The organism is Clostridium sp. CTA-7, from assembly GCF_054768095.1.
In genome coordinates, this window is the sequence record NZ_BAAAAV010000007.1 from 57,672 (window position 1) to 115,342 (window position 57,671).

At 26.9% G+C, this 57,671-nt stretch carries 55 protein-coding genes, 1 pseudogene and 1 other annotated feature (2 of these 57 cut by a window edge); of the genes and pseudogenes, 3 read left to right on the forward strand and 53 right to left on the reverse strand.

From position 1 onward, the window contains the following. Together ACYUEX_RS13490 and lexA are read right to left on the reverse strand one after the other, a co-directional pair. Positions 1 to 608, reverse strand: partial view of a DUF3267 domain-containing protein gene (locus tag ACYUEX_RS13490; protein WP_460288648.1) — the 5' portion only. Its footprint begins 154 nt before the window's first position; 608 of the gene's 762 nt are visible here — the first part of the coding sequence; its start codon is at positions 606 to 608; its stop codon lies off the left edge, out of view. Positions 609 to 673: 65 nt separating this feature from the next. Beyond that, positions 674 to 1,279: a transcriptional repressor LexA gene (gene lexA / locus ACYUEX_RS13495; RefSeq protein WP_460288649.1), complete on the reverse strand. Its 606-nt coding sequence runs from the start codon at positions 1,277 to 1,279 to the stop codon at positions 674 to 676. Positions 1,280 to 1,439: 160 nt separating this feature from the next. Between lexA and ACYUEX_RS13500 the strand changes: the two genes are divergently transcribed. Beyond that, positions 1,440 to 1,823 carry a hypothetical protein gene (locus tag ACYUEX_RS13500; RefSeq protein ID WP_411167650.1) on the forward strand — a complete coding sequence of 128 codons (384 nt, stop codon included), beginning with the start codon at positions 1,440 to 1,442 and terminating at the stop codon, positions 1,821 to 1,823. A gap of 46 nt (positions 1,824 to 1,869) precedes the next feature. On the opposite strand, the gene ACYUEX_RS13505 is transcribed toward ACYUEX_RS13500, so the two are convergent. The 7 genes from ACYUEX_RS13505 to ACYUEX_RS13535 all read right to left on the reverse strand — a co-directional run bounded on the left by ACYUEX_RS13505 (position 1,870) and on the right by ACYUEX_RS13535 (position 11,281). Continuing rightward, positions 1,870 to 2,916 (reverse strand): tyrosine recombinase XerC, encoded by a 1,047-nt coding sequence (locus ACYUEX_RS13505; RefSeq protein ID WP_460288783.1) that lies wholly within the window; start codon positions 2,914 to 2,916, stop codon positions 1,870 to 1,872. Between the two features lie 772 nt (positions 2,917 to 3,688). Then, positions 3,689 to 5,140 carry a DUF2828 family protein gene (locus ACYUEX_RS13510; protein ID WP_460288650.1) on the reverse strand — a complete coding sequence of 484 codons (1,452 nt, stop codon included), beginning with the start codon at positions 5,138 to 5,140 and terminating at the stop codon, positions 3,689 to 3,691. Between the two features lie 172 nt (positions 5,141 to 5,312). After that, positions 5,313 to 5,495, reverse strand: a complete 183-nt coding sequence (locus tag ACYUEX_RS13515) for a hypothetical protein (RefSeq protein WP_460288651.1) — start codon at positions 5,493 to 5,495, stop codon at positions 5,313 to 5,315. 97 nt (positions 5,496 to 5,592) lie between these two features. Continuing rightward, positions 5,593 to 6,201, reverse strand: a complete 609-nt coding sequence (locus ACYUEX_RS13520) for an acetate uptake transporter (RefSeq protein ID WP_460288652.1) — start codon at positions 6,199 to 6,201, stop codon at positions 5,593 to 5,595. 244 nt (positions 6,202 to 6,445) lie between these two features. Continuing rightward, complete coding sequence (locus ACYUEX_RS13525; protein ID WP_460288653.1) at positions 6,446 to 8,353, reverse strand: ABC-F family ATP-binding cassette domain-containing protein; 1,908 nt, start codon at positions 8,351 to 8,353, stop codon at positions 6,446 to 6,448. A 94-nt stretch (positions 8,354 to 8,447) separates the two neighbouring features. After that, complete coding sequence (locus ACYUEX_RS13530; RefSeq protein ID WP_460288654.1) at positions 8,448 to 8,948, reverse strand: QueT transporter family protein; 501 nt, start codon at positions 8,946 to 8,948, stop codon at positions 8,448 to 8,450. Positions 8,949 to 9,208: 260 nt separating this feature from the next. Further along, positions 9,209 to 11,281: a hypothetical protein gene (locus ACYUEX_RS13535; RefSeq protein ID WP_460288655.1), complete on the reverse strand. Its 2,073-nt coding sequence runs from the start codon at positions 11,279 to 11,281 to the stop codon at positions 9,209 to 9,211. A 165-nt stretch (positions 11,282 to 11,446) separates the two neighbouring features. Here ACYUEX_RS13535 and ACYUEX_RS13540 point away from each other — a divergent pair, with 165 nt between their 5' ends. Next, on the forward strand, positions 11,447 to 12,427 hold the full coding sequence (locus ACYUEX_RS13540; protein WP_460288656.1) for an alpha/beta hydrolase fold domain-containing protein: 981 nt from the start codon (positions 11,447 to 11,449) through the stop codon (positions 12,425 to 12,427). A gap of 107 nt (positions 12,428 to 12,534) precedes the next feature. On the opposite strand, the gene pyrE is transcribed toward ACYUEX_RS13540, so the two are convergent. The 26 genes from pyrE to ACYUEX_RS13670 all read right to left on the reverse strand — a co-directional run bounded on the left by pyrE (position 12,535) and on the right by ACYUEX_RS13670 (position 39,860). Then, positions 12,535 to 13,218, reverse strand: a complete 684-nt coding sequence (gene pyrE, locus ACYUEX_RS13545; RefSeq protein WP_460288657.1) for an orotate phosphoribosyltransferase — start codon at positions 13,216 to 13,218, stop codon at positions 12,535 to 12,537. A 150-nt stretch (positions 13,219 to 13,368) separates the two neighbouring features. Further along, positions 13,369 to 13,803 (reverse strand): hypothetical protein, encoded by a 435-nt coding sequence (locus ACYUEX_RS13550; RefSeq protein WP_460288658.1) that lies wholly within the window; start codon positions 13,801 to 13,803, stop codon positions 13,369 to 13,371. A 114-nt stretch (positions 13,804 to 13,917) separates the two neighbouring features. Beyond that, positions 13,918 to 15,090, reverse strand: coding sequence for an MFS transporter (locus ACYUEX_RS13555; RefSeq protein ID WP_460288659.1), 1,173 nt, complete (start codon positions 15,088 to 15,090; stop codon positions 13,918 to 13,920). Positions 15,091 to 15,135: 45 nt separating this feature from the next. Further along, the gene (locus tag ACYUEX_RS13560; protein WP_460288660.1) at positions 15,136 to 16,311 is read right to left on the reverse strand and encodes an aminotransferase class I/II-fold pyridoxal phosphate-dependent enzyme; all 1,176 of its coding nucleotides are present in this window, start codon (positions 16,309 to 16,311) and stop codon (positions 15,136 to 15,138) included. Beyond that, positions 16,308 to 16,790 carry an Lrp/AsnC family transcriptional regulator gene (locus ACYUEX_RS13565; protein ID WP_460288661.1) on the reverse strand — a complete coding sequence of 161 codons (483 nt, stop codon included), beginning with the start codon at positions 16,788 to 16,790 and terminating at the stop codon, positions 16,308 to 16,310. Before ACYUEX_RS13565 ends, ACYUEX_RS13560 begins: the two co-directional genes overlap by 4 nt. A gap of 42 nt (positions 16,791 to 16,832) precedes the next feature. Continuing rightward, positions 16,833 to 17,090 (reverse strand) — a binding site (T-box leader). An 86-nt stretch (positions 17,091 to 17,176) separates the two neighbouring features. Then, positions 17,177 to 18,022 (reverse strand): TerC/Alx family metal homeostasis membrane protein, encoded by an 846-nt coding sequence (locus tag ACYUEX_RS13570; RefSeq protein WP_460288662.1) that lies wholly within the window; start codon positions 18,020 to 18,022, stop codon positions 17,177 to 17,179. Positions 18,023 to 18,172: 150 nt separating this feature from the next. After that, positions 18,173 to 19,519: a tRNA (N6-isopentenyl adenosine(37)-C2)-methylthiotransferase MiaB gene (gene miaB / locus ACYUEX_RS13575; RefSeq protein WP_460288663.1), complete on the reverse strand. Its 1,347-nt coding sequence runs from the start codon at positions 19,517 to 19,519 to the stop codon at positions 18,173 to 18,175. A 300-nt stretch (positions 19,520 to 19,819) separates the two neighbouring features. Next, positions 19,820 to 20,281 carry a C40 family peptidase gene (locus ACYUEX_RS13580; RefSeq protein ID WP_460288664.1) on the reverse strand — a complete coding sequence of 154 codons (462 nt, stop codon included), beginning with the start codon at positions 20,279 to 20,281 and terminating at the stop codon, positions 19,820 to 19,822. Positions 20,282 to 20,862: 581 nt separating this feature from the next. After that, on the reverse strand, positions 20,863 to 21,126 hold the full coding sequence (locus tag ACYUEX_RS13585) for a cupin domain-containing protein (RefSeq protein ID WP_460288665.1): 264 nt from the start codon (positions 21,124 to 21,126) through the stop codon (positions 20,863 to 20,865). Between the two features lie 146 nt (positions 21,127 to 21,272). Next, on the reverse strand, positions 21,273 to 21,746 hold the full coding sequence (locus ACYUEX_RS13590; RefSeq protein ID WP_460288666.1) for a MarR family winged helix-turn-helix transcriptional regulator: 474 nt from the start codon (positions 21,744 to 21,746) through the stop codon (positions 21,273 to 21,275). A gap of 287 nt (positions 21,747 to 22,033) precedes the next feature. Next, positions 22,034 to 22,945, reverse strand: a complete 912-nt coding sequence (locus ACYUEX_RS13595) for a GNAT family N-acetyltransferase (protein WP_460288667.1) — start codon at positions 22,943 to 22,945, stop codon at positions 22,034 to 22,036. Between the two features lie 134 nt (positions 22,946 to 23,079). Further along, on the reverse strand, positions 23,080 to 24,987 hold the full coding sequence (locus ACYUEX_RS13600) for a bifunctional 4-hydroxy-3-methylbut-2-enyl diphosphate reductase/30S ribosomal protein S1 (RefSeq protein WP_460288668.1): 1,908 nt from the start codon (positions 24,985 to 24,987) through the stop codon (positions 23,080 to 23,082). An 80-nt stretch (positions 24,988 to 25,067) separates the two neighbouring features. Continuing rightward, positions 25,068 to 25,721: a (d)CMP kinase gene (gene cmk / locus ACYUEX_RS13605; RefSeq protein WP_460288669.1), complete on the reverse strand. Its 654-nt coding sequence runs from the start codon at positions 25,719 to 25,721 to the stop codon at positions 25,068 to 25,070. Between the two features lie 84 nt (positions 25,722 to 25,805). Continuing rightward, positions 25,806 to 27,029 (reverse strand): BaiN/RdsA family NAD(P)/FAD-dependent oxidoreductase, encoded by a 1,224-nt coding sequence (locus ACYUEX_RS13610; RefSeq protein ID WP_460288670.1) that lies wholly within the window; start codon positions 27,027 to 27,029, stop codon positions 25,806 to 25,808. A 125-nt stretch (positions 27,030 to 27,154) separates the two neighbouring features. Further along, positions 27,155 to 28,051 (reverse strand): MurR/RpiR family transcriptional regulator, encoded by an 897-nt coding sequence (locus ACYUEX_RS13615; RefSeq protein WP_411167626.1) that lies wholly within the window; start codon positions 28,049 to 28,051, stop codon positions 27,155 to 27,157. Positions 28,052 to 28,187: 136 nt separating this feature from the next. Beyond that, on the reverse strand, positions 28,188 to 28,730 hold the full coding sequence (gene mnmM / locus ACYUEX_RS13620; protein WP_460288671.1) for a tRNA 5-(aminomethyl)-2-thiouridylate-methyltransferase MnmM: 543 nt from the start codon (positions 28,728 to 28,730) through the stop codon (positions 28,188 to 28,190). Positions 28,731 to 28,742: 12 nt separating this feature from the next. Continuing rightward, complete coding sequence (locus ACYUEX_RS13625; RefSeq protein ID WP_460288672.1) at positions 28,743 to 29,471, reverse strand: pseudouridine synthase; 729 nt, start codon at positions 29,469 to 29,471, stop codon at positions 28,743 to 28,745. Positions 29,472 to 29,846: 375 nt separating this feature from the next. Continuing rightward, a complete protein-coding gene (locus ACYUEX_RS13630; RefSeq protein ID WP_460288673.1) occupies positions 29,847 to 30,704 on the reverse strand; it encodes a phosphatase PAP2 family protein in 858 nt (285 codons plus the stop codon). Positions 30,705 to 30,730: 26 nt separating this feature from the next. Next, entirely contained in the window at positions 30,731 to 31,837 is a 1,107-nt protein-coding gene (locus ACYUEX_RS13635; protein WP_460288674.1) for an alpha/beta hydrolase, read from the reverse strand. Positions 31,838 to 31,888: 51 nt separating this feature from the next. Further along, positions 31,889 to 32,785 carry an ROK family protein gene (locus tag ACYUEX_RS13640; protein ID WP_460288675.1) on the reverse strand — a complete coding sequence of 299 codons (897 nt, stop codon included), beginning with the start codon at positions 32,783 to 32,785 and terminating at the stop codon, positions 31,889 to 31,891. A gap of 171 nt (positions 32,786 to 32,956) precedes the next feature. Further along, the gene (locus ACYUEX_RS13645) at positions 32,957 to 33,844 is read right to left on the reverse strand and encodes an AraC family transcriptional regulator (protein ID WP_460288676.1); all 888 of its coding nucleotides are present in this window, start codon (positions 33,842 to 33,844) and stop codon (positions 32,957 to 32,959) included. Between the two features lie 339 nt (positions 33,845 to 34,183). Then, a complete protein-coding gene (locus ACYUEX_RS13650; protein ID WP_460288677.1) occupies positions 34,184 to 35,593 on the reverse strand; it encodes a 6-phospho-beta-glucosidase in 1,410 nt (469 codons plus the stop codon). Positions 35,594 to 35,683: 90 nt separating this feature from the next. Further along, complete coding sequence (locus ACYUEX_RS13655; RefSeq protein ID WP_460288678.1) at positions 35,684 to 37,582, reverse strand: beta-glucoside-specific PTS transporter subunit IIABC; 1,899 nt, start codon at positions 37,580 to 37,582, stop codon at positions 35,684 to 35,686. Positions 37,583 to 37,700: 118 nt separating this feature from the next. Next, positions 37,701 to 38,531, reverse strand: coding sequence for a BglG family transcription antiterminator LicT (gene licT / locus ACYUEX_RS13660; protein ID WP_460288679.1), 831 nt, complete (start codon positions 38,529 to 38,531; stop codon positions 37,701 to 37,703). Positions 38,532 to 38,842: 311 nt separating this feature from the next. After that, a complete protein-coding gene (locus tag ACYUEX_RS13665; protein WP_460288680.1) occupies positions 38,843 to 39,274 on the reverse strand; it encodes a MarR family winged helix-turn-helix transcriptional regulator in 432 nt (143 codons plus the stop codon). A 106-nt stretch (positions 39,275 to 39,380) separates the two neighbouring features. Then, positions 39,381 to 39,860: a glutathione peroxidase gene (locus tag ACYUEX_RS13670; RefSeq protein ID WP_460288681.1), complete on the reverse strand. Its 480-nt coding sequence runs from the start codon at positions 39,858 to 39,860 to the stop codon at positions 39,381 to 39,383. Positions 39,861 to 40,137: 277 nt separating this feature from the next. Here ACYUEX_RS13670 and ACYUEX_RS13675 point away from each other — a divergent pair, with 277 nt between their 5' ends. Beyond that, on the forward strand, positions 40,138 to 40,794 hold the full coding sequence (locus ACYUEX_RS13675; RefSeq protein WP_460288682.1) for an NAD(P)H-dependent oxidoreductase: 657 nt from the start codon (positions 40,138 to 40,140) through the stop codon (positions 40,792 to 40,794). Positions 40,795 to 40,869: 75 nt separating this feature from the next. Here the strand turns inward: ACYUEX_RS13675 and ACYUEX_RS13680 are convergent, their stop codons facing one another. From ACYUEX_RS13680 to ACYUEX_RS13765, 18 genes and pseudogenes are all read right to left on the reverse strand, one after another. After that, a complete protein-coding gene (locus ACYUEX_RS13680; RefSeq protein WP_460288683.1) occupies positions 40,870 to 43,206 on the reverse strand; it encodes a glycoside hydrolase family 31 protein in 2,337 nt (778 codons plus the stop codon). Between the two features lie 1,198 nt (positions 43,207 to 44,404). Beyond that, on the reverse strand, positions 44,405 to 44,554 hold the full coding sequence (locus tag ACYUEX_RS13685) for a hypothetical protein (protein ID WP_460288684.1): 150 nt from the start codon (positions 44,552 to 44,554) through the stop codon (positions 44,405 to 44,407). Positions 44,555 to 45,256: 702 nt separating this feature from the next. Continuing rightward, entirely contained in the window at positions 45,257 to 45,799 is a 543-nt protein-coding gene (locus ACYUEX_RS13690; RefSeq protein WP_460288685.1) for a hypothetical protein, read from the reverse strand. 490 nt (positions 45,800 to 46,289) lie between these two features. Continuing rightward, complete coding sequence (locus tag ACYUEX_RS13695; protein WP_460288686.1) at positions 46,290 to 46,895, reverse strand: hypothetical protein; 606 nt, start codon at positions 46,893 to 46,895, stop codon at positions 46,290 to 46,292. Between the two features lie 10 nt (positions 46,896 to 46,905). Further along, the gene (locus ACYUEX_RS13700) at positions 46,906 to 48,198 is read right to left on the reverse strand and encodes a TNT domain-containing protein (RefSeq protein ID WP_460288687.1); all 1,293 of its coding nucleotides are present in this window, start codon (positions 48,196 to 48,198) and stop codon (positions 46,906 to 46,908) included. Further along, entirely contained in the window at positions 48,195 to 48,317 is a 123-nt protein-coding gene (locus tag ACYUEX_RS13705; protein ID WP_460288688.1) for a hypothetical protein, read from the reverse strand. Before ACYUEX_RS13705 ends, ACYUEX_RS13700 begins: the two co-directional genes overlap by 4 nt. A gap of 561 nt (positions 48,318 to 48,878) precedes the next feature. Next, positions 48,879 to 49,316 carry a hypothetical protein gene (locus tag ACYUEX_RS13710; RefSeq protein WP_460288689.1) on the reverse strand — a complete coding sequence of 146 codons (438 nt, stop codon included), beginning with the start codon at positions 49,314 to 49,316 and terminating at the stop codon, positions 48,879 to 48,881. A 420-nt stretch (positions 49,317 to 49,736) separates the two neighbouring features. Next, positions 49,737 to 50,000: pseudogene (gene tnpA, locus ACYUEX_RS13715) on the reverse strand (IS200/IS605 family transposase); the annotation flags it as partial. Between the two features lie 415 nt (positions 50,001 to 50,415). Beyond that, on the reverse strand, positions 50,416 to 51,075 hold the full coding sequence (locus ACYUEX_RS13720; protein WP_460288690.1) for a hypothetical protein: 660 nt from the start codon (positions 51,073 to 51,075) through the stop codon (positions 50,416 to 50,418). 46 nt (positions 51,076 to 51,121) lie between these two features. Beyond that, positions 51,122 to 51,472, reverse strand: a complete 351-nt coding sequence (locus ACYUEX_RS13725; RefSeq protein ID WP_460288691.1) for a hypothetical protein — start codon at positions 51,470 to 51,472, stop codon at positions 51,122 to 51,124. A 17-nt stretch (positions 51,473 to 51,489) separates the two neighbouring features. Next, a complete protein-coding gene (locus ACYUEX_RS13730; protein WP_460288692.1) occupies positions 51,490 to 53,370 on the reverse strand; it encodes a hypothetical protein in 1,881 nt (626 codons plus the stop codon). Positions 53,371 to 53,382: 12 nt separating this feature from the next. Further along, a complete protein-coding gene (locus ACYUEX_RS13735; protein ID WP_460288693.1) occupies positions 53,383 to 53,670 on the reverse strand; it encodes a WXG100 family type VII secretion target in 288 nt (95 codons plus the stop codon). Positions 53,671 to 53,707: 37 nt separating this feature from the next. After that, positions 53,708 to 54,013 carry a hypothetical protein gene (locus ACYUEX_RS13740; RefSeq protein WP_460288694.1) on the reverse strand — a complete coding sequence of 102 codons (306 nt, stop codon included), beginning with the start codon at positions 54,011 to 54,013 and terminating at the stop codon, positions 53,708 to 53,710. Between the two features lie 357 nt (positions 54,014 to 54,370). After that, positions 54,371 to 54,985 (reverse strand): hypothetical protein, encoded by a 615-nt coding sequence (locus ACYUEX_RS13745; protein WP_460288695.1) that lies wholly within the window; start codon positions 54,983 to 54,985, stop codon positions 54,371 to 54,373. Next, complete coding sequence (locus ACYUEX_RS13750; protein WP_460288696.1) at positions 54,972 to 56,045, reverse strand: TNT domain-containing protein; 1,074 nt, start codon at positions 56,043 to 56,045, stop codon at positions 54,972 to 54,974. The genes ACYUEX_RS13745 and ACYUEX_RS13750 overlap by 14 nt, the downstream gene beginning before the upstream one ends. Positions 56,046 to 56,262: 217 nt before the next feature. Next, the gene (locus tag ACYUEX_RS13755) at positions 56,263 to 56,805 is read right to left on the reverse strand and encodes an SUKH-4 family immunity protein (RefSeq protein ID WP_460288697.1); all 543 of its coding nucleotides are present in this window, start codon (positions 56,803 to 56,805) and stop codon (positions 56,263 to 56,265) included. Positions 56,806 to 56,825: 20 nt separating this feature from the next. Beyond that, the gene (locus ACYUEX_RS13760) at positions 56,826 to 57,272 is read right to left on the reverse strand and encodes a hypothetical protein (protein ID WP_460288784.1); all 447 of its coding nucleotides are present in this window, start codon (positions 57,270 to 57,272) and stop codon (positions 56,826 to 56,828) included. Between the two features lie 391 nt (positions 57,273 to 57,663). After that, a protein-coding gene (locus ACYUEX_RS13765; RefSeq protein WP_460288698.1) for a DUF7674 family protein crosses the window boundary here: on the reverse strand, positions 57,664 to 57,671 show its end. 373 nt of this gene lie beyond the right edge of the window; only the last 8 of its 381 coding nucleotides appear in the window; its start codon lies off the right edge, out of view; its stop codon occupies positions 57,664 to 57,666.

A 57,671-nucleotide genomic window follows, 5' to 3' on the forward strand; every position in this document is an offset into this window, starting at 1 on the left:
AAATCAACACATATTTCTGTTACACTAATATTTGAATCAATATATTCAAATGGAGTTACAATTAACTCTTCACCAATAGAGTCATCTATACTAATTAATATTGAAAATATTAAATCTGGAACAGATATAATTGCACAGGAAGAAGCAATGGCATATATATAAATATTAAACTCTAGTATATAGCTAACTATAGTTGGTATAAAACCTAATAGTATAAAAGGAAGTATTAATGATAATATTAGTCTAACTTTTTTTATAGGTTTATTAGAAGAAACATAAATATTCATATTTAAAGGATTAAATTCTAATTTAACAACATTCTTTTTAAATGCATTTGGAAAGAATACTGCTTTTAAGAAAGCATAAGGAATTTCTAATATAAAGTATAACACAACTAATAGTACTAAGAATTTAATACCTACTTTTATAAAATCATCACCAAGGTAAAATAAACTATAGCCTAATCCAAAAGCGTATATAGAAGCCACAATAACTTTCATAAGTAATACTATAGAAAAAAAGTCTTTTTTAATAATATACCCTTTGCTATCTTCATTTATAAAATAATCATTTGTCTTACTATCTTTTTTAAAAAGAGAAAACTTCAAAATTACACCTCCTAAAATAGTAATAAAAAAATAAGAGTCATACAATATTGTATGACTCTTATTTTTTAATATGCTCTAAATAAACCAACTAATTTACCTAAAATAGAACAGTCTTCAACAATAATAGGGGATAAGCTATCATTTTCAGGTTGAAGTCTTATATGATCCTTTTCTTTATAAAAGGTTTTTATAGTAGCATCATTTTCAATTAATGCTACAACTACATCTCCGTTTTTAGCAGTTTGAGATTTTTCTATAATTGCATAATCTCCATCATGAATACCTATATTAATCATGCTGTTTCCTGTTACTCTTAACATAAATAATTCTTCATTATGCTTTATATAATCCATTGGAATAGGAAAAGTATCCTCTATATTCTCAGTTGCTAGAATAGGAGTTCCTGCAGTAACTCTCCCTACTAATGGAATGTTTAGCATTTCTTTTTTTACATTAGAAGTTTCCAAAATTTCTAATGCTCTAGGTTTGGTTGGATCTCTTCTTATTAATCCTTTTTTTTCTAATCTTTTTAAATGGCCGTGAACAGTTGATGTAGATCTTAAATTAACAGCGTCACAAATTTCTCTAACTGAAGGTGGGTAACCTTTATTCTCAGTATATATTTTTAAGAACTCATAAATTTCTAATTGTTTATCTTTTATTTCGTTCATTTTAACACCTCACTCTATTATTAACATTATAGCATAAAGTTTAGTTTATATCAAACTTATGTTCTGGAAACTAGAGTTCTTTCCATTGATGTTTGATTATGTAATATATATTTGATATAATATAATTTGTTTTAATTTTATAAACATAGGTGGTGTAGTGATGGATATTAAGAAATATAAAGAAGATGATTATTGTGATATATATCCTAATAGAATCTGTGATAATTGCGGTGATTGCTTAGAAGAAGAAGGTATAGATGTAAGAGCTATAAAAATAGAGGATATAGCAAAAACTGTTGAAGAAAATGAATATCTAGAAAATGAATATAAAAAAATGCTAGAGGCATTAAAAGAAGAAGAATTATTATCTAAGGAAAATGAATTAAAAGAAGAGTATTCACTAGAAAATGAATCTTCAGAATATGTAGATGCATTTGATCATATTGAATATATTGATGATTTAGAATTATTTGAAGAAGATTCATTAGAAGAGCTTACAGAAGAAGTTTTTCCGGGAGTTAGAAAGTTAAAAGGGAAGTTTTAATATACCTTTAATATAAATGGTTAAGATATAAAGATATCTTAACCATTTATATTTTAGATAAAGGATTTGATTTTACTGCATCTCTTAGGATTTCTTCATCTACATGAGTATAGATTTGAGTAGTAGATATATTTTCATGTCCTAATATACTTTGTAAGCTTCTTATATCTACATTTCCATGCTTGTACATTAATGTAGCAGCTGTATGCCTTAATTTATGAGGAGTATATTTATTATCAACCAATCCTAAATTAGTTATATGTTTCTTAACTAACAATTCAACAGTTCTTTTATTTATAGGTTTAAAGCGGGAGGAGAGTAGTAGATACTCTTTATCTTCACTTGTGCATTTAGAACTATCTCTTACAGATAAATAATTATTAATAGCTTTTAAGCAAGCTTCATTTAAATAAACAGTTCGTTCTTTATTACCTTTGCCTATTATAGTTAAAGTATCACCTTTAATTTTATCTATTTTAATGCTACAAAGCTCTGATAAACGCATACCACAATTTAAGAACAATGTTAAAATACAATAATCCCTATAATAATTTTTATTTTCCTTATCCAATGAATTTAGTAAATTTAAGCTTTCATCTAAAGTCAAATAAATAGGATGCCTTTTACTTATTTTAGGAGACTCTAATTCTAAAGTGGGATTATCATCTATTATTTTTGCTTTACCATGAAGAAATTTAAAATAAGATTTTAAAGTAGCGACCTTTCTTGCCCTTGCATAATTTCCGTTTTCTCTTTGTTTTTCAGTAAAAGATAAAAAAGCATATATATCTGTTAATTTTATATTTTTAATAAAGAAATTATCTATTTCTCTAATATCTATTTCTGAGAATTCCAAAGAGTCATCTTTAATAAGTCCTTTGTATATCTTTAAAAACCTAAAGAACATTGTTAAATCTATTTCATATCCCTTTATAGTATTAGGGGATTTCCCCTTAATAGTTTCTAGATAATTCAAAAAATTTATAACTGATTCTGGTAAGTTTCTAATTTCAACTTGTTGAATTCCATACCTATTTATAATAGAATTATCGTTCAAATTCAATTTATCGACAGAATTCAACTCTATACTCATCTTGGAATTTTTCTTATATATCTTTTGAGCTTTTTTTATGCTTCGATTTATACCAAGTTCTTTAAGCCAAATTTGAACATTTCTAACTCCAGTATCATAAATTTCTGCTAGCTGTGAAGTTGATAATTTGTGTATTTCAGCAAGTTTAAATAGATCTTCAATTATATATTCATATCCACGTTCAACACCTAAATCGTAGTAATTGGAATAAACCGAATGAAGTTTTTTCTTATCTTTACTTGATAGTTCTACAACTAAAAGATTTTTTACGTCGCTAGTATATAAAAAATCTTTATACTTATATGTTTTCGTTCGTCCTGTAGACATTTTTCACCTCCAAAATCATTGTAAAGCCTTGATTTTATTATATCATAGCGTTTTTAAAGTTACAATAGTACGAAATATAATAAATGTATATTTAGCGAAATAAAATTAGCTGTTTTTTAAGGTGTTTTTATAATATTTTTATTAATTAAGCTATCTTAATGTTTAAATTTATATATACCCTCTGTATCTCTTTATATAAATTTAAAATAACGACATGATTTTACCTAGTATAAACTTAATAAATTTATTTGTCTTTATTTATAGCAAAAATGAATTTATTAAATATTTTTAGCTTATTTTGCTATACATAATTATCGAATAATTATATTCACATTTTTATCCACTTGTTGTTATCAATTATTAATTTATTAATTTTAATAATAAAATAAACATATTAAACATTATGTAAACTAATTTAATAAACAATGCTTTTATTTAGCATTGTTTAAATTATTACATCTTTATAATTATTATCATTAAAATTATCTATATTAATATTATATTCTGTAGTCTCCTTTGATTTTAATATATACTTCCACATTCTTTTATCATAACCATTTATAACTACATTATTATTATCAATATCTCTTATAGAAAATTTTTGGGATACGCTTTTTAGATTCCAAAGTTTTATTTTTGGAGTATTTAATCCTAAACTTAACCATTTTTCATTAAACTTTCCATAACTATTTAAATCTAAATCTTCGCTACTACTATATATATAAATTATAGACTTAGGAATTTCTTCATTTTTAAAATTCTTTTTAACTATAGTAAATAACAACAAGTCTAATGCTGAAGATAGATCAATATTATAATTAATGCAGGAATCTAAAATTATTTTTATATCTTGAACAATATTCAATCCTGTTACTTTATTGAATTTAGGATTGTTTTTAAAGGACATATAGTAGTTTTTAAAGCTGTTTAAATTCATTTTATTATATAAGAGTATTGTTGTAATTAAAATTTCAAAATACCTACTATCTCTTTTCAACACTTCTGTTTCTATGCCGTTTATTACTAATGTATCTTCAATATTATCTTCACAGCTTTTATATTCTTGTATAATATATTGCCAATTTTTTATATACATATCTTCTGTACTGTTCATCTCCAAGTTATTCAAGTTTTTTATAATATCAGAGACTATATTTTCTGGATTCTTAAATGGAAAATTACTATTAACATTTCTTTTTATATATTTCTCGAAGTTTTCTTTATCTCTTTTAATAAAAGCTTTTTTGTATTTAATAATATTTAATCTTGTTAAGTTTTTATAATTTATATTTAAGTAATCTTTTCTACTTAGATCTCTTTCTACTATACCAATTTTTCCTCTTAGACTAGATAAGAGTTTTCTATATTCTTTTTGAGAGTATCCCAATAATTTTCTAGTCTTATTGCCTAAAATTATAGACTCTTTAGATGATGTATTTTCAGATTTTAGCCATTTACCTAAGGTTGACGGTATTTTTGAATTTATATCTATTTCTATTTGGTCTTTAAATAATTTAACAACGTCTTCTTCTAGATTAGTGTCAAATAAATAATATAAATCATCCCAACGTCCATACTTAGGGATTAAAGTTAGATTATTCTTTATATATTTAGTATGTTCATTTGCTAGGTATTTAATTAAAATTCTAAAAATTCTCTTTTCTCCTAATCCATTTATTTTATCTCTAATAAAAAATAAAAGTCTTAAGCTATATGCGGAGTCATAATAAAAGACTTTTAGATAGTTTTCTATAATATCTTCTTCTTTCGCAAATCTAAACAAGGAGATATTCTCTAGAAACTCTTCTATAACACTTTTATTGTTTTCATATTCATCTACCCCAATTTCTGAGACTTTATATAATTCTTCTCTTATTTTATTTAGTATACTAGACATAACTACCTCCTTAAATCAATACAAGACACGCTATAAAAATAAATATTACATATAAATATGGCTGCAAGTGTCTTTTCAAGATACATTTTTAATTGGGCTGTTAGTATCTTTTCATTATTATTTTATTGTAAACATTTAACTTTTAGAACAAAAAAAGTGATTATTGCACTTTTTATAATTCTATAATTTTTATAATTAACTCCTTAAGAATTAATTCTGATTTTGAAGTACCATTTTTAAAATATCTAACTTGTTTATAATTTATACCATTTAAATTTAAATCTATTACATCTATTTTATCTCCTATATATGTAATTGGCTCTTTTCTACCTTTTAAATATATTGATACTTTCATATTCTTTTCATACTCCCTCTATTAATAATATTTAAAATAAAAAATATAGTATTAGTTACATTTTAATATAACTATACTATATTTATAATACCATATTTTATTTGAAAATATTAAATGGTTTACCTACTGGTAAAAATACTTTCCCAAAATGTTTATTTAACACTGCTGCTCCACTTCCATAGAATGAAAAAATTGAAATCCCAAGTTCTGAAATGGCAGCTAAATTATGAGAAAAGTGTGGCATAATACCAAAAGAATTTAGCATTAAACCTATAAAAAGTAAATCTATTAGAACGAAAATAAAGAACAATACCTTGGTAGTCTCCATAGCTCCTATAGTCATAAATAATGTAAATATTAAATAAGCTAAAAATGCAAAGCCTAATTGTTTTGTATCAGCAGCTGCTGAAAGTTTTTCTCCGAAAACCCCATTTTGTATAAGCCAAGTCATTCCCATGGCATACCAAAAGAATGCATAAGCTCCAAAGGCAGTAGCTCCAAAAGTATTGTTATGTTTAAAATCGTTTATACAGGCAAATAATTGAGCGGTAGCTCCTAAAAATATAGCCCATGGTAATACAAGAGATACCCCTTGTGTAATTCCTAATTTTTGAGATGAAGCAACTAGTGTTATAACAGCTAGTCCAAATAATCCCAATGCTGAAGGATCTGCAACTAAAATTTTTACTTCTTTTGTTTCTTCCATGATTTCCTCCTATGTAATGTTATTGACAACCTTTAAAAGATTATCAAATATTTTAAAGGTTGTCAATAAGGCATCTGAAAATAAATAATAAGTCAAAGATGGGAAGTATATTTTGAGTTAGACAAGGAAACAGGTTCCGCAGATAGTAGCACTATCTAAGGGTTCTGTTGACGCAGTATAACACAAAATAGACGAACATTCTGACTTGCTTATTTTTTGAAGATGCCTAAAGCAATTCACTAATTTATCTATTTTTATACTCTTCTATTTTATTAGAGATATCCTCCAGATATTCTAACCTCTCATATTTAAATAAAAGTTCTTCTTCTATAGTTTCTTTTTCTTTCATAAGTTCATTTAAAGCTCCATAATCAGATGAATTTTTGCTCATTTTTAATTCAATTTTTGATATAGAATTTTCTAAGTTTTCTATAACAGAATATATTTCTTCAAATTCCTTTTGTTCTTTAAATGTGAATTTAGGTTTATTAGATGTATTCTTATACTCCTTTTGATCGGATTTTTTTACTTTTTCTTGCAATAGTGGTTTTTCTACTGATTTTTCATATTCCTTATGTATTAAATAATCACTATAGTTACCTACATACTGCTTTATATAACCATTACCTTCATAAGAAAAAATTTTATTACATAATCTATCTAAGAAATATCTATCATGTGATACTATTATAACAACTCCAAGGAATTCATCTAAGAAATCTTCTAAAAGTTTTAAAGTTTCTATATCTAAGTCATTTGTTGGCTCATCTAATATAAGTACATTAGGAGATTCCATTAGAATTCTCAATAAATGTAATCTTCTTCTCTCTCCTCCAGACAACTTTTCTATAGGAGTATATTGCATGGTTCCATCAAAAAGAAATCTTTCGGCTAATTGAGATGCTGTAATATTATAACCATCATCTGTAGGAATATTTTCTCCGCCCTCTTTTATATAATCTATAGCCCTTTGATTTAAATCCATATGACTATTATCCTGTGAAAAAGTCCCTATACTTACCGTATCTCCTACTTCTATATTCCCCTTATCTGGTGTTAATGAGCCCATAATCATATTTATTAAAGTAGTCTTTCCAGCTCCATTTTTTCCTATTATCCCTATTCTATCATTTTTAGAAAATATATAATTAAAATCTTCAATTAGTACTTTATCATCAAATGATTTAGATAGATTGTTTATTTCTATAATCTTTTTACCTAATCTTCTTCCTATAAAAGGCATCTCAATATCAGTATTAACTGTTACATATTCAGTATTTACTAACTCATCAAATCTTTGAAGACGGGCTTTTTGTTTTGTAGTTCTAGCTTTAGCTCCTCTTTTTACCCATTTTAATTCTTTTATTATAAGTTTTTGTCTTTTTTCTTCCATTGAAGCTTCAATTTGTAATCTTTCAACCTTTTTTTCTAGAAAATCACTATAGTTACCTTCATATAAATAAAGATTTCCTCTATCTAACTCTACTATTTTATTCGTTACTCTATCTAAGAAGTATCTATCATGAGTAATCATGATTAAGGCACCTTTTCTAGAGTTTAAGTATTCTTCTAGCCATTCTATTGATTCTGAATCTAAATGGTTAGTTGGCTCATCAAGAACTAATAATTCACAAGGAGTTATTAATGATGAAGCAAGAAAAACTCTTTTCCTTTGCCCACCTGATAGTTCTGACATCTTCTTATTAAAGTCATTTATTCCTAGCTTTGTTAATATTGTTTTAGCATCACTTTCTAGATCCCATAAGTTCATGGTATCTATTTTACTTTGAAGATCTATCAATTTATCATTTAATGATATATCATTATTCACCTTTTCTAACAATTCTTCATACTCCATTAAAAGCTTCATTTCAGGAGTATCTCCTTTAAATATCTGTTCTAAAATAGTAGCTTTATCATCAAACTTTGTATCTTGAGCTAAATACTCTATTCTTATATTTTTTCCTTTTACTATCTTTCCATCAAAAAATTCATCTCTTCCAGTTAATATCTTTAATAAAGTAGACTTCCCTGCTCCATTTAAACCTATTAAACCAATTTTATCACCATCATTTATATTTAATGTAATATTATTTAATAATATTTTTTCACTGTAAGTCTTACTTACATTTTCTAATGTAATTAAATTCATATAATTCTCCTTAAACTATTTATCTATTAGTATATATATCTATTTTAAATAAAAAAGTAAGCTTAGACAACTGTAAATTATCTAAGCTTATCTTTTATTGTAGGGCTATTCTGCTCTTATATTTATTTTCTATTAATTTATATACTGGTACACCTACAATTGTAACTACTACAAATTCACCAATTCCTACTTGAAGCATTGTTAAAACCATAGGTAAATTAGCAACAACACTAAGCATCCATCCTATTATAATCCCATTAAATATAGTTGGCCATAATGATGCTATTATTAAACTATATCTTTTAGATTTTATGTACTTAGATGTAAGAGATATTGCAGATACACTTAAAAAAGTAGCTGCTGTTCCAAAGACCATATCTGCGATTCCATATCCTCCAAATACATTAGATAATAAACATCCTACAGTTAGCCCAACTATGTAAAATGGATCTATAAAAGCTAATAAAACTAAAACTTCTGATAATCTAAATTGTATAGGTCCATAGCTTATAGGAGCAAGTACTACAGTTAAAACTGTATAAATGGCTGCTACTAAAGCTGTTTTAACTAATTTTTTTGTAATGTTTTCTTTCAAAGTAATCTCCTCCAAATGATATTATTTATAATAAAAAGGCGCCTAAAAATTAGACACCTCAAAAAATACGAATTAAATAATACTACAAATTTACTAGTTATAAAATTAAAATAGAGGACTCAAAAAATGAACCCTCTACGAATAAAATCACACTTAATATAAATTGCAATTAATTACCGTAGTTTTATTTATAGACAGGAGGTTTACGAACTGTCTTATTTAATTTTTCTACAACATTATAATTTATAATCTTAATAATGTCAATGTATAGCTACAATTTTATCTAAATAACTAACTAAATTAGTTAACTCCTTAGATTTATCTAGCCACCAATCTCTACTCCATATACGATAGAGTTTTATATTTTTACTTCTTAAATAACCATTTAAATAAATATCCTTTATTGAGCAACTTGAACTTCCTCCTATAATTTCTCCATCAATTTCAATTAATACAAGTATATTTAATTTTCTATCTTTAACTGCAAGAGGAATTCTAAATATATCTATGGATACATTGTATTCAACTAGATATCCTAAGCGCTCTAAATATTTGTATATATAATTTACTATAGGATTATTTCTATAGTCCCTATTAACTAATGACTTCTTAGTTTCAACTATATCAAAATTATTGAAACCTAAAGAATTTAAGCCTATGATCTTATTCTTAGATAATATTATTAGATTGTTATCAAATTTATGAAGATCAATTAAATTATTAATATAAGAGCTAGTTAAGTCATCTAATATTATTATCTTATCAAAACCTAAAGTATTTATATCTTCTTTAAAAAGATTTAAGTTATCTAAATTAGTGATTACACAAGGAAATAAATTTTCATATAGTTCTTTGTTTGTAAAATCAATTTTTTCTATTGTATTTATTGAAACATGCAATTTTTCCCGTAATATATTATTCCATACGCAATTAATAGAATTTAATATTAAATTATTTTTTGTGATTAAATCCTCTTCTATATCATGAATTAATTTATCAAAATCTTTATATTTATCTAGAATATCAAGGTTTGTAGTTTCCTCATCTTCTATTTCTAAATAAAGCTTTAATTTAGGAATACTTAAAATAATATCATTTAATTCTTTTTTATCTTCTATATTTGCATAGCAGTAATCTAATATATCTCTATCTATTCTTCTTATGGTGTTAATGTAGCTAATAGTATCCTTTATATTGTATGATATATTGATTATTTTCCTATATAGAATCAACTGATCCTTTATATCATCTCCTTGGACTAATTTAGATAATAGTTCCTCATAAGTTTCATTATTTAGTATATCTTTTAAGAACTTAATATTTTCAATATATAGTTTTAAAATTTTAAAATTATCCCTGTATTCTTTTGTTATTTCTTCTTTGATATTTAAAAATTCATTTAAATTTTTTTCATATATAGTATTGTTCCTTTTTTTATTAAATATACTTAAAATTCCTCTTTGTTTTTTGTGACTTAATAAATTACAATTATATTTAAAATTTACTATATTAACTAGATTACTTATATCCATATCATTCGTAGAAGGATTGACTAAAAATGTTTCTATAAAATCCTCAGTGTATTGAGAATAAATAAAAGGCACTTTAAAAACACTATCTTTGATTAATTCATCAATTTTATATATTGCCAAACTCAATTTATTATAATCTGTTGAATTATTTAAAGTTTTAAATATATTATTATCTATAAATCGCCTATATTTTATGTATTTTCTAACTACATCTGAGTTTAAAATTCTATTTACAGAATCACTTATTTCATTATAGCTATAATTTTCTAAAGGTTTCTTTATTCTATATATTTTGTAGTATTTAAAAATAGGGTCATACTTATTTAATTTTTTATTAGTAATTGAGTATTTCTCTATCATTGCTAAAGAATTTTCTTTTTCTATAGAGAAAAACCTTATTATACTTAGTAAATCATTTATTTTTCTATCTATGTTTCTGGATAATAGGTCTACCTTATTTATAGCTGTCTTACCAGTTGATTCTGGTAAATTTAATATTTCTTCTTTTAAACTATGTTTAATATTTTCTTCTACTAAATCAATTACTTCTGTTCCTAGGTTATTTATAAGATCAATTTTCTTTATTTTATCAATATAATTATTAGATATAATTAATACTTGTTTTTTATTAAACATTAAATTAGATAATATATTTTCAAGTATAGACATTAAATAATCTTCATCACAATTGTTAACTAATAAATTATTTTCTGTATATGAACAATTTAAAATTAACTCTCCTATATAATCCAAATTAGATACTTTAAAAATATCTTGTTCTTCAGCAAAATTACCTACCATTTATTAAATCACGCTGCTATTTAAAGCAACTCCCTCCTGTTTATTTTAAGTTAATAGTGTTAATACAATATATTCATAAAAATTACAAATTATAATCATATTTTAAATTATAATTTTCATTTATTGTCTATAATACTAATAGCTTAAAAATAAGGAGTTGATCTTTTGAAGAAAATTTTAAAATTTATAGCATTACCCATAGTAACACTTATAATAACATGCATACTAATTGCTTTTTACTTCAAAGGGGCACTTATACTGACAGTAGATATACTTCATGAATTAAAAACTTCTAATAAAAGTATAGAAACATTAAGTGAGCTAACTGATTATTATTGCTCTACTTCAATGGATATTGAGGGTTTAAGATATAAGGATAGTTTATCGAACGATGTGTTTCTAGATATATATAAATCAAATAAAAATGATAAACCTTCACCAGTTATTATTTATGTTCACGGTGGAAGCTGGCTATATGGTGATAATGGAATACCAATAGGATTAGATCCTGTTGTAGAAGGATTTAATAAAAGAGGATTTAACATAATAAGCCTATCTTATGAACTACTTAAAGAGGATACCCCTATTTCTAATCCTATAAGTGATGTAAAAGATGCTATAAGATGGGTTTATAAAAATGCTGATAAATATAATTTTGATACTGATGAAATTGGCTTAATTGGAATATCTTCTGGAGCACATTTATCTTTGTTAGCAGCTTATTCAAACGAGGATGACTTTATTGGTGATAAAGAGCTATCATCTTATCCAGCTAAAGTTAAATATGTTATTGATGTGTTTGGTCCAACTGAATTATCTACACTAGATTTCTCATTAGTAGAAGATGAATTTAAAGATGAAATTTCAAAAATAAAAAATACTTCTCTCTTTAAAGAATTATATAGCCCTATTAATTATGCTACTAAAGACTCTCCAAACACCTTAATAATACATAGCAAAAATGATGAACTAGTTCCATATAAAAATTCGCTAGATTTATATAACAAACTTCAAGAACTAGATGTTAAATCTAAGTTTTTAAGTTTAGATTCTGGAGGACATGATTTTGATGGGTTTAGTAAAAAAGAAATAACCGCTTTAACTTTTGAAATTTTAAAATTTCTTACTATAAATACTTCATTATAAAAAAGTTGCCAAGGCGAGCTTACTGAACCGTCAACTTTTTTTCACACATTTTAAAAATATAATTTCCTATAGAATAAAAAGGCTAGCTATAAAAAGCTAGCCTTTTATTAATTATTATAATTAACTCCATATTTAATGTAATAATCCTCTATAGCATCTTTCATATTATCATCTATATGTATTTTACCGTTAACTTCTCTATTATATAAGTAATTTACTACTTCTTTCATTGTAACTATCGGGTATGTAACTATTCCGAAAACTTCTTTTATTTCTTCTTGTGCTGATTTATCAGATTTTCCTCTTTCCATTCTATCTACAGAAATAATAAGACCTTTTATATCTAAATTACCTTGAGACTTTAATATTGGCACAGTTTCATAGATAGATGTTCCAGCAGTCATAACATCTTCCACTATTACTACTCTTTTATCATCCTTAAGAGATCCACCTAAAAGTATGCCTCCTTCACCATGATCTTTAACTTCTTTTCTATTTGAACAATATTCAACATTTAAGTCATATAAGTCATTAAGAGATATTGCAGTAGTTACTGTTAATGGAATACCTTTATAAGCTGGTCCAAATAGCACATCTAAATCACTTCCAAAGTTGCTATATATAGCTTTGGCATAAAATTCTCCTAATTTTTTCAATTGCTCTCCAGTTGTATAGTTACCAGTATTAATAAAGAAAGGTGTATTTCTTCCGCTTTTAGTAATAAAGCTGCCAAATTTTAATACATTACTTTCTACCATGAATTCTATAAAATCTTCCTTATATCTTTCCATATTAAACATCCCTTCCAACGCAAATATTAAACTATAAATTATAGGTCTTTATAATTCTACCATTATTTACTTGACTTTTCTAATATTTTTTTAAAGAAAAAGCATTAAAATAAGATTTAATGCTTTTCCATCCTTGTGAATATTAAATTATCATTTCTTACCTGTAGCTTCTTTATCTAACTCATATAATCTGGCTCTTTCTTCTTTAGTAAGCTCTAAAGAGCCTTCTCTTTTCTTTATTAGTTTTTCTAATTCCTGAAACTTAGCATCACCTAGTTTAATTTTTATTACATCTACTTTCATATTTTTAAGTTCTGTTTTTTCTAATCCAGATAGTAAATCACCTTTAGCAGCTTTTTCTTTTAATTCATTGAATCTTTCTTTTTGTGATGCATTAAGGTAACCTTCATTTTCGGGAGTCCAAAAGTCATCAAACTTTTCCTTACCTAAATCGGTAATATAATCATTAGATACTCTTAAAGCATTTGCCTTATTTTTCACCTCATCAGCTTGCACGTAATTAAAATTTGAAAAACTTATAATTGTTGCTGATAAAATAAATAGTGTAGCTAATTTCTTAATCATCTTTTGTACCTCCTTTTTACTTATATATTCACATTATTATTATATGAAGAATATAAAATTTTAAATGAAGAAAATTTTTCTATTAAACTTTTTAACTTAATTTATTATATATTTTTAGCTTGTTTTAATATCTTTATCTTTTGTATCTAAATTTACTAATAATATGCTAATAAATGTTGTAAGTAAACATAGAGGAATAATAAATATTCCTAGAGATATTCCTATAACATCTGATAAGATTCCTGTTGTTAAATTTATTAAAGTATTTACTATTCCTGCAAAACTTATTATAGAGCCAACTATATATGATGAATTAACTTTAAATATTTTTCCTATAATAATAACTGTGGTTGGAAAAATTATAGAAAAAAAGAATCCTGAAATCGGTATTAAATATAATCCATTTTCTTTTAAAATTAATCCTGTAAAAAATAAGAGTCCACCTATAAAGGAAAAAATAATAACACCTTTAATTATTCCTATTTTTTCTATAATAAATCCGCCTATTAACCTTCCAATTGTAAGTAAAAGGAAAAATAAAGATATTATAGAGGATATATGGTTATCATTTAAGCTTAAGTTTGAGTTCTTAAAATAAATAGGTAACCATCTTCCAGTAGCTTGTTCTGCAAATATATAAGAACCTATGCCTATTATAAATAGCCAACAAATTTTATTTGATAATACTTGCTTTAATGATATTTTCTCTTCTATATCACTTTCCTTATTAATAGGAAACTTTGTAATAATAACTATAAATGCAATTAATAAAGTAATCATTGCTGATATTACATATATTTTTCTCCATGTTATATTATTAGATAATAGTATCCCTGAAATCTTTTGTGTAACTGATAACCCAGCACCATAAGCAAAGTGTGTTAAATTCATTATAATAGCCTGACCAGTTATCCATATTAAAGGAATTATCGTGTTAATACTTATTGCCATCATTCCTAAGAAGAATTGAATAAGTACAAATCCTAAAATAAACATATTAAAATTTACAGATGTTGCCAAAATTATATTTCCTAATATTGCACCAAATAATCCTGCAATTAATAATATTTTTTGACCAATTTTATTGCATAGAATTCCACCAATATAGTTTGATATTAGATAAGCTATTGAGCCTAATGTAAACATTAAAGAATATCTTGTATCGTTTAATAGAAATTCTGACTTTATAGTATTTCCAAATATATTTATAAAACCTTCTGCAGTAGCCATTATCACCATCACTATTAAAACTATAATAGTTGGTATATATTTATTTTTAAAATTCAAGTTTCTCTCTCCTTTTTTCCTTTGTTAAAAGGATTCAATGCTATATTAAGAACTTTTGCTATTTCTAATTACAAACCTTCTTATTCTTTTAACTGCTTCTACTAAATCTTCCATGGAAGAGGCATAACAAGCTCTTATAAAGCCATCTCCACATTCTCCAAAAGCATTTCCTGGCACTGCTAATACTTTTTCTTCCATTAAAAGTTTTTCACAAAATTCATCAGAACTCATTCCAGTTGATTTTATGCAAGGAAAGACATATAAAGCTCCCATTGGCTCAAAACATTCTAATCCCATTTCTCTAAAGCCTTCAACAAGAACGCGGCGTCTTCTATTATATTCTCTTGCCATTTCTCGTACACTATCATCACCATTTTTTAGTGCTTCAATAGCAGCATACTGGGCTGTTGTAGGTGAACACATTATTGCATACTGGTGTATCTTTTTTAACGCATCAATTAATATTGGATGTCCACATACATAACCTAGTCTCCATCCAGTCATAGCATATGCCTTTGAGAAGCCATTTATAACTAAAGTCTTATCTTTTACCTCACTAAAGCTAGCTATGGAATAATGATCTTTATCATAAGATAGTTCCGCATATATCTCATCAGAAAGTATTATTATATCTTTATCCTTTAATACATCAACAATTTCCTTTAATTCATCCTTTGTCATTATAGCTCCAGTTGGATTATTAGGAAATGGAATTATTACAACTTTTGTTTTAGGAGTTATAGCTTCTTCTAAAAGTTTAGCTGTAAGTTTAAATTCATCCTCTGCACGTAAATTGATTATTTTAGGTGTAGCTCCACAGAATGTAGCACATCCTTTATAAGCTACAAAGCTAGGTTCTGGTATTATAACTTCATCTCCTGGACCTACTAGAGCTCTTAAGGCCAAATCTATCCCTTCACTACCACCAACAGTTACTAATATTTCATTATTAGGATTATAGCTTAAATTAAATCTTCTATTTAAATATTTGGATATCTCTTCTCTAAGTTCTATAAACCCTGCATTGGAAGAGTAATGAGTCTGACCTTTTTCTAGAGAATAAATTCCAGCCTCTATAACATTCCATGGAGTTATAAAATCTGGTTCACCTACACCCAAAGAAATAACATCTTCCATTTCATTAATTAAATCAAAATACTTTCTTATGCCTGACGGGGGCATATTTCTTACATTATCTAATATCATATTTTCTAAAATCATATAAATATAGCCTCCCTATCTTCTGTTTTTCTTTCTTTAAATATAGTTCCATGATCTTTGTATTTTTTTAATACAAAATGAGTTGCAGTACCTGTTACATACTCTTGTACGGCTAACTTTTCTGACACAAATAAAGCTACTTCTTTCATTGTTTTGCCTTCAACTATTACTGTTAAATCAAAGCCTCCTGAAGACATTAAGTAGCAAGCTTTAACTTGGTGAAATCTATATATCCTCTCTGCAACTTTATCAAATCCAACTCCTCTTTGAGGTGTAATTTTAACTTCTATTAATGCAGTTACTGTTTCTTTACCTGTATTCTCCCAATTTATAAGTGTTGTATATCCAGCAATTATACTCTTTTCTTCATAATCTCTTATTGCATCTCTAACCTCTTCAACAGTTTTTCCAGTCATTAATGCAATATCTTCATCCTTATACCTGCTATTTTTCTCTAAAACTTCTAAAATTTCTTCCATGTTAAAAACCTCCATATAAAAAAAATAAATCCTCCATCCCAAACAAGGGACGAAGGATATTGTTTCGCGGTACCACCCTAATAAGTAAATAAAATTTACTCACTCAGCTTGAATATTATTTTAATATTCAATTCTCTATAACGGGAGAAAATACGTCAATATCTAATTAAGAATTTAAGTTCTTATTTTTCAATACGAGATTCAAAGGCTGCTTCATTTAACATACCATACTAAACTCTCACCTAACTTTAGTTCTCTTTAATGTTTAGTTAAATTACTCTTCCTTATCATTATCTTTTTAAATATTCTATTTTTTTTATTATTATAATAATAAAACAGAAAAATTTCAATAGATTTTAACTAAAAAGATAAACTATTATTACTAATCATCTAATTCTTAAATTATTATTTTCTTTGTTTTCTGAAAATATTAGTGAAAACAATATGCTACATAATAGAATTACTAATATTATTAGTATTGATAGTGACACTGATATCTGTATATTGAAAAATAGTAATAATAATTTTAATCCAGTAAACATTAATATTGAAGCTACTCCATATTTCATAAATTTAAACATACTATTTAATCTATTAAGCACATAATACATGCTTCTTAAGCAGATTATAGCAAAAATATTAGATGTGTATACTATAAATGGGTTTTGAGTTATAGAAAAAATTGCAGGTATTGAATCTAAAGCAAAAATAACATCTGAACTCTCTATTATTATCAAAATAATAAAGAGTGGTGTAGCATAAAGTTTTCTGTTTTTTCTTATAAAAAAATTATTACCTTCTAATTTGTCATGAATAGGCATTACTTTTTTTAATATCTTTATTAATGGATTTTTATTAAAGTCTATCTTATTATCATTGCTAAATATCATTTTAAGACCACTAAGCATTAAAAGGACACCAAATATATATACAATAAAATGAACTTTATTTATTATACGTATACCTAATAGTATAAAAACAAGTCTTAATATCATGGCTCCTATTATTCCATATTTCAAAACCCTTTCTTGATATTGTAATGGTATTGCAAAGGTTGAAAATACCATTAAAAATAAAAATAAGTTATCTAAGCTAAGAGACATCTCTATTATGTACCCACCTAAAAATTCTACTGCTGGCGCTACTCCCATTGAAAAATATATAAATATATTAAATAATATAGCTAAACCTATCCAAAATATTAAACTAAAAAAAGACTTCTTTACCCTCATATAACTTCTACCTTCTAAAACATTATTCTTGGTATTATATGAAAACTTTTTTGATTTTATATCATAGTATAAAAAAAGAACCTATATAAATAGACTTTTTATACAAGTCTAATATATAGGTTCTTTTACCATAAATAAACTTTAAAAGTTTTATTGAACTTCTCCTATAAGTGAAAATGGTTGTGCTCTAGTAATTTTAACATTTACTATATCTCCAGCTTTTATATTTTCGCCAGCGAAATTAACTAATTTACCATTTCTTGTTCTTCCAGTAAATTTAGTTTCATCATTTTTACTTAAACCTTCAACTAATACTTCTACTACTTTTCCTTCATATGCTTTGTTGCTTTGTATAACACCATTATTTACAGCCTTTATAAGTCTATCAAATCTATGGTGCTTATCTGCATCTGGAACTTGATTTAACATCATATCAGCAGGTGTATTATTTCTTCTTGAATAAATAAATGTAAATGCAGAGTCATATCCAACTCTTTCAACTAAATCTAAAGTTTCTAGGAAATCCTCTTCAGTTTCTCCAGGGAATCCAACTATTATATCTGTTGTTAATGATACACCTGGGATTTCTTTCTTTATCATATCAACTAATTCTAAATAATACTCTTTAGTGTAGTGTCTATTCATTTTCTTTAGGATTTTATCAGATCCACTTTGTACTGGTAGGTGAATTTGCTCACATAACTTATCACATTCTTTTATAGCTAAAATAACATCTTTATTTAAATCCTTTGGATGAGATGTCATAAATCTTACTCTTTCTAATCCTTCTATTTCATTTATCTTTCTTAAAAGTTTTGCAAAGTCAATATCTTCTTCTAAGCCTTTTCCATAAGAGTTAACATTTTGACCTAAAAGTGTTATTTCCTTATAACCCTTTGAAACTAAATCTTCAATTTCTTTTACTATATCTTCTGATTTTCTACTTCTTTCTCTTCCTCTTACATATGGTACTATACAATAAGTACAGAAATTGTTACAACCATACATTATAGTAACAAATGCTTTAACATCACTTTCTCTGTCTATTGGAACACCTTCTATAATATCTGTTTCTTTATTAAATATTTCTTTAACTTGAACACCCTCTGTTCTAACTCTATTTAAATATTCAGGGAACTTATATGCATTATGTGTTCCAAATATAATATTAACATGTCTGAATTTTTTTAGTATTTTATCTGCCATTCCCTCTTGTTGCATCATACATCCACATACTGCAATTATTAAATTAGGATTTTTTTTCTTTAGATGTGTTAGCTCACCTAAATTTCCAAATACCTTATTTTCAGCATTTTCTCTTACACAGCAAGTGTTATATATAATTATACCAGCCTCTTCTAATACATCAGTTTTAGTATAACCAACACTTTTAAGCATACCAGATAACTTTTCTGAATCCTCTTCATTCATTTGACATCCCCATGTCTCTATGTAATATTTTAAACCTTTAATTTCTTCATTATAATTAATTGCCATGCTAATCCTCCATCTCATCTTTTCTTATGAATCCTAATGTATTATAACAAAATTATGAGAGAAAATAAATAGTTCTTGTTTTTTAGTTCAGGGGTTTGTAAGTTTATCTAATTTCTTTGGAATTAATATTGGTTTTTATATGAAAATACTGATGTAATAGAATAGATAAAATCTATAAGGATAAAAACTGTGTAAATATATAAATAAATGTATATATTTATAGTAAATTTTTTGATAAAAATAGAGCAAAGACTTATCTTTGCTCTGAATAAAAAATAAAATTACGTTCGTATATTATTATTATAATCTTCTTGCTGTTGAATAATGATCTTTCCAATATCCAGATGATATGTTTTTATATTCAACACCATTATCTCCACAATGAATCATTGTCCCATTTACAACATAAATTCCTACATGAGTTGGATTAGATCCATCATAAGTATTATCAAAAAATACTAAATCTCCTTCTTGAAGGTTTCCATATGATATTTCAGTTCCATAACCTACTTGAGCTGTAGTTACTCTAGGTAAATAAACTCCTACCTGATTAAATACATATTGTGTAAATCCAGAACAATCAAATGCATCAGGGCCTGTCCCTCCCCACTGATAAGACTTTCCAATATGTTTAGAAGCTTCATTTACTACACCATTCACCGTAGCTGCTTGTACATTAATTGTTAGTATAGTACTAATCATTAAAATTGTGCCTAACATTACAATTATAGCTCTATTGATTTTTTTTAGCCCTATTTTCATATAGATACATCCCCTCTTAATGTATTCATTTACATAATATCACAATATAAATATTATGTCTATTAATGTAAAAATGTAATGTTTTCCAATGCATCTATAAAATCCTATAAGAATCATGACCACTCGTAAAACGTTATATGTAAATTATACCATTTATTTGGCTGTTGTTAAAAAACTTCGCTGAATGGAATTTTCACGAAGAAATAAAAAATAAAAGTTTTAAGCTATTTGTAAGATATTAAGATTTGAAAAAACTATAGTTTTCAGTTTTCTATAAATAAACTTATAGAAAAAAGCTATTATTTCGCATTTATAACGCGAAGTTTATAATTTAGTAATTACGATCTTCTGTACAGTAGGTGCATTTGTATAAAATTCTTATGTATTCATGATTTAGTTTAATTTCATTTTACAATTAGCCTATATTAAAACTCTTAAAACTTTAAATTATACCATATATTTACTATAATCAATTTTCTAAAGAATATTTTATAGAAACAAAAGCCAATGCTCTTAAAAACATTGGCTTTAATTACAATATATGTTCTAATCTATAAATATAATTTAATTAGCTACGAATATTATTCTTCTACAACGGGAATTAAGAATGAAGTGACATACAAATTACTGTCTGAACGTAAGGCATGCATTACTCCTGCTCTAACTATAAAGGCTTTTCCAACAGTCAACTCTACTTCGCTATCTTCAAGCACTCCGAAGCCTTCACCTTTAATGCAGTAGAAAATTTCGTCGTGCTTTGGATGCTTGTGTAAAGGAACCTTCTTATCTGAAGGAATGTGATATACATTATTTACAATGGATGATTTAATATTTTCTAAATTCATTTTTTTCCTCCTGATTTTTCAATTTATATATTAAAAATAATATTTTTACTTATTTATAACAAGCATTAGAATTACCAGTATAAGTAAGTAGAATGTAATAAAAAAAGCTGCTAATTTAAATATAAATGTAATCTTTGATCTAAATGCTATGTTCTTTCATTTCTATTATCCTTCACATTATTGTCATTCAATTTACTATGTAAATTTATATTTTCTGTTATTTCATCTATTATTTCCTTTAATAGAGCTTTTCTTTCTTCTGAAATTCCTCTCAGTACAATATTCATTATTTCTTGTTCAGTAGGAATTATATTTTCGTTGAGTTTCTTACCTTCATCTGTTAGATAAGTTAAAAAGGATCTTCTGTCTTCTTTATTTTGCTTTCGCATTACTAAACCTTTTCGTTCTAATTGGTCTAATAATCTCGTTACATTAGTTTGATCTTTAGCCATTCGTATTGCTAAGTCCTTTTGTGTTATGCCTTCTTCTTCTCCCAATCTCCTGATGATTCCAGCCTGCTCAGGCGTAACATTATATTGTTTAAAAAAGTTTACAGTAAACTGACTAAATCTTCTTGTAACATTATTAAAAATAAAACCAATATAATTATCAAGTTCCAATTCTATTCCTCCATCTAATTACTTGCTATAGCAATTATATATAATGCAAGTTTTTTTGTCAATTCCATTATGGATACGGCAACGTTCTTATATTATGAAAGATATATACTATTAATACTAAATTACACCGCATATTTATTATCATTTTAAGTTGATTTACTAAATTGACCTTTATTGAAAAACAAAAGCCAATGCTACTAAAAGCATTGGCTTCAACTTAAAATACCATTTAACAGCATTTATATTTCCTTGATGAATGAATGAATTTTAGGTATCTACAATCTACTTTATTCTCTTTCCCAAACTACAACTTTATATTTTTCCTTAAAGCCAATCCATTTATATAAGTTTATAGCGTTTATATTATTACAATCTACTCTTATTGATAAATTTTTTATTCCTGCTTTTTTTGCATAAAGTATAATATCATGTAGTAATAGTTTGCCTAATCCTATACCCCTAAATTCATCTATTATTCCAAAGTTAACTATAGTGAACATTTCTCTATTAAATATTATTTGCCCATATCCTATATATGAATTGTTAATCATACCTAATATACATAAATCCTTCAAAAAGTAATCTTGTGTCATATCTGTATATATATCCTCAACAGTTAATGGTCTTCTATTCCACTCACCAAATATTTCATTCTGAATATTACATCTTAACTGTTCATCTTTACCTATTGCTAACTTTCTTGTTGAAAAAGATATATTATTATCAAAAGTTTTCTTTGAGTTTAAAATATTTATCATATTATCATAGATGTCATATATTTTTTCATTATTACTATAGTCTTCAATATTCATTTCCATGAGGATAGTATATTTTATTTTCCTAAAACCAAGTTTATCTAATATTAATGAATTTTCTATATTATCTATTGCTTCGTAAGATAAAATATTATTATCAAAAGATGATAATATTCTTTTATTAATTAATTTTGTATAATCTGCATCGATGTATAATGCCCATACTCTAGTAAATCTATCTAATGGAGCTTCATACCATATATAGCCAATAGGTCTATCATTTAATTTAATTATTCTCATAAATTTTCTAAACAAAAATTTCATTAAAAAATTTTGATTATCATAACATTTAAAAAAATCTTTATCATAACTAATTTGTTGCAAGTTTTTATTATACAACAATTTAAAAGATTCCATATTATTTAATGTCAATTTCTCTAACATTATTGCAAACCCCTTCTATTCTCTATATAACTAGTATACTTCTTACATAATATTATGGTCAAGATAATAAATATTAAAAAAGGTAAAAAAGACACACATATAAATTATATGTGTGTCTTAAAATATATATTACTTTATTCAGCATCCTTTATGCTAAGAGCAATCTTTTTATTTTCTGTGTCTACTGAAAGTATTATTGCCTTAACTTCATCACCTATTTTTAAAACATCTCCAGGATTATTTATTCTGTCGTGAGTTATTTTTGAAATATGAACTAACCCATCTACTCCTGGTTCTAACTCTACAAAAGCTCCAAAATTACTAATTCTTACTACTTTTCCTAAAACTGCAGATCCTTCTGGATATTTTTCCTCTATATTGCTCCATGGCTCTGGAGTTAAAGCTTTTATGCTAAGAGAAAGTCTATTATTTTCTCTATCAGCTTCTATTATTTTAACATCAATGATTTGTCCCTTTTTAAGAACACTTTCTGCAGATTTTACATGGCTCCATGATATTTGTGATAAGTGAATTAATCCATCTACACCATTTATATCAGCAAAAGCTCCAAAGTTTGTAAATCTTTTAATTTCAGCTTTAACAACATCTCCAACACTTATATTTTCCCATGCAGCATCTTCTTTGATCTTATTTGCTTCTTCTAATATGATTCTTCTTGATGCAACTATTTTTGAAGGGTTTTCTAGTGAAAAATCAATTAGTCTTACTTCTAAATCTTCACCTATTAAGTTGCTCCTATCATTTGAAAATCTTATATCTACTTGAGATGCAGGTATAAAGATTCTTACTCCTTTATAATATCCAATTATTCCTTTTTCTTTCGCATCTTTAATTTTAACTGAGAAAGTTTCTTTGTCATTAAATAGTTTTTCAAGCTCAGTGAATGTTTCTTTCTTTTCATATTCTAATCTTGAAAGAACTACATTTCCATCTTCATTTTTAAGCTTTATAACTTTTGCTGCTATTTCATCTCCTACTTTTATTGAATCAAGAGATGAAGTTAAATTTTCTTCTGAAGTTAATTCTTTAAATGGAATAACCCCATCTGATTTATATCCAACTAGAGAAATAGTTAATTCTTCTCTTCCTATGGATAATACTTCTCCCTTTATTTCATCCCCAATTCTAAATCTTCTGTCCATTTCTTCCATTAGCTTTAATTGATCTTCCATATTAATTTTTCCCTCCATAATATCAATTACTTCTCTTATTATCCAGTCAGGTGTAGATGCTCCAGCAGTTACACCAACAACTTTACCCTTATTTTCCTCTATGAACTCTTTTGTAAGTTCTTTAGCATTTTCAACATGGATTGTATTTGGGCAATTAGCTTTTGATATTTGATAAAGTTTAGTTGTATTAGAACTATTTCTTCCTCCAATTACAATCATAACCTCTACAGTTCTAGATAATTCGTTAGCACTTTTTTGTCTTACTTCAGTCGCTGAACAAATAGTGTTAAATGCTAATAATTCTTTTGAGTTTGAAGATAAATTACTTAAAGTTTTCTTCCAAGTTTCTTCTTTTTCTGTAGTTTGAGATACAACACATATCTTTTTAGGCAGATTTTCTTCAAAAGTACCATCTTTAGTTATTATAGCACTATCCTTACACCATCCATTTATACCAACTACTTCAGGATGCTTGTCATCACCTAATATAACAATATTATATCCTAAATCTGAATATTTATTAACCTTCTTATGAATGTTAGTAACATAAGGACAAGTAGCATTTACTACTATAAAACCTTTTTCTTCAAGAATACTAATAACTTCCTTTGATACTCCATGAGATCTAATTACAATTACATCTCCTTTTTCTAATGTATCAATTTCATTATAATCAATAGCATATATATCATTTTTTTCTAAATATTTAACCACATCATTATTATGTATTAATGGTCCTAATGTATAAATTTTTTTATCATATTGTTTCTTTACTTTTAGTGCTTCTTCTACAGCTCTTTGAACACCAAAGCAGAAGCCTGCACTTTCAGCTAATAACACTTTACTCATATCAATTCTCCTAAGTATAAAATTACATATTATATTTTAAGTATATTATATTTTTAATTCTTTAGACTATATTATCTAAATTAAATATTTTTTTTAATATTTGAACATATTTTTTCTGTTACTTCAGAAATTGATAAACCTGTTGTATCAATTTCTATAGCATCTTCTGCTCTTTTTAGAGGATCTATTTCTCTATTACTATCTATATAATCTCTTTTTATTATATCTTCTAATATATTAGAGAAATTAACACTTACTCCTCTTTCACTTAACTCTTTATATCTTCTTTCAGCTCTAGCTTCTGGAGTTGCAGTTAAGAAAAACTTAAATTTAGAATCTTTTAGAACTACAGTACCGATATCTCTTCCATCCATTATAACATCGAACTTGTTTGACATATCTCTTTGTAACTTAACTAACTTACTTCTTACCTCTTGAATCGATGCATATTTAGATACTATAGCACTTATTTCTGGCATTGTTATTTGTTCTTGAACATTAACTCCATTAAGTATTAAGTCATCATTCTCAAACTTCATTTCAAGAGTATCTATTAAATTACATAACTCTTCAATATTTGTATCCTCTATATTCTTTTCTTTTGCAACTAAAGCTACTGCTCTATACATTGCTCCTGTATTTATATACATTAAGTTAAATTCATTGGCAACTAACTTTGCAATTGTACTTTTACCAGCACCTGCTGGTCCATCTATAGCAACTGATATCCTCAAAATTATATTCCACCTTTCCTATTTGAAAAACATTTTCATATACATATAAATTATATTATTATTATTTATATTTAACAAGTATACTTATATATTACTTCCAGCTAAAAAACCTGTAGATAATGCAATTTGAACATTATATCCACCAGTAAAAGCATCAACATCTATAACCTCTCCAGCGAATGATAAGTTACTTATTATCTTAGATTTCATCGTTGAAGGGTCGATCTCTAAAGTATCCACTCCTCCTGCTGTTACTATAGCTTCTTCTATAGGTCTTAGTCCCTTTATTTTCATTTTAATTCCTTTAATTAAGTTCACTAGATTTTTTCTTTCTTCTTTTGTAATCTCATTTACCTTTTTATTCTCTGATATATTTGATAGAGCTATTATAATTGGTATAATCTTTTTAGGAAGTAGTTCATCTAATGAATTTTTAAAATCTTTATTAATATATTTTTTAAAATCTTTTTGAATTCTTTTATCAAGCTCTTCATCGGATAAAGCAGGTTTTAAATCTAACATAATATGATAATTATCAGAATTAATAACATATCTTGATCCCTTAAGTATAAGAGGTCCAGATACACCATAGCTTGTAAATAGCATTTCTCCTTGATCCTTATATAATGATTTTTTTGAACTTTCCTTAAATAGAGAAATTCCTATATTTTTTAGTGTCAATCCTGCTAAATCTTTAATCCAATTATCTTGTAGCTCTATAGGAACTAAAGATGGCTTTAATTCTACTATATTATGTCCTAATTTTTTAGAAAACTTTAATCCCTCCCCAGTAGAACCAGTTAAAGGATAAGAAACCCCACCTGTTGCAATAATAAAATAGTCACCTGTTATATTATGAATATTATTTATTTCTACAGATTCTATTTTATTATCTTTAAATTTTATATCTGTAACTTTACTATTAAATTTTACTTCTACATTATTCTTAATTAATTCATTTGATAAACCTTTGATGATATCAGAAGATTTATCAGATAAGGGAAATACACGCCCCCCACGCTCTGCCTTTAGCTTTATTCCCTGAGATTCAAAAAAATTCATTGTATCTTCATTAGTATATGTATATAATGCACTATATAAAAAATGAGGATTTCCTGGTATATAATCAAAAAACTCTGATATATCCTTTATATTTGTAACATTACATCTTCCTTTACCTGTAATGAATAATTTTTTTCCTATCTTTTCATTTCCTTCTAACAGTACAACATTATTATTACTTTTAGATGCTGTTATAGCTGCCATCATTCCTGCTGGTCCTGCTCCTATAACTATTACTTTCTTCATTTTAATCCTCCTAATGCATTGGTTTATCTTAATAAATATATCATCTTAACTTCTTTAATTCAACATACTAGATAATTAAAAAGTGCTAAGAAATGTTTAATAAACATAACTTAACACTTTTAATATTAATCTTCCCCTACATTTCTATTATTATAAGAATATACTTTATAATCCTTCCATATTTGTTCTAACTTACTAAATACATCTGTTATATTTTGTTTTTCTCTCATACCAACAGCAATTATTAATGCATTAATAACAGATAGTGGAGCTACAAGTGAGTCAACAAAAGATGCCATGTTGCTTTGAGCTATTAATGAATAGTCTGCTCTTGCAGCTAAAGGTGATAAAAGACTATCTGTAATTGCAACTACATCTGCACCTCTATCTTGTGCAAATTCAAGTGCATCTATTGTTCTAGATGCATATCTTGGGAATCCTATTCCTACTACTAAATCTCCTTCACCTACATTTATCATTTGCTCAAATATATCAGAAATTCCATATCCTACAGTTTTAACATTTTGTAAAATAATATTTAGGTAAAATCCTAAAAATTCAGCTAATGCAGTTGAACTTCTAAGACCTATTATATATATTCTTTTAGCTTCAAATATTTTATTTACAACATCTTCAAATGTATTATAGTTTATTTTTTCAAGTGTTGCTCTTATATTTTCCATATCAGCTTTTAATACACCTTTAAGAGCATATCCTTCACTTATATAATCATTTGACAATTCTAACCTTTGAACTGTTGTAAGCTTATTTTTTATCAACTCTTGCAATGCTTTTTGAAGTTTAGGATAGCCAGAAAAACCTAATTCGTTAGCAAATCTAACTACTGTTGACTCTGAAACACCTACAGAGACTCCTAATTTAGCTGCAGTCATAAAGGCAGCTTTATCATAATTTTTTAAAATGTATTCTGCAATTAACTTTTGTCCTTTACTTAATCTTGGGAACCTTGATTGTATTAATCGCATTAAATCCTTTGAGTTATCATTAAGATTATTATCCATCCGTATCCCTTCTTTTCATTAAACTTAACAACCTAATAATTATATATTATCACTTTTTGAATAATTCATCAATATTCATTTCATTTTAGTATATTTTCATTATAAAAACTTGTAATAAAATATAAAGTTGTCAATTCTACTTTTTTTCTATAACTACTAGCATAGGCGAGATTTCATCTCTATTTAGATAGGATTGAGTCATAACACCAAATTGATTTTTAGATAAATTTTTTAGATACTCTAAAATGCAAGATTCCTCAACCTTACCTTCATAATGACCTCTGTAAATACATATTGTCATTATTCCACCACTATTTAAAATATCAAGTCCCTTTTGTATGCTTTGTAGTGAAGTATTATGTAGTGTAGTTATAGTCTTATCTCCTCCTGGTAAAAAGCCTAAATTATACATTATGCAATCTACATTTTCATTAATATAGTCATTAAATAAATGATGCGAATCATTTATAACTTTTACATTATTAACTTTTTTTAGTATATAATTTTCGCAGGCCTCTTTTTGTATATCAAAGCTGTAAACAAATTCAAACTTACTAGCTAGAAAGTCTGTATCATGACCATTTCCTAAGGTAGCATCTACAGCTATTTTTTTACTTGTAATGAAATTTTCTATTATATAATGTGATAAATCACTTATATTTCCTACGTACTTATACATAAAATGCACCTCTTATAATGAATTTATATAATTTAACTCTTCTTTAGTTAAATCTCTCCATTGGCCTCTTTTTAAATAACCTAGTTTTATATCACCTATAGATACTCTTTTTAAAGATATTACCTCGTGACCTAAGGCTGAACACATTTTTCTTATTTGTCTATTTTTTCCTTCATGGATTATTATTTCAACTAGTGAGTTAAGTTCATTAGTTCTTTTGTCTTTTTCTTTATCTATAACCTTTAATTTTGCATCAGCTGTAATATATCCCCCAATATCTACTCCATTTTCAAACCTTTTAATTTCTTCATTAGAGAATATACCTCTGCATAAGGCTATATACTTTTTTTGAACTTCAACTCTTGGATGTATAATTTTATTATAAATATCTCCATCATTAGTTAAAAGAATTAGTCCTGAACTATCATAATCAAGCCTTCCGATAGGATATATTCTTTCATCTACTTTAACTATATCTAGTATAGTTTTTCTTCCCTTTTCATCTTTAACTGACGTTATATATCCTTCAGGTTTATTTAACATTATATATACTTTATTTTCTTCAGGTGTTATTATTTTTCCATTATAAAATACTTTATCTATCTCATAATTTATTTTAACTCCAAGCTCTGTAACAATTTTATCATTTACTTTAACTTTACCTTCTAATATGATTTCTTCACATTTTCTTCTTGACGCTACTCCGCATCTTGCCATGTATTTTTGTAATCTTTCTTCCATATAAATCACTCCGTACTTTTAATAAATACTTTCTATAGTATAAATTTTAATAGAACCTATATATTCTTTTTAACATTTTACAATACAAATGTCTATAAAAATAGATAACTAACTTTTTTTAAAATATAAGTTTTGTTTACTATCTAATTTTAAAAAATGTCTATTGTTTATATTAAAATCAGTCCTAAGTAAAATTATTATATAAATAAAATATAAAGGCTCTCACTTTTTATAAGAAAATGAGAACCTTTATATTTATGCCCTTTCTAAAGCTAACTTATCTTCAGTTAGTGTAGGTACTATTACAAAATATCCAATAACTACGCCAGCAAATCCAGTTGTGAGAGTTTTTAAAATAAGTTAATAATACTTTTTTTAATCATATAGTTGTGTATACACAATTTCTTCTCTATTTTTCACCTCTAAATTTTTTATATATTTATTTTTCAATAATGTAAATATTATGAACGTTATCGTAACTCCCATTGTAACATCTGATGCAAAATGAGCTCCTACTATAACTCTGCTAATTGGAACTATTATTGTCCACAAAGCTGCAAAACCTACAAACCATTTTTTCTTATCCTTTAACCTAGCAACGAAAGTAGGTATTAATGTAATCCAAATCATAATTGCTGCATTTGCACTATGTCCAGATGGGAATGACATAAATTCATTACTTGCTGCTTTCCCTTGAGGAATAAACCATCTAGAAAAACCTTCAAATGACCCTTCAGCAACCATATGTCTATAACGCTCTCTTCCCCAGCCCAATTTAATTAAGTTGAAAGAAATTATAACAAATACAAATGTTAATACACCAACAATAGCTGCATTTCGTAATTCATCTCTATTAGTAATAGAATATTTCTTAGCAATAAAGTAAGAAGCTGTAATATATAGAACAGCAAGTATAGGAATCAATAATTTAGGTCCATTAAAATATTTTATTGGTAAGGCTACTGCCATAAATGAGAATAAACATAAAATAATAATATAGCCAATTGTCCCTAAAATATATTTTACTGATTTATCTTTATTTCTAGTTAGCATTAAACCTACTGTACAAAAAGTTGCAATAACTGCTGCAGGAAACTCACCAATTGCTTCAAATAGTAGCCCAAACTTACTTGTTGGATTATAAACTGCATTAGAGATCTGCAAATCTGTAAATGCAAATATTATTAATAGAACTCCGATAATTGATAAACCAACTACATAATTCTTTTTCATACCCTTTTCACCCTTTATTTATAATTTTATTTGCTATATTTTAAAATAAAATTACCCATTTCTATTGCACAATCCTCACTTTGTGGATAAACTCCTATGTTATCACCATAAGCATGTCCTAACCCTTTATATAATATAGTTGTAGTATCTACTCCTGCTTTAGTAAGCTTTGCTGCATATGCTAAGCATTCTACTTTCAAATAGTCATGTTCTCCAACTGTAACAAGTGTAGGAGGCAAGCCTTTTAAATCTCTAATATATGGAGTTAAGTAACCATTTTTAACTTCATCAGTACCTAAAACATCCTTTAAGCCACCTGATAATCCATCAAACATACCTAGCATCATTTCAAGACCAGATTTATATTTAGGAGCCATTTCATATTCATCCTTACTCCATTTAAAATACTCATCTTCAATACCTGCCATATTAACAGTAGGATAAAGTAATAATTGTCCCTTTACCATTCCTAAATTACTTTCTAAATCTTTTGTTGTACAATATTGAGTTAAGTTTCCACCTGCACTATCCCCCGCAACAAAGATATTCTTCTTATCTCCTCCTAAAGTATTAGCTTTATCATATATCCATCTTAATACAGAATAGCAATCCTCATGACCTGCTGGATATGGATTTTCTGGTGCTAAACGATAATCAACTGATACAGCTAAAATATCTGTTTTTTCTACTATTAACTTTACTAATTCTTCTACTACATCAGGAGATCCACCAAAGAATCCACCACCATGGATGAAATAAAGAATTGGTGCATTTTCCTTCATAGTTTCAGATTTATAAATACGAATTGGTATGCTATATCCATCATTAGCTTTAACAGTTTCATGTATAATATCAATATTCTTTTCAACTATAGGAGTACTTTTAATTTCTCCAAACATAGCTCTTAATTTACCAATTGACTTAGGTGATGTATCCATTTTCATCATGCCTTTTGGCATAAATCTCATTATTGTAAATTGTTTTTTCATATCCTTATAAAGACGAGGATCCATTGCGCCTTTTTCATCACTGTCAGGAATGTTTTTTACTATTATTTTTGCTCCTTTATAATTTATTATCTCTTGTTTTTCTTTAATTTTCTCTAATAATTCTTGTGAATATTTTCTACCCATTTTTAACTTCTCTCCTTTTTATTTCTTACATTCTTTAATGTTTCTCCTAGTTTATTCTTCTGGAAATTGCAGATAGTAATTATATAAAGCGCCAATCAAATTTGAGTCATTAAAGTATTTACATGTATCTACTATGGCATGTGGAATATCAAATGGAATTTTTGCATATATTTTTTCTAAATTTTCTCTAATTTTTTTCACTAAAATTGGTTGTTTAGAAATACCTCCACCAATTAAAATTTTCTCTGGATCTAAGATGCATTGTAAATTATATATTTGAATAGCTAAGTTCATTATAAATTTTTCAAAAACTTCTAATACATCAGGATCATTATCATTAATCCATTTGAATACATCATGTCCATTTATAGATTGAGGCTCAACATTCTTTACAGCTGCTGCTTCCATTATTAGTGCAGATGTACTTCCTTTAAGAGCAAATACATTATTAAAATCTAAATTATTAGCATCTTGCATAATAAATGAGAATTCACCAGCAAAAAAGTGGTTTCCTTTGTGAATTCTACGATTCTTAATTATTCCACCCCCAATACCAGTTCCTAAAATCATAACAACTCCATCTGAACAAGTAGTTAGATTTCCTTTCCAAACTTCAGCTAATGCAGCGCTTTTCCCATCATTTTCAACAGAAATTGGTAAGTTAATATGTTCATGAATTTTATCAATAATGTTAACATTTGCGTTGTATGATAATGCACCTGGCGAATAAACATGACCAATTGCTGAATCAATATTGCCTGGCATACTAATAGCAATACCATTTACTTCATCTTTAATCTCTTCATAAATTGATTTGATTGCCTCCATTAAATTTTCTATAGTATCTAATGGAGTAGGAACCTCCCCTTTTTGAAATATTTCAGCTCTATGATTCATAACAGCATATTTTATTGCACTGCCTCCAATGTCTAAAACTAATTTTTTCATTGTTCCACCTCTTTTTTTAAACACATAAATTTAAAATATTAAACTTTAAGTTTATATATTTTATAATTAATTAAAGCGTTTTCATAAAATTGTAAAAATAAACGCATACTTCATTTATATTGAACTATGCGCATTTATCTTTCTATTTAAATGTTATCATTTTTTATTGAATTATTGTTGTTGTTTTTTGTCCATTTTATTGTCACTTTTTGATTCATTAAAATACTGACGATATTTAAATGGAGTCATGTTATACTTTTGTTTAAATAAACTTATAAAAGACTTAACATTTGAAAACCCATGAGAAATTGCAATATCTTGAATATTATTATCAGTATTTATGATATCTTCATATGCTTTATAAATTCTAAAGTTGCTTAAATATAATTTATAAGTAATACCAAACCACTGGTGAAATTTTCTTGAAAAATATTCATTGCTCATATAGAAATGTTTAGATATATTATCCAAAGTTAAATCTTCTCTATAATTATCATTAATATATGTTAAAATTTCCTTTTGTCTTTCTTTATATTTAAAATAGTCCTTCTTATAATCTTCAATTTTAGGAATCATATAATTAGATAATAAAATATATAGAATCTCATGAATATAGGCATTTATCTTAATATAATCTAATTCCATTGGATTCAAATAAAAATCTTTCATTTCTAAAAATATCTCTAGTAATCTATCTTTTTTATAATTAGAAATATTAATGTCTAATTGAACACTATCAATATTAGGATATATTTTTTTTATAAAATCATATGATAAAATTAAAATAACTGCTCCACCTGTTTCATTTGGATATTTTTCAAGTTCATGAACATCTCCGCTATTTACCAAAATAAAATTTCCGCTTTTAACAGTTATACTTTTATTATTAATACGTACCCTTATTTCACCTTTTGTAACTAATGTCATTTCAATGCTTCTATGCCAATGAGGGGCTATATAGTAATGTTTTTTTATATCAATATTCTCTTCTCCTACATATGCTATCATTGCAGGTAAATCTTTATTTAAATTTACTTTCTCATATATAAAAGTATCCATAAAAACCTCCATTTTGCAGTAGAATTTATTTTATTATATAAAATAATCTTAATTTTAAAATATAGATTAATTGTATAGCATAATTGAATTTTAATATACCATTCTATTTATATTTAGCACTATTAAAAATTTTTTCAATAAAAAAGTGGATATATGTAAGTTTGCTTATTCCGTCGCTCTGCTACAAGTCAACGCAAACTTACATATGGCCACTTAAAAACCAAAGGTAGCAAGTAAGAATTTACCCTTACTTGCTAACTGTTAGTAAAATTAATAGTATATATTTGCACTAGTTGACTAATAATCATTATTTTCATTAATATAATCACTAGTATTTTATTATAACTCTTCTCCATTTGTTGCAATTACGTTTTTATACCAATCAAATGATTTCTTCTTACTACGATTTAAAGTACCATTTCCATCATTATCCTTATCTACATAAATAAATCCGTAACGTTTTTTCATTTCACCTGTTCCAGCACTAATTAAATCAATACATCCCCAAGGAGTATATCCCATTAAATCAACACCATCTATTTCAACAGCTTTTTTCATTTCCTCGATATGTTTTCTTAAATACTCTATTCTATAATCATCATTAATTGATCCGTCTTCCTCTACTTCATCTACAGCACCTAATCCATTCTCTACGCAGAATAGTGGAATTTGATAACGATCATATAAATTATTTAAAGCAATTCTGAATCCTTTAGGATCAATTTGCCATCCCCAATCTGATGCTTCTAAATAAGGATTTTTAACTCCACCTAACATATTTCCTTTTGTATCTTCTTCATTTTTATCTGAAGATTGTACTAATGTCATATAGTAACTAAATCCTATATATTCAACCTTTCCTTCTCTTAAGATTTCCTCGTCTTCTTTTTCCATCTTAAGTTTTACATTATTTCTTTCTAAGAACTTTTTAGCTTTATTTGAATAATATCCTCTTGCATGTACATCAGCAAAATAATAAGTTCCATACATAAAGTCATTTGTAAGTTGTACATCATCTGGATTACATGTTTTTGCATAAGCTTGTGGGAAAAGTACCATACATCCTATTTTGAAATCAGGATTAATTTCATGACCTAATTTAACAGCTTTAGCACTTGCTACTAATTGATGATGAGCCGCTTGATAGCAAACTTCCATTTTATTTTCGCCTTCTTTAAATTTAATTCCAGCTGGTATAAATGGATGTAATGCTATAACATTTATTTCATTAAATGTCATCCAATATTTTACTTTATCTTTGTATCTATTGAATATAGCATTACAGTAGTTTACATAAAAATCTACTAATTTTCTATTTCTCCATGATCCATATTTTTCAACTAAAGCATATGGCATTTCATAGTGTGAAATAGTAACTACCGGCTCAATTCCATATTTTAAACATTCGTCAAAAAGATTATCGTAGAATTCTAACCCCTCTTCATTTGGTTCTGTTTCATCTCCATTTGGGAATATTCTAGTCCAGTTTATCGATGTTCTGAAACACTTAAATCCCATTTCTCCAAACATAGCAATGTCTTCTTTATATCTATGATAAAAATCTATGGCTTCATGAGATGGATAATGCTCTCCATCTACTATACCATCTGTATATTGTCTTTGCTTAGTTAAAGAACCTGCTGTAGCAACATCAGCTGTGCTAAGCCCTTTCTCATTTACGTTATATGCACCTTCACATTGGTTTGCAGCAACTGCTCCCCCCCATAAAAATCCTTCTTTAAAGCTCATATCTATTCCTCACTTTCCTTTAATGTTATTATCCTTCCTTTATTTTAATTAAAGGAAGGATAATAGTATATATATTCTACTTTGCTTAAACTAAATTACTACATTTAATAAATCTTCTTCAAAAGCAATGTCTTTTTCTTTTGTTTCTATTACATCTAAATAGTCATTTGAATTTGTTATAATTATTGGAGTTACAATTTCAAAACCAGCTTTCTTTATAGCTTCTATATCAAATTCTAATAATACTTGCCCTTTTTTGATTATATCACCTTGTTTAGCTTTTGCTGTGAAATATTTTCCTTCTAACTTTACTGTGTCCATACCAACATGTATTAATATTTCAGCACCTGAATTTGATTTTATTCCCATTGCATGATACGTTGGAAATAAAGTTATTAACTCACCATCTACTGGAGAGACTATTTTACCTTTAGTTGGTAATATTGCTATTCCCTTCCCTAATGCTCCTTGTGCAAAAGCTTCGTCATTAACCTCAGATAATGGTACTATTTTACCTGTTAATGGACTAGCAATAACCTCCTTATTTATTAGTTCTTCATTCTTGCCTTCTTTATCTGTTTCTTTAACTTCCTCATCTTTATATACAATTATAGTTAAAATGAAACTTATAATCATAGCTATAGCTACTGCAATTAATACACTAATCACTCCACTAGTATCTCCATTTGCTGGATTTATAAAGTTAAAGAATCCGAAAGATCCAAGACCTCCCATTACATATTGTTTAGCTCCTGTAAATCCAAGGATAGCTCCACCAATAGCTCCACCTATACAGCTTATTACAAAGGCTTTAACTCTTGGCAGTGTAATACCATAAATAGCTGGTTCTGTTACTCCAAAGAATCCTGATATAATTGCAGGTATTGATAATGATTTTAACTTTTTATCTCTAGTCTTAAAGAATATAGCCATTACAACAGCTGTTTGTGCAAATGATGCTGCAAACATTGGTGACAATACTGCATCATAGCCCATATTTGACATGTTTAATAACATTATTGGAATTAATCCCCAATGTAATCCAAAGATTACAAATACTTGCCAGAATGCACCTAATAATAAGCCTGCTATTAGTGGTGAAAAATTATAAGCAGTAATTGATGCTGTTCCTACAAGTTGGCTTGCCCATGTTGTTATTGGTCCAATTACTATAAATGTTAATGGTACTATTACTAATAAAGTGAATAATGGAACTAAGAAAGTTTTCACAACATCTGGAATTATTTTTTTGAATCCATTTTCAATCTTTCCACCAAAGTAAGTTGCAACTATTACTGGAATTACACTTGATGTATAGTTCATAAGTATTACAGGAATACCTAAGAAAGTAATATGAACTGGTGATTCAAACATAGTTCCTTGGAATAAAGTATATAAAGGTTCCCCATTCATTAATCCTAATATACTTGGATATACTAAAGCTGCTCCAATTAACATCCCTAAATAAGTGCTTGTTTTAAATTTCTTAGATGCATTATATCCTAAGAATATTGGGAAGAAATAAAATAATGAGTCCCCTATTGCTTGTATAATTTGATAAGTTCCTGATTCTGGTGTTAACCATCCTAATGCTAAAAATAATGCATTAAATCCTTTTAGCATACCAGTTGCTGCTAAAGCACCAAGTGTTGGTGCAAAAATACCTGAAATAATATCGATAAATTTATTAAATGGATTCAATTTCTCTTCTTTTGTATCAGAAGTAGACTCTGCTAAACTTTGTAATCCTCCAACTTCTACTACAGCATTAAATACATCAGGTACATGGTTACCAATAACAACTTGATATTGTCCACCACTTTTAATAACTGTAACTACTCCATCCATATTTTTCAAAATTTCTGTATTTGATTTTTTTTCATCCTTTAATTTAAAACGTAAACGTGTAATACAATGAGTTAAGCTATTAACGTTTTCTTTTCCGCCGACATTTTTTAGTATATCTTTTGCTAAATTTTCATATTTCATGTTAAATCTCTCCTCTATTTTATTCTATATATAAAAAAGCAAGTCCAAACTAAAAGAATATAAATTTATTCCATCTAATTCGGTCTCGCCTGCATTACCAGTAACAATCCATATTAAGCTATTTATGTGTAAGGCGTTGTACATGCAAAGTTAAATATAACTGTTCTTCACTAGATAAATCTTTATTAAGATATTTTTCTATTTTTAACATACAATTATACGCATCTTTATATTTTCCTTTAACTTGTTCTAATAAAAAGTCATCATTTTCAGTTTCAATTTTTTCATCTTTATTTAACCTTTGGAAGAAAAATCGTAAATGAGTTACAAATCTCTCATAACTTAAAGACCCTTCATCAAGATTAACATTATTTGAATACTTAACAATATTTAATATATCCTTCACCATCTTAGTTTGTTTAGCTACATTTTCAACATTGTTATATGAATTATTTATTTGAGCATTTATTAAATGGAGTGCAATATTTCCTGCTTCATCTTCTGGTAAGCTAACTCCAAGTTCACTTTCTATAAATTCAATAGCTTTTATACCTACAGCAAACTCTTTAGGATAAAACTTTTTTATTTCCCAAATTAATGCATTTGAACGATTTAATCCTTCTTTTTCCAATTTTAAAGCATTACTTATGTGATCTGTAAGGGTAACATATATATAATCATTTAAATTAGTACCTAATACATTTCTAGCATATTCAATAATGTCATAGCAAAGAGAAACTTGTTCGCTTGGAATATCTTCTAATAATAATTTAAATTTTTCTGAAGCTTGCTTTTCTTTTAAAATGAAAGTTTTTTCTATTTTATTATCATCTAAATATTCACCTACACTCTTTTTAAATGCAATTCCACAGCCCATAACAACTATTTCACGGTTAGATGAGTCTTTTGCTACTACCGCATTATTATTAAATATTTTTTTAATTATCATACTTGCCCCCTCGGACTTTTATTTTATATCCTAATAAGTGAATTTCATTTTTTAGTATTGTATATTATAAATAATAAAGACCTCAAGTAATAAGAAAAGATACATATAATCTCTTTTCTATTATTTAAGGTCTCGCCTGATCGAATCAGTAACAATCAATATTCACTTAAAACGATTACTTATATTTAAATATTAATACTTTTAGTTTATGCTGTCAATATATTTTTATAAAGTCCCGTATTATTTTATTAGTAGAAAGTATCAACCTTAAAATAATTTATAAATTACTCTAAGACTGACACTTTTTATAATTATTTTAAATTTTTTAGAAGTTCATCTAAGCTTCTTTTTAATTCTATAGCTTTTTCTTCTGTTATTTTAATATTACAAAATACTCTACTTGGAACATCCTTAACTTTTTCATTAAGTTCTTTTCCCTTTTCAGTTAATTCAGCTATAACTACTCTATCATCTTTTTTATCTCTATATCTTTTTATAAGATCCATCCCTTCCAATTTCTTAAGAAGTGGAGTTAATGTTCCAGAATCTAAATGTAATCTATTACCAAGATGCTTTACTGTAGCTTTTTCCTCTTCCCATAATACAAGCATTGTTATGTATTGAGTATAAGTAAGATTAAATTCATCTAATATTGGCTTATATAATTTTATTATTTCTCTTGATGCTGCATACAAAGAAAAGCATATTTGATTATCTAATTTTAGATAATTATAATTATTCATAAACTTCACCTACATAAAATCAATTTATCAAATTTAATTTTATTAAATTTAAAATGATTTTACATTTTAAAATCTTTTATGTCAATATTAAAAATTATTAATAGACTTATTTATCTAGTAATTTCTTAATATCAGCTCTTATTTTAGAAGGTGATGTTGTTGGAGAATATCTTTTTACCACATTTCCTTCTTTATCAATTAAAAACTTAGTAAAGTTCCATTTTATTTCACTAGTTAAAATACCTTTTTCCTTACTTTTTAAATATTTAAATATAGGATGAGCATTATTTCCATTAACATCTATCTTTTCAAACATATTAAATGTAACACCATAATTAATCTCACAGAAGTTTTTAACATCATTATTACTTCCAGGTTCTTGATTCAAAAACTGATTGCATGGAAATCCTAATATTTCTAATCCTATACTTCTATACTCTTTATAAAGTTCTTCTAATTCTTTTAATTGAGGTGTAAATCCACATTTACTTGCAGTATTAACTACTAATAATACCTTCCCCTTATATTCATTCATATTTATTTCATGTCCATTAATATCTTTTGCACTAAAATCATAAAAATTCATGATCATTCCTCCATTATTTTAAATTTATATTTTATTAAATTTAATTTTATACAATTTATTTGTTTATATAATATCTCTTTTTATTTTCTATGTCAACTTTTATATAATAATATAATATCTTTCATAAAAAACTCCTCCATTACTTACATTTTTATAAGCAGCTAAAGAAAATTTTCCCACTTGTTTAAATGTATATTCTTTACTATACTAGTAAAAAACATACATTATAATTTTACTTGTAAAGCGTAGAAAAATGAATTATAAAGGAGCTATTAATATGAAAAATAACGAAATTTTAAATGCATTAAATTTTAGATATGCTTGTAAAGAATTTGATAAAAATAAAAAGATTAAAGATGAGGATTTAAGATTAATTTTAGAAAGTGCCAGATTATCTCCTAGTTCAATAGGAATCGAGCCATGGAAGTTCTTAGTTATTACCAATGAAGCTTTGAAAGATGAATTAGCTAGCGTTACATTGGGTGGAAAGAAACAATTACCAACTTGTAGTCATTTAATTTTAATTCTAAATAGAACTGCTGATGATTTAAATTTCGATTCCAAATATTTAAAAAAATTATTTAGTGAAGATAAGGGATTGCCAAAAGAAGCTGCGGATACAAGGCTAAATATGATAAAGAACGTAAATGAAACAAGATTTAAAAATAATAAGAACGAAATAAACCATTATTCAAGAGAACAAACTTATATTGCTCTTGGGACAATGTTAACTACATCTGCTTTACTTGGAATTGACTCTTGTGCTATAGGCGGTTTTGATTCTGAAGCTGTAACTAAAATACTATCTGAAAAGAATATTCTAGATACTGATCATTTTAATTTATCCTGTATGTTAGCACTTGGATATAGAAATGAAAATCCTACCCCTAAAACAAGAAGATCCTTTGAAGATGTAGTTGAATTCATTAAATAACGTTATTTTAATAAATTCTATGTAAATTGAAGAATAAATGCTAGTAGGTTTTTATATACTACTAGCATTTATATTTTAAATATTTAATTCTATTGTATTATTAGATAAAACAGCTTTTTCTCCATTTAAAATAATATTTTTATTATTTAAGTTGTTTATTATAAACTTTACCTTTGAGTATTCCTTACTGTAATTATTTCTTTTGGTAGTAAAAGTAATATTAACTTCTTCTCTATTTGATACAACTATTTCATACTCATTGTATATTCCTTCTTTATAGTCAAAACTTTCGCCATCATCAAGGTGATGAGTGTATTTAAACTCTTCAATATCATTGTCTAAATAAATATTTAAAGTTAATTCATTATTTTCTTTTTCACCAATGTAATTTTGCTCCATAAACATAGGAATTATTGAAGCTTCTTTTATGAATATAGGACAAGTATCTAAAGGTGCATCCTTTATTATATACTGTCCACCATTATATTCTTCACCAGTCCAAAAATCTATCCACTTGTTTCCTCTAGGTAAGTATACAAGTTTTTGCCTCATACCTTGTTCAACAATAGGAGCAACTAATATGCTATCTCCACAAAGGAATTCATCATTTATTTCAAAAGTATTTTTATCATTTTGATAATTAAATAATAATGGTCTTATAATTGGTGCTCCAGTATTTTCACATTCCCACATTAAATCATATAAATATGGAAGTAACTTATAACGAAGTTTTATATATTTCCTATTTATATCCTCAGTTTCTTGATTAAATGCCCATGGTTCTTGATCCCTAGTTCCCATTGCAGCATGATTTCTAAATAGTGGTGTAAATGCTCCAACTTGTACCCATCTACTTAAAAGCTCACCTGTACAATCATGACCAAATCCTCCAACATCAGTTCCACAAAAGCTAAATCCACTTAATCCTAAGTTCATAAGCATTGGAATTGACATTCTTAAATGTTCCCATGTACTTTGGTTATCTCCAGTCCAAATAGTTGAGTATTTTTGTGTCCCTGCATAACATGCTCTTGTTACTACAAATGGTCTTTTATTAGTAGTATTCTTTATTCCTTCATAAGTAGCCTTACTCATCATATGACCATATATATTATGAATTTCCTTATGTGGGACTTCTATGCCATTTTCATCAAACATAACATCATCAGGTAAAGGTCCATTAAAGCTTGCAGGTTCATTCATATCATTCCATATTCCAGATACTCCTGAATCCATCATAATTTTTTGATTTTCTGCCCACCAATTTCTAACTTTAGAACTCATAAAATTAGGGTAAACTGAATCTCCAGGCCAAACTCTATTTTTATATACTATTCCATCTTTGTCCTTAGCAAAATACTCATTCTTTATTCCTTCATCATATATATTATATCCCTTATCTACCTTTACTCCTGGATCAATTATTGTTACAACTTTAAAGCCCATTTCTTTTAGTTCATTAGTAAATGCTTTAGGATCTTTAAATTTCTTCTTATCCCAAGTAAATACTCTAAAGTCATCCATATAATCTATATCTAAATATAATGTATCACATGGAATATCCTTTTCTCTAAAAGCTTTTGCTATTTCCATAACTCTTTCCTGAGGTGCATATGACCATCTGCATTGTTGGTAACCTAATGTCCAAAGTTGAGGAAGAGGTGTTTTTCCAGTAAGATTTGTATATTCATTTACAACATTCTTTACTGATGGTCCATAAATAAAGTAGTAATCTAAATTACCATCAACTGCTCCAAAGTAATAGTAATCTGAATTTTCCTTACCCATATCAAAATGAGTTTCAAAGTGATTATCAAAAAATACTCCAAAAGCTTCCTCATCTTTTATTGATATTAAAAATGGAATTGATTTATATAATTGTTGGAATGTTTCCCCATGAGGACTAGGATCATCTGTATTCCAATTTCTATAATGGTATCCCTTTTTATTTAAAGAGCCTGTTCTTTCGCCTAATCCATAGAAATACATATCTTCTTCCATAACTTTTGAAACATAAACTTTAAAGTCCTGGTGTCCATCTAAAACATGTCCTTCTTCTGCTGCAAGTTCAAGACCATTTCCTCTTCTTTTAAAAGGTAATCTCTTACCTCTATAGTCTCTACATAAAACCTTTTCATTCTTATCAAAAATATCGACTTTAAATTCATCACCAATATTAATTTTAAGCTTTGCTGTTTCTATATTTAAACTACTTTCAGTTTTTTCTATTGAAAAACTAGAAGTTCCTAGCATTAAATTTTCAACTGCCTTTGAATTTCTTTCTTTTCTATGCAATGGTACAAAGAAATTAATAACTTCATCATTAATAATTGTTATTACTGCTTCACTATTTTCATATTTTATTGTAATTTCTTTATTATTTACTTCGTAATTTAATAATTTACCAAACATAAATACACCCTCTATTCTTATATAATTAAATTTCCTTAAGTCATTTTGAAATTTATTAATAATTTATCATAATGTAATTATAAAATAAAAGCATTACCATTTCTTGTACTATAACATCAAAAAATATAACAAAATTGCTATTTTAATATAATTGTTAATTTGCACATCATATAGTAATTTATTTTGTACAATTTATCATTTTTAATTTTTACTATAAATTTATTTAATTCAATAGTTATATATTATAAACCTAAAAAAGACCCTAAAGTATTGCTTCAGCATTAAGGTCTTTTTTTAGGTTATTTAAATAAATCTTTAAATACGTCTTCTATATTTTTATTTATTTTTCGTATTTTATCATCATTATTTATGTTATATATTTGTTTATCTATTCTTTTTCTATATCTAATAATTAAATATTCAATATAGTTTAAATTATCATTTACAGCTGAACAAATTATAAATATTACTAAAGGCGTTAATTTAGGGACTTTCCATAATAAAACTCCTATTTAATTACTAATAATATATTATATTTAACTTTTGTTATTAGTGCTATATCATAGAATTTAAATTTATTAAGCATTTTTAGATACCTTAAGTTATTTATTCTACTTTTATTGTTTAATACCTCTTATTTTGAGACAATATTCTCGTATAAATAGAGGTTTACTTACTGCCCTGTGGCAGAGTCTGTATTTTCTATCAAACTTCTTTTATTTCTATATTCGGCATTATATATTCACTTTTATCATTGCAAAAAAAAGATTAATGCTCCACTATTGAAACATTAACCTTTTTAACTTCTTTAACTGCATTGTTAAATTTTCTTTTTTCATTGCAATTCTTAATTAAATAATTTTCACCTACTTTTGGCTTAATTAAACTTATAGCATTTTCAATTTCTAAAATAAAGTTCTTCTTTTCCGCTTCATCTTTTGCTATATCCGTGTGGTATGCCTTTGCTAAAGTCTTATATAGTTTCTTATAGTTACTTTTATCTTCCTCATTGTGGTTACTATGTTTATTACTCTGATAACTACCATATAAATCATAATTATTGTAGTTACCTTTAAAATTTTCATAATAACTACGTTCCCACTCTTTAGATGCTTCATATTGATTTTTTATATTTTCTAGTGTCTCCTTATTCCTAAGTGTTTCACACTATGTCATAGCATTTATCATAAGAGTTTTATCAATATATTTTCTCAAAATCCGCTTTATCTTCTAAGTATTTATTGATTATCTTTCTATGTTTCTCGTGAGTTATATATTCATCTGTTTTCGTGTACTCTTTTTCTATTTCTTCAACTAATGTATCTATTTTTTGTATTACGCAATACATTATTTAATCACCTTTTTCGTGGTTACTTCAAAATTTCATCTAGTATCTACACTTTTATTTTTAAATGCTTCGTCATAATTAAGTAGCATAAATATATTTGACTAATCTTATATTAATCCATATTTATCAATAATAGCTACTATTTTATCTGTATTTTCTACTAGATCAATTATATCTGTTATGTCAACGACTTTCATTTAACACCCTCACTTATTCAATATCTAAGCAAACTCTATAAAACTTACCTGTCTTTAATGGCTTACTTATCTTTTTAATATTAATTCCTTTTAATGCTTCAAGATCCCGGATTTCAAGTAGAATTATTGAGCCTAGTATTTCCTTAGCTTTCAGCTTACGTCGTTAGTATAAGCCCTGTCCTACTTGCTCCTATTTGTATGGTATCTACTTTTTTATCTATCCCTTACTATCAACCTAATTGAATGTAAAAAAATAATGAGCCAATCTATTTCAATTGACTCATCATCCTATTTCACTGCATTATTAGTATTATGCAACCAATTTTCTTCTGGTAAGTAGCAAGGGTTTATTTACTTGCTATGGCTTTTTGTAAATATGCTTTTACTGCAATCCTTCTTGCAGATAGTTTCAGTAAATAATGCAGTAAGACTGTAACTACTTCAATGTAAGTACTATACTTTGCTAACTAACGAAAAAATACCTAAATATCGCTTGACCTATTTGTTAATTACTGGTTAAATCTAAAATGTCATTAAATAATAGATGTTCAACAGTAGCTTGAGTTCCAAAAACACTAACGTCTTCTGGAATCTTAATATCTACAACAACTTCATTCATTTCAGAAGAAGATAATTCTTTATATCCATATTTACTAAGAACCGATACTATTTCATCATTTAACCCTGCTTGTTCCTTAGTATATGGCTGACTATCAAATCCATCAAGTACAGGATTAATTTTATTATTATCTTTATTTTCCACCTCAAATTCATGCTGTATATAAAATAATGGTGCTATTTTTGAGATTTCAAACATAGTTTTGTATAGTACTTTAAATTCTCCTTTTACAAAATCACTAAAGTAGCAATACCACCTTCTTGAAGGGCTTTGATTATCAAATATCCCTATTAGTTTATACCCTTGTTCTTTTATGTACTTATCCAGTTCTTTTGGTAATTCGAGCTCTTTGTTACATTTAGTAACAAAAAACTTATAGTCATTTGTTCTATAAATACGATTTATAGTATCTTCAACAACATTTAACATAATTTTCCTCCACTATTTCATTTTTAGGTTGTGTCCACCCAATTTATCTATCAATTTGGAACTTGATTAAAATCAACCTCTCCTAAGTGCTTACCATTCTTAGGATTTAAACTTTCGAATCTCCCATGTTGTGTATCAACCGCAAAGATTTCCACAGTATTTGGGTTCCGATATACAGTACGATTGTTAATTTGGGTTAATTTATTATCTTTTATTAACCCGTTTTCATTTGCAATACGATTTACTTCAGTCTTTACCGCCGCTACACGGTTATTCGGCAGCATTTGGCTTATCTTCTTTTCAAAAGCGGCAGCTTCTCCTACCCCCTAGTAATATCTGCCACATAATCTACTTTATCAACTAAACTATTAACTTTATCCATACTGAATCTATTCAGAATAGTAATTTTGCAATTTATATATAATAAAAATCTGAGTAGGTAAAACTATCTCCCTACGCAGATTTTTAATTATTATTTTTACATTTACAACTAATATGCAATTAAATCATATTTTTCTTGACTATTTAATATATCATTAAATAATAATTGATATTTATCAATTCTTTCAATACTATCCTTAAAGAATAATGCTTCGCTATAAAATCTAAAAAACATAAATGGTGCATCTAATTTTTTTTCTTTATATTGTTTTTCCCCATTCTCTCCTAATAAATAAATGCTATACTCATTTTCCCCATTCTTTTCTAAGTTAATTTTCATTTTTTGAGCATTCATAATAGAGTAATATTCTTTCCCTACATATAAATCCATTAATTTTTCGACTTCTGTAATACTTTTTGCTTCTTCAAATTTTTCCCCATTTTTATAATCAATTTTTTGACCTATTAATCCATTTATAGTTATTGCAAATTTTCTTTTCATTTCTTGCTCTGAAAAATACTTTTCTATTTCTAATGATTCTCCTCTTTCTACACAAGAAAATCTATAAATACTATTTAAATCATTTTCTAAGATATATTTTATTTCATACTCTTGCATTATCTCTATTCTATTTTCATACTCAAAAATTTTAAAATCTTTCCCTACATATTTTATTAAATTATCAATATATGATTTTTCTAAATTTAAACTCATCTTCTTCTCCTTATAAACGTTTTAAATATCCTAATCTAATTAATCCATCGATGAAATTCTCTCCACGATTCAGCTTATTTCTTATTTCTTTATCGAATATAGGATCAATCTGATATTGTATTCCTCCTCCAACTTCATCAAACCATGGGGCTATTTCCCCTCTTCTCATAGGAATTTCTCTTTTTATTTCATATACATTATGAGATGAAAAATCAGAATTAGGAGCCATAGCTCTATTCTCAGTAGGAATACCTTCATCTGCAAAAAAAGTTCCGTTATTTCCCCCATATCTATCAATTTTTTTCCCTGGTTTCAAACTTACTAATTTAAACTCACCATTAAGAAATCCATCTATGTTAGGATCTCCATGTTGCCCTGGCCAATTTATTTCACCAGTTGTTTGATTATAATACTTAGGGTTATCAAATACATCTTTATATTTTAAATATAGTTCTTCATCTGGAGCATATTTCCAAGAATTTATTTTTAATTTATCAGCTTGTGTAACCCCCTTAAGACTACTTCCAAACTCACCTTTAAAGAATTCATTCATATTTCCTACTTTAGGAACTCTTAAACTACCAGGTATAGAAACTATTCCCGCAGATATTGGAGGTTCATCAGTATCAACAATTTTGTATTTATACAACCTGTGATCTATTACAGTTCCATCTTTCAAAGTAATTGGATCACCTATATTCAATGGTATTCCATTAAAATACTCTATATCTTCTTCTAATATAGATACATATGTATAAATCCCTTTTTTATAAATTATTTGCTTAGGTAAATCTGATATTTCATTACCAAAATACAAACCACTTCCCCAAATCCCACCTTCAATATACTTCTTTACTTCTTCCCAAGTATAGATATTTTCTTCATCTGTATAATCTAGCCACTCGATTTTATTTTTATCTCTAAGATCAATCACAGCTTTTTCATCATTAATATGACGGTTCTCTACCCATTTATTATATTTATCTCCAATACTCGAAATAAAAGATTTAATTTTATTATATATACTTGTACCAGCATATGTAATCCCATCTCCATTAAATGATACTACTGGTAAGCCACATCCCAATCCTACTCCTGGTATTCTAGCTCCTAAATATCCTACTCCATTCAAATTTCCTAATCTTGAAGTACCAAAGAAACTATAATTGCTAAACCAATTCTTTACCGAAGTCCCCATTGACTTTATAGCATTAATCCCATCTCGATTAAATGATAATGCTGGTAAACCACATCCTAAACCCACTCCTGGTATTCCAGATCCTAAATATCCTACTCCATTCAATTTCCTAATCTTGAAGTACCAAAGAAACTATAATTGCTAAACCAATCTGATACCGAGCTAGACATAGATTTTATTGCATTCATTCCATCATTAAAAAAACTACTTATACCATTAAACACTTTATTTCCAAAAGATATTAATGAATTCCCTATCTTACTTATACCTGATCTTACTTTATAACCTCTTCCTATTGATTTTATCCTATTTGCACACCTACTATCAACTTCTTTAAATCTTCTTACTATATAGTCTATATCCCTTATTACTTTATCTATCTTTGCATTATTATTTTTGTTATTAGTCTTATTTTCCCGGTTCTAATTTTCAAGTCCATAGTTATTCTACTCAAGCTGTATTAATTTATATGTTTATTTTATCAATTCTTTTTATTTCTTAATGCTTTTCTATTTTTTTAGTACATATTATATTCTTCTAATTACATTAACTTTTAAGTAGAATTATTGACCTTAGTTTTTCCTAGCTTATCATCTTACACATCAGTTTTATACTTGTTTTACTTACTCCTAAAGGTATTAGTATTGATTAGTTAGGATTTCATTTATCAGATACTTGTATCTGTTGAACTATTAAAAAATTTTAATTCCCCATTACCCTCTATTAAAACAGAAAATATCGACACTATTGTAGTATCGATATTTCAGTTAAAACTATATTTTCTTTTAATGATTAAATCTTATATTTATTGCAGAATCTCCACTTCTAGGGTCTTCATATGAAGTAATAGTTGCCCAATCTACTGAATATTCTATAACTCCTGGTCTTATATTATCTGGATTACCTAGTATTGATTTTATAAAATTGTCCTGACTTTCCTTTATTAATTTCGCCTTATAATTAGACCAATTTTCATAAGTATTCACTAATTCTGGATTTGCATCATTTATTTGTATTAAACTTAATTTATCTAAATCATCAAATGCTACTAAAATCCAACTATTATATCCCTCAAATTTTACTGGGTTTTTAAATCTAAACACCTTAGTCTTATCATTATATTTTTTTAATTCATTAGAAAATAATGCTATGAAATTATATTTATTAGTTGTACTACATATATCTTTACCATTTATCTCAATATTAGAATCTACTCTGTTCATAACCTTTGCTTAATACCCCTTTCCACCTAATTCAATTATTTTATCTATAATCTTTTCATATTCTTCATATGGCATTTGGTAATTATGTAACTCTATAGCCTTTTGAGGAACTTTTCTTAAGTATCCATTGTGTACCAACTCTTTAAAATTATCAATATATATTTGAGGTAATTTGCCATTTCCAAATTGCGGGTTAGACTTTGCAATTCCAAATGCAGCATCTAACTCAGTTGTTGGTTCATATGCCATCATTGTTTTCCTATAGATTGCACTATCCATTCCTTCTTTGTAAAAAGGTTTTACTTGCAATCCTTCAAAAATTTTTGTAGCATCATTACCTACTCTATCTATCCCTGACTTAGTCGTTAAATATCCAGTTGGATTAGGCTTGCCTGCATAAATTAATTTTCCAGTTTTGAACCAAAACTGCCTATTTCCATATTTATATTTTAAATTTGCATGTCTATTAAATATCATAAGAGAACTTTTTCCCTTAAGATACACCATAAATTGAAATACACTAATCTTTGGTGGAATACTGACAAGCATATGGATATGATCTTTGCACGCATTCGCTTCAATTATTTCTACACCTTTTTGTTCACAAAGCTTTCTTAAAATTACTCTTATATCTGCTTTTATCTTTTCATATATTATTTGTCTTCTATACTTAGGTGCAAATATTGTATAATATTTACAATTCTATTTGCTATGTTCTAAACTGCTATTATCCATTATGGATCCTCCTCTGTTTATAAATTGTGGTCGGCAAACCTACTTTTTATAATACATTGGAGGTTTTATTCTTTATACAACAAAATATCGAGACTATTGAAGTATCGACATTTCAGTTAAAGCTATATTTTCTTTTAATTTATGTGAAAAAGGTGTTAAGGTGGTAGAATTTTTAAAAAGTATTTTTTAATCTCATCAAGTTAAAATATATTTTAAAAATTATCTACCACTCTTCCACCTTTGCCCCCTAATCACTACATTATTAATATTATGCAGTATTGTTTTCAGTATAGTTTCTTTAATTTTATACATTTTTTGAATATCTACTTTTTTTGCAGTTAAACAATTATTAAATTGTAGTAAGTTATTGAAACGGACTATCATAAAGCCATCCTAAATATGGTTCCCCAACCAAAACCATGTCTTTGTTATTAAAATTATAAATCAATGCTTTACATTTAGTCATTACAAAGTAAGGAAAAATTTCTTTCCAACTCTTAAATAATATATTTCCTTTTTGATTTAATTCCTCTTTCAATTTTTTACCATCATCTTCTGTCAATGCTATATTAAAAAACTTAATTCCTTCAACTTCAACCAAAAGATAATCTTCATTATTTTGTATTACATATGCTCCTCCTTTCATATATAAATCCACCACTATGACTTCCCTATATAAAAGTTTTAACATATTGGTATCGAGAACTAATTGAGATTCATCTCCTAAATTAATTATAGCTCCTTTATTTTCCATTCTTAAAATATTTCTAATTATACTTATAGCATTAATCTCAATAATCTTATTAATATCTAAATATTGCTTACTTTCAGTTAGTACCTCTTTACTTGTAGCTATTACTACATATTCATTTTTGTCCATCATTACTTTAGCCAGTGAATTTTCAGAATTATACGGGCAATAATATATCATTGCCTCTCTTGAAAGCATTTGTAATAACTCCTGTAAGTACTCCTGCTTTTTGCTTATTTCTATAATTCTATTTCTAACATCATCATTATACATTTTCATACCTCAACTTTATAATTTCAGTTAATGGTTAAGTAAAATTTCATAAGTTCAATAGAGTCTTATCTTCCAATATTCTATCTACTTCGCTCTTTCTTATCCATTTATGATATATAGAACGTTCTATGAATTCCATATTTAACTTAACTCCTACTTCATTGTTACTAGTATAAATCAATATACTGTCCCCTTTTTCTGATATAACTTGAAACTTGTATCCTTTATAAAAACAATTAGTCTGTATATAGTATATTTCTTCAACATCGCTTCTTTTTACAATTTTATATTTTATCTTACTATCATCTGATTTTAGTTTAATAATTTTATTTTTTTTGTCATAATCAACAACTTCATACTGTCTACCCATATATAACGTATATTTACCAAGTAACATAAATAACTCCTCTCCATTTATTTTATTTTTACAAACTTACCATCCTTATATTTCGCAATTAATTCCTCAATTCCTGTTTTACTATTTACCCTGTATAATTCTGCACCTTCGTTAGGCTTCAAATATTGCATTGTGTACTCAGGAATAATATTACCATTCATATCTTTAGTAAACCCATGTCCTGTAAACGGGTCTGGTGATGTATCAAATCCACCAGTTGGTGGTTTTGCACCTACTCCCTCCATAGTTGGTCCATATGGTATATCTATTTTGTCTACCACATCTGTTTTAAATCTTATTATTCCATAATCCTTATCTACTCCTACTGTAAATGGAGTATCCTTGTACCCAAGCGCTAAGCCATCATAAACCTCTTGTAATGTACTTAACTCTTTAGTATCTTGAGCTTTAGTTATAAATCCACCTACTGTATTCCATGGGTTATCATCTTTTATATAATTATCTATTTTTCCACCATCAATTACTTTTTGTAATGTTGTATCACTGTTCGGATTTGGAACTTGTTCTCTTATCTTCATCATAATTCTTCTTTGTTCATCAGTCAGTTCAGAAGCACCTTTCATCCTAATTGAATTAAATTCATCTAATGTAATTTTCTCATTTTTTAATATAGATGATATATCTTCTTGAAATGAATTCATTTTAAGTATCTTACTTTTTAAGAAGTTATCATTACTTACTCCCTCAATAATCTGTGCTTCTTTTTTTGCAAACTCTTGATAGTTTGAAACTTTTCTAGCAATTTTACTTTGCTCAATATTATTTAAAACTACTCTTCTTATTTCAGACTGTGCCTTAATATCACCTAGATCAGAAATCGCTTTTTTAATACTGCCACCAAGTTTATTGAATTCTCCTCCAAGGTTTGCCCCTGTAGTAACGCTTCTAGTATCTGAAATATAATTATTAAAGCTCATTTTAAATACTTTACCAGTATCTTTTATAAATTCAGTTCCTTTTGTACCAAATGACTTTACCATACCAGTTACTTTACTTGGGAAACTCTTAATTGCTTTTCCCGCATTTATTAATGATGGCTTTATATTTTTTATATTTTTTAATCCCTTAACCATATGTGGAATATTTAATGCAAAGTCCACTAAATTAAGTCCTGCATATACCATTCCTCCAGTTTTTTCTCCAGCTACAGCTTTCAATCCACTTTCTAAGGCGTTAAATCCTTTATTAGTTCCATTTGCTACGTTATTATATATTTTTGTTCCATCATCTATAAGTCCATTTAATGCTAATGCCCCTCCTATGACAGCTCCTACTACTGCAATTACTGGACCACCGAAAAATAGCGTAGCTCCTGCTCCTACTACTGCTAATGCATTTAAGGCAAATGATGCTGTATTTCCTACAATTGGATGGCTATCAAGCCATCCTGTTACTGCCGTATATTTAGAACTAAACCAATTCTTTACCGAACTCCCCATTGACTTTATAGCATTCATTCCATCATTAAAAAAACTACTTATACCATTAAACACTTTATTTCCAAAAGATATTAATGAGTTTCCTATCTTACTTATACCTGATCTTACTTTATAACCTCTTCCTATTGATTTTATCCTATTTGCACACCTACTATCAACTTCTTTAAATCTTCTTACTATATAATCTATATCTCTTATTACTTTATCTATCTTTGCATTATTATTTTTTATGCTACTATAATAACTTTGAAGATTATCTGCTTCCACTCTTATTCTACCTGAGCTTCCATTTACCTGCAACTTCATCTTCGCTGAATTTGCATTACTTGCTGCACTATCTCTTCTTTCTTTTGCTCTTAATAGATTGCTTTTTAATAGGCTTGTCTCTCCATAGGATATCCCTATTATGCCACTTCCACCTAAACTTATAGTACTCAAATTTTTTCTCCTTTACCTAGTTCTATTATCTATGTCTCTTCCTAGTGATGAGAACTCTTCTGCTATACAATCTAACTCCCTAGCTAAATATTCAATTCTCTTATTATGATCTATCATTGACTCATATAACTTTGGAAAATGGCTATTTGCAAAACTATCTTTAGAAGCTCCTTGCCACTGAGCTTCTATTTTATCTACTGCGCTTTTAAGTCTATTTATTGTATCCTTTAATTCATTTCCATATTTTCTATATATACTTCTTGCCTCATTAACCCTATTTATATCTACTAAAACATCCATAGTTTTCTGCCTCCTTTAAATAAACAATAAGCTTACACTATCTTATTCTTGTCCTAACCTTATCTAATATATTCCCTATTACTTCCATTTTGGGATATACAATTTTTTCTTTACCCTTCTTATATCCTGTTACATCGACAGTATAAACCTTATGCTCTGAACCCATCGGAACAAAAAATTCATAATCAAATTCTTTAGTTTTCTCAGGAGTAAATCTCTTATATGTATTGAGCTTATAGTTTAAATCAGTTAGTTCTTCTGGGAATTCTATTGTTACATAATCAATACCACCATAAAGTTTTACCTTAACTACACTTTTCTCTCCTTCTTTAAAATTTGACACCTACTGATTACTTCCTTCTATTTCTCTTTGCATGCTAAAAAGAGCTAATGTTCTTTACTTCAAACATTAGCTTTTAGCATATTTATTATATATTTTTTATTTTCTTTTTGATTACAATTTCTTCTCAGCCCATCAAGCCATTATTTTTTATTATATATTCAACTATTTTTAGCACCTATTACAATTGAATTTCTATTGTTTTATACTTTTATTTTTAGTGACTTAATGAGCTTTTTTCTTCATCTCACTACATTATTTATATTATGCTTTCAATTAAGACTTAATTTTGCAGTTAATTACTTTAAACTTTGATATTTCAATTTTAGATACGCAAAATATTATCTACTCTTTATTATCTTATTTATTAAAATAACATCTAAGTAATTCTTTATAGTAATTTTGGCATATTGGGTAATATATTGATAATTTTGTATATATTTTATTAAATTCCTTCAATAAAATTGAATAGCTATATACAACTACAAGTGCCCTATTAAAAGTTGCATCAGAAACAATATTAATTCTACTATCATCCTCACATAAATAGAAAATATTATATAACCCATTTACATTTTCCATACAAATCGTATTTTTTTTTGAAATATCTAAAGAGAAATACTCTAATTCACATTCACCTTTTATAATTTCAACCGCCTGAACAATTGCATTCTCTCCATTGCAAGCCCTTAAACTTCGTTTCAAATTAATATCTTCTTTTGCTCCTTCAAAACTTTTTATACATACTACATATAGCATACATATAGCGTATTCTTCTTCCACGAAAGTTCCAATTTCATAATTATTTCCCTTCACATTTTTATATATAGTCCATCCCAATGAACTTTTTTTGCATTTTATATACATTTCTTGTTCGATATTGCCATAGCTTATATGAAATATTTCTATAGTATCCGCTTCTTCAAGTACTTTATAATTCGTATTTAATAATTTATTTAATTCACTTGCCAACATTAATCAAACCTTTCTTAACCAAATCTGTTATATCTTCCAAAAATCCATCATGTAATAATTCTTCAACTGTATATAATTCTCCATTTGAATGATATTTTAAGTATTGAGTAGCACCACCATTACTTCCAAACCAAGGTGCAGCAGTTCCGGCATCCATAGTAAATTCTTCTGTAGGTCTATAATAGTAATGCTTTGCCTTTTCACTATGTGGGGCTAGTGCTCGTGATCCATATGAATCTGTTGCATTTGCCATAAATTGTCCAGTTGGTTCTCCATATCTATCTAATATCATAGACGGATTTACCGTTACTTCATTAGGTATTTCTTCAAGAAAGCCATTATTGCTTGGCCAATTTATTTTACCTGTTGCTTGGTTATAGTATAGTTCATTATTATAAACATCTTTATATTTTATATACAAATCTTCCCTAGGAGTAAAATCCCAATTATTAATTTTAAGTCTTTCTGATTGGCTAATATTTGTTTTTGATGTCCATTCTACATTACCTTCACCAAAAATTTCTTTTAATGCTTGATAATGTTCTTCACCAGATAAACTATATTTATTTATTTTGCCGCTTTCTCCTCCCACCTCAAGAAGTTTCTTTTTACTTATTTCATCATATATCTGTGCTTCTTTTTTTGCAAACTCTTGATAATTTGAAGCTTCTCTAGCAATTTTACTTTGCTCAATATTATTTAAAACTACTCTTCTTATTTCAGACTGTGCCTTAATATCACCTAGATCAGAAATCGCTTTTTTAACACTACCACCAAGTTTATTGAATTCTCCTCCAAGGTTTGCCCCTGTAGTAACGCTTCTAGTATCTGAAATATGATTATTAAAGCTCATTTTAAATACTTTACCAGTATCTTTTATAAATTCAGTTCCTTTTGTACCAAATGACTTTACCATACCAGTTACTTTACTTGGAAAATTCTTAATTGCTTTTCCAGCATTTATTAATGATGGTTTTATATTTTTTATATTTTTTAATCCCTTAACCATATGTGGAAGATTTAATCCAAGGTCTACTAAATTAAGTCCTGCATATACCATTTTAATTAAATAATGTTATTGCTAGAATCGAAAATATCAATTTGAATCATACAACTATGATTCAAATTGATATCCTTTTTGGGTAGTTAAAATAAATGCTCCTTTTCATAAAAAATTACTCTATTTATCTTTAATAGGCTTAATTATTAAAAGTCAAGTATTTTTATAAATATCAAAAGGGTAGTTTATTTTTCAACACAAACTACTCTTTCTAATATTATTCAAAAAGACTCATTTCATTCCACCAAAAACTATTATTATCAATACTTTTACCATCAATTAAAATTAGTTTATTTTTAATTGATTCTAATTCTTCTTGTGCACAATCCCTATTTAAATATGCACGCCTACCATTAGATTTCTTAATTCTTTTTACAAACTCTGCATATTCTAACAAGCTCTCAGCTAACTGTGGAACAGAATTATTCACATATGATTTTTCAAATGTTTCATGATTTATAGTTATAATTACTCCTGATTTATTTTCTATCGCTATAATATCACCATCTCCTGTAAACCCAATATATGTATCTTCTGCATATTTATCAGTATTATATTTTTCTTTTAAAGTTAATAACCCACCATTACTCATTATTTCAAAATTTAAAAATGGTGTAGCTGATTCAGGTAAACCAGCCTCTATTAAAAAGTTCTTACTTTCTAATGGTATTTCTAATTTATTAACTCTTTTCCCGTCATATTCTATTAATGGATATATCTCTGTATTCCACTTTTCTTTAAAATCATTTGAATTTATCATAAGAACCTCCTAGTAATTTATCACTTTTTATAATCTTTCGATAGTATTTCAGCTATATTTGTTAATATATCATTGCCTCTAATTCCATTCTCTTTTTCGACATTGTGTATTCCACCAAATCCTTTATGCAATGTTTCTGGTACTGCAGCTGCTTGACCACCTCCACCTATATGATGGTGAATTAACTTATTACCTATTCTATCACTATATTGTGGAAAATAATTAGCAAATTGCTCATCTACTATTGGAACCAACCCATCTTCTATCCTTATAGTATTTACTTCGCTCCAATATTCAGGATTTTTCTCTAATAATTCATTGAAATATTTACCTGCATTCCTTTCCCATCTAGCAGCATTAGTACCTCCTTTTCCTTTACCTTTAAAATCCATTTGAGTTGTTAAATTGGGATCTGCTCTATATTCAACTGGAATTTTCTCAACATCAATTCCTTTATAAGCACTAATAGAACTATAGTCAGCTTTACTAACCCCCTTGGGGCAGAGTCTGTCTTATTGTCTTACATCTATAAAACCTAGTGTTTCTAATGCTTCACATTACTTTTTAAATACTTTTTATCACTTACCACTTTTAGTGTTATGTATTTAGTTTTTTAACATCCATTTCCTTCAATCTATTACTACCATTTTATCATACTACTTCTTGCATTCCTACAGTTGGCATTGCATGAAAAAAAGATTAATGCTCCAATTACTGAAACATTAATCTTCTTAACTTCTTTAACTCCATTATTTAAATTATGCAGTATTAAATTTTCTTACTTTTATTGATTTAACTGAATTCAATTGTAGTCCTACTTTTATGCATCTATTAACTTATAATTATGCATTGAATAAATTATTTAA

Coding starts and splice junctions, on each gene's coding strand:
- ACYUEX_RS13535 (WP_460288655.1), bottom strand. CDS start 11,281: ATGGTAGGTAATTTTGCTGAAGAACAAGATATTTTTAAAGTATCTAAT.
- ACYUEX_RS13510 (WP_460288650.1), bottom strand. CDS start 5,140: ATGTCTAGTATACTAAATAAAATAAGAGAAGAATTATATAAAGTCTCA.
- miaB (WP_460288663.1), bottom strand. CDS start 19,519: ATGGCAATTAATTATAATGAAGAAATTAAAGGTTTAAAATATTACATA.
- ACYUEX_RS13570 (WP_460288662.1), bottom strand. CDS start 18,022: ATGAGGGTAAAGAAGTCTTTTTTTAGTTTAATATTTTGGATAGGTTTA.
- ACYUEX_RS13520 (WP_460288652.1), bottom strand. CDS start 6,201: ATGGAAGAAACAAAAGAAGTAAAAATTTTAGTTGCAGATCCTTCAGCA.
- ACYUEX_RS13675 (WP_460288682.1), top strand. CDS start 40,138: ATGAAAAATAACGAAATTTTAAATGCATTAAATTTTAGATATGCTTGT.
- ACYUEX_RS13595 (WP_460288667.1), bottom strand. CDS start 22,945: ATGTTAGAGAAATTGACATTAAATAATATGGAATCTTTTAAATTGTTG.
- licT (WP_460288679.1), bottom strand. CDS start 38,531: ATGATAATTAAAAAAATATTTAATAATAATGCGGTAGTAGCAAAAGAC.
- lexA (WP_460288649.1), bottom strand. CDS start 1,279: ATGAACGAAATAAAAGATAAACAATTAGAAATTTATGAGTTCTTAAAA.
- ACYUEX_RS13650 (WP_460288677.1), bottom strand. CDS start 35,593: ATGAGCTTTAAAGAAGGATTTTTATGGGGGGGAGCAGTTGCTGCAAAC.
- ACYUEX_RS13625 (WP_460288672.1), bottom strand. CDS start 29,471: ATGGAAGAAAGATTACAAAAATACATGGCAAGATGCGGAGTAGCGTCA.
- ACYUEX_RS13690 (WP_460288685.1), bottom strand. CDS start 45,799: ATGTTAAATGTTGTTGAAGATACTATAAATCGTATTTATAGAACAAAT.
- pyrE (WP_460288657.1), bottom strand. CDS start 13,218: ATGGAAAGATATAAGGAAGATTTTATAGAATTCATGGTAGAAAGTAAT.
- ACYUEX_RS13635 (WP_460288674.1), bottom strand. CDS start 31,837: ATGGGTAGAAAATATTCACAAGAATTATTAGAGAAAATTAAAGAAAAA.
- ACYUEX_RS13505 (WP_460288783.1), bottom strand. CDS start 2,916: ATGAGTATAGAGTTGAATTCTGTCGATAAATTGAATTTGAACGATAAT.
- ACYUEX_RS13710 (WP_460288689.1), bottom strand. CDS start 49,316: ATGAACAGAGTAGATTCTAATATTGAGATAAATGGTAAAGATATATGT.
- ACYUEX_RS13525 (WP_460288653.1), bottom strand. CDS start 8,353: ATGAATTTAATTACATTAGAAAATGTAAGTAAGACTTACAGTGAAAAA.
- ACYUEX_RS13720 (WP_460288690.1), bottom strand. CDS start 51,075: ATGTATAATGATGATGTTAGAAATAGAATTATAGAAATAAGCAAAAAG.
- ACYUEX_RS13725 (WP_460288691.1), bottom strand. CDS start 51,472: ATGTTACTTGGTAAATATACGTTATATATGGGTAGACAGTATGAAGTT.
- ACYUEX_RS13550 (WP_460288658.1), bottom strand. CDS start 13,803: ATGATTAAGAAATTAGCTACACTATTTATTTTATCAGCAACAATTATA.
- mnmM (WP_460288671.1), bottom strand. CDS start 28,730: ATGTATAAGTACGTAGGAAATATAAGTGATTTATCACATTATATAATA.
- ACYUEX_RS13750 (WP_460288696.1), bottom strand. CDS start 56,045: ATGGTATATGCAGGACTTAATTTAGTAGACCTTGGATTAAATCTTCCA.
- ACYUEX_RS13500 (WP_411167650.1), top strand. CDS start 1,440: ATGGATATTAAGAAATATAAAGAAGATGATTATTGTGATATATATCCT.
- ACYUEX_RS13515 (WP_460288651.1), bottom strand. CDS start 5,495: ATGAAAGTATCAATATATTTAAAAGGTAGAAAAGAGCCAATTACATAT.
- ACYUEX_RS13745 (WP_460288695.1), bottom strand. CDS start 54,985: ATGTTGGCAAGTGAATTAAATAAATTATTAAATACGAATTATAAAGTA.
- ACYUEX_RS13695 (WP_460288686.1), bottom strand. CDS start 46,895: ATGAGTTTAAATTTAGAAAAATCATATATTGATAATTTAATAAAATAT.
- ACYUEX_RS13670 (WP_460288681.1), bottom strand. CDS start 39,860: ATGAATTTTTATGATTTTAGTGCAAAAGATATTAATGGACATGAAATA.
- ACYUEX_RS13735 (WP_460288693.1), bottom strand. CDS start 53,670: ATGGATGTTTTAGTAGATATAAATAGGGTTAATGAGGCAAGAAGTATA.
- ACYUEX_RS13610 (WP_460288670.1), bottom strand. CDS start 27,029: ATGAAGAAAGTAATAGTTATAGGAGCAGGACCAGCAGGAATGATGGCA.
- ACYUEX_RS13640 (WP_460288675.1), bottom strand. CDS start 32,785: ATGAAAAAATTAGTTTTAGACATTGGAGGCAGTGCAATAAAATATGCT.
- ACYUEX_RS13615 (WP_411167626.1), bottom strand. CDS start 28,051: ATGGATAATAATCTTAATGATAACTCAAAGGATTTAATGCGATTAATA.
- ACYUEX_RS13560 (WP_460288660.1), bottom strand. CDS start 16,311: ATGATTTTAGAAAATATGATATTAGATAATGTAAGAAATATGCCCCCG.
- ACYUEX_RS13665 (WP_460288680.1), bottom strand. CDS start 39,274: ATGAATAATTATAATTATCTAAAATTAGATAATCAAATATGCTTTTCT.
- ACYUEX_RS13580 (WP_460288664.1), bottom strand. CDS start 20,281: ATGAAAATAGGGCTAAAAAAAATCAATAGAGCTATAATTGTAATGTTA.
- ACYUEX_RS13755 (WP_460288697.1), bottom strand. CDS start 56,805: ATGATAAATTCAAATGATTTTAAAGAAAAGTGGAATACAGAGATATAT.
- ACYUEX_RS13585 (WP_460288665.1), bottom strand. CDS start 21,126: ATGAATTTAGAAAATATTAAATCATCCATTGTAAATAATGTATATCAC.
- ACYUEX_RS13565 (WP_460288661.1), bottom strand. CDS start 16,790: ATGGAAGAAATTTTAGAAGTTTTAGAGAAAAATAGCAGGTATAAGGAT.
- ACYUEX_RS13685 (WP_460288684.1), bottom strand. CDS start 44,554: ATGTATTGCGTAATACAAAAAATAGATACATTAGTTGAAGAAATAGAA.
- ACYUEX_RS13680 (WP_460288683.1), bottom strand. CDS start 43,206: ATGTTTGGTAAATTATTAAATTACGAAGTAAATAATAAAGAAATTACA.
- ACYUEX_RS13645 (WP_460288676.1), bottom strand. CDS start 33,844: ATGGATACTTTTATATATGAGAAAGTAAATTTAAATAAAGATTTACCT.
- ACYUEX_RS13655 (WP_460288678.1), bottom strand. CDS start 37,582: ATGAAATATGAAAATTTAGCAAAAGATATACTAAAAAATGTCGGCGGA.
- ACYUEX_RS13600 (WP_460288668.1), bottom strand. CDS start 24,987: ATGAGTAAAGTGTTATTAGCTGAAAGTGCAGGCTTCTGCTTTGGTGTT.
- ACYUEX_RS13630 (WP_460288673.1), bottom strand. CDS start 30,704: ATGAAAAAGAATTATGTAGTTGGTTTATCAATTATCGGAGTTCTATTA.